Here is a 44198-nt window from a genome sequence, read left to right on the forward strand (position 1 = left end):
GCTACGTGAGCAACACGCTTCTTACCGTTTTTCTTGTTCTTAGGTCTTTGGTTTGGTTCACAACCAGTGTTGTAATTTTCACCTTTACGCATAGTACTATACTTCCTTTCAGATTTTCGAAAATCTCATTTAGTTTACCACGTAAGGCTCAAGCAGGCAAGGATGCTTCTTTAAAAGTAACTTATTACCATTTATTTTTTCACAAAAACAAAAAGACAATCTAAATTAGACTGTCTTTTCGCATTTAATTAAAAAGTTTTAGCGTATTAGTTGCCATTATTTTTACTTATTATATTCATTAACTGTGACAGCACCGTCAATCACGCCGCCATCGTCTGCAAGACTCATTGCTGCATTCTTTTCATCAACAACTAAGTCGTTACCTAAGTATTGCATTTCAGCAGGACTAGTATATAAATCAAGGCCTGCATTGTTCTCAACTTCAATTGTAAAGTCAGGGTCTTTTTGATCCAAAATCACAAATTGGAAACTTGAACCAACGGTGCATGTACCACCAACGTCAGAATATTTATTAGAACCATCATTCAGTGATAACAAAACTACCTGGCCATCTTTAACTTGGCCCTTAATCTTATCTGCAGCTTCAGGTTTGATATTTACTTTAACAGTTTCTGAATTACTCATAATAAAATTACCCCCTAATCTTTGTCTGTTTCCCTAAGTATAGGGTATAGTAAGTTGTGAAGTCAAAAATTATGTTTATTAATCTTGCAGCCTTTTTGCTAGCCAAAAATATATATTGCGAACACAGAAAAAAAAGCTCAAAATAGACTTATTGACTTTGGATGATTGTAATGTGTGAAAGGGGACATTTTATGACCGTCTTAAAAAAAGTTTTTAGTGACCGCATTTTGCAAATTACTGCAGTGGTGACACTGATAAGCCTTTTTTTCGCTAGACCACGTCTCGAAGACATTAATTTACATACGATTTTTTCTGTAGCTGCAATGCTAACTATCATTCAAATCTATGCTTACTTGCATGTTCTTGATGTTTTAGCCTATAAATTGACTAGTATTGCTGATAACATGCAGAAATTGAATATCTTGTTCACCTTATTAGCAATCATCTCTGGAATGTTCTTAGGTAATGACATAACTGCTCTTACCTTGATTCCACTATATTTAAATATTGCCAAAAGATGCGATTTACCACAAATTTTGCCGGTTACGTTAATTGGCATGGGCGCAAATATCGGCGCCGCGTTTACGCCATGGGGTAATCCACACAACATTTTTCTTGTCAGCAAGTACTCTGTTAATGCGCTTGAGTTTTTCTCGTGGTCATTGCCATTACTACTTTCTGCTTTGGTGATCGCATTCATTATCTTTCACTTTATTCCGCGCACCAAGATTCCAGTTCAAGATATTAAACAAATTGATATTAGTGTACGACCAACTGTTATCACTACCGCAGTTTTCGCTCTGTTCTTTTTGGGTGTCTTTAAAGTTATCAATGTAGTAATTCCAATGGTTGTTGCGATTATCTTGGCTCTACTAATTAATCCCAAAATTTTACTAAAAGTGGATTACGCGCTATTACTAACTTTTACCTGCTTTTTTATTTTCATTAGTGATATCCAACAAATTCCAATCGTCGTTAGTTTAATTCACGCAACGGTGAATTCTGAAACTTCTACCTACTTTACTTCCATCCTCTCAAGCCAAGTCATCAGTAACGTACCTGCAACTATCTTAGTCGGTAAGTTCACCACTCACGCCAAGGCACTGTTTCTAGGCTCTAATATCGGTGGCTTTGGCTCACCAATTGGCTCAATGGCTAACATGCTAGTACTCAAGACCTTTACACAAAATGCCTCAGTTTCACGCGGTGATTTTTTTAAAAAATGGATTGTGATGCAGTTCGCCGGTTTGCTTATTTTGACTTTAATTGGCTGGGTACTGCTCCTAGTTTAAAAGTTAATTATTTATTAGGTTTTACCAGTAAACGCTGTGTAAAGCCTTTTTTTATATTCAAGTGCACAGTTATCAGTTATAATTAACTAATATTATTCTAGGAGGAAAAACAATGTCTAATCTTACCTTAACAATTTGGATAGCAGTAATTATTGTCGTATTAATATTGGCAATTTATATCGCTATCTACAATGGCTTGCAAAAAGCCAAAGTATATACTGACGAAGCTTGGAGTCAAATTGATGTTCAGCTAAAGCGTCGTAACGACTTAATTCCTAACTTAGTTGAAACCACCAAAGGTTATGCTAAGCATGAAAGTGAGACACTAGAAAAGGTAGTTCAACTGCGTAATCAATTAACTAACATTCCTAGTGATGATCACGCTGAAACTTTAAAGGTATCGAATCAGCTTTCAGATAGCTTAAAAACTATTTTTGCTTTATCAGAAAACTATCCTGACTTAAAAGCAAACCAAAACTTTGCTAAATTGCAAGAAGAATTAACTAACACTGAAAACAAAATTGCTTATTCAAGACAGCTTTACAACTCATCTGCTGCTCTTTACGATCAAAAGCTATTAACCTTCCCTTCAAATATTGTTGCTGGAATCCACGGCTTCAAAAAGGTTGATTACTTGCAGACAGCCGAAGCTGAAAAAGAAGTTCCTAAGGTTAAATTTTAGATACTAATCTCATGTTATTTCAACAAATTGCTCGTAATAAACGAAAAACAGCTGGCATCATGGTGGTGTTTACGCTCATTTTAGCTCTTGCTGGCGTTGGATTCGGCTATCTTTTTGCGGACAATCCAATCTTGGGGCTGATTATTGCCCTTGTTGCTTGTGCAATCTATTTACTAATAGTTTTGCCCAATCCAGCTAACTTAGTAATGAGCTTGAATCATGCCCAAGAAGTTCATGAAGCCGACAATCCCGAGTTATGGCATGTTGTTCAAGACATGGCTCTTGTTGGTAAAGTTCCGATGCCGCGTGTTTTCATCATTAATGATGCTAGTCCAAATGCCTTTGCAACAGGGCGGGACCCTGAGCATTCAGCAGTGGCAGTTACACAAGGACTCCTCGACATGATGAATCGTGAAGAACTCGAAGGCGTTTTAGGACACGAAATCTCTCACATTAGAAACTATGATATTTTAGTTTCAACCATTGCCGCTGTTTTAGTAGGTGTTATTTCATATTTATCTGGTATTGCCAGCCGCTATATCTGGTGGATTGATGATGATCGTGATAGTGACAATGATAGTAACAACGCTATTGTAATGGTTTTTAAAATTGTTGCGATTATCTTTGTTCTTATTTTGGGACCACTTTGTGCTAGTCTTGCGCAAATGGCATTATCGCGTAATCGCGAATACTTAGCAGATGCTTCCTCAGTCGAATTAACACGTAATCCGCAAGGATTAATATCTGCTTTGGAAAAAATTGATGGTTCCGATCCAATGAAACAAGCAGATCCAAGTAGCGCAGGAATGTACATCGAAAACCCACTTCATAAAAGGGGTACTACACATTTATTTGATAGTCATCCACCTACAAAGGACCGAATTGAGCGGTTAGAAAAAATGTAATTTTAGTTATTAAAAAATGCATCCCTTAATAGGGGTGCATTTTTTGCTCATTTTATTTCAGATTAATATTGGCCTGTCTAAACAGTTCAGCCCGCATTTGAACAGGCGTTTCATGATAGTACTCACCAAACTTTTTATAAAAGAATGATTTTCCATTGTAGCCTACCCTAGTAATAATTTCCTTGACTGAAATGTCGGGACGGGCAAGTAAATTGCGCGCTTCTTGCATTCGTCTCTCGTCAACGTGTTCGACAAAACTTTTACCAGTCTTCTGCTTAACCAAGGTCGAAAAATAATTCGGATTCAAGCCAAAATGCTTGGCCGCTTCATTCAAAGTAACATCGGCAAAGTTCTCATCAATGTATTGTTCCAAGGCTGTTTGTGCAAATTTAGGTGCAGCAGTCGGCGCCTTTTCAAAGTCCTTGTTTCTAAGTGCTGCTACAAATAAGATACTAAGCTCGGCAAGCACCATGTTTTCAACAAAAAGATTCTGATTAAGATATTCATCGATAATCTTTTTCATTATTTGTGCAGAGCTCGACATTGCTGAACAATTTAAATTTAATAGTCTGTTTGTTGTCATTAGCTTACTGATGTGATCAATTACAGCTTTTTCTTGTTCACTAAAGTACTGTTTCTTTTTTAAAGTAAATTGTTCGGACAGCCTTTGACTAAGTTCTATTTTAACTAGTAAATCTTTTTTGCCCTGCTTTTCCACTTCATATTCACTCTTTTTTTGCAAAAGAATAATATTACCAGCAGAAATCGTGAACGCCTGACCGTTAATTTTGGTTTTTGTAGTCCCAACAGCTTCATAAAGAATCGTTAGTCCTGTTGTTTGATAACGATGGACCCCGCCGTTATGATTTTCGAGGTTAATTGTAAACAAGTCAAAGTCATTACTGCCTGGACTCAATCTTATTTCATTGGAATCAGAAGTAGTTGCATCAATTACACTTGTTAAATACTGTTCCTGTTTCACCGTTGCCATAGTTATCACCCGCCTATTAGTATCTTTTTTTCATAATTTTATTATATCGTAATTTTTAACCCTAAGTTGGACTTGAGCTATCATTTTTAACAAAAACCCGTATGCTTTTTTCACTTCTTGCTGCAATCTAGACAAGTACTAGGTTCTTTTTGTATAATAATCATGAATATACTAAAGGGGTGCCGTTAGGCTGAGAATATACCCATTGAACCTGCTTTGGACAATGCCAGCGAAGGGAAACTAATTATTTTGCGCCGTTGAACATCATTGTTCAATGGCTTTTTATTTATCTTGGTAAGAAAAATTGATCAGAACAAACCAGCTCTCATTTTCATACGACGAGCAACAGAAAATACTTAATAACATTACACTCGAAATTCCAACTAGCAAATTTTCGCTACTCATTGGGCCTACTGGCTGTGGTAAGTCCACTTTGTTAAAAATTTTAGCCGGCCTTTATCCTAAATATGCTGGTAAAGTTAGTGGAACAGTTGAACTAGATGGATTACGTTCCGCGATGATGTTTCAAAATGCCGGTGAGCAGTTTACTATGGCAACTCCACGAGAAGAAATAATTTTCGCTCTCGAAAATTTACAACTAAGTAGTGATCAATATCTAGAGCGACTTAACGATGCAACCAAGTTTACGCAAATTGAACAGTTACTGGATCAGAAAATAACGACACTATCGGGTGGTGAGCAACAACGAGTTGCACTAGCTGTCTTAGTCGCAATGGATGTTGATTTGTTTTTACTTGATGAGCCGTTTGCTAGCTGCGATCCTGAAGCACGTCAATTTTTAATTACTAAATTGGCGCATTTAAGGGATAAAGGAAAAACGATTATTTTAACTGACCATGTTTTGACTGGCTATGAAAACATTTGTGACTACTTGTTTCAATTTAAACGTGATAATGTCACGCTGCTAGATGAAGCAAGTAAAAATGAACTATTGCATGATAGTCAACAGGAACACACTTATACTTTTGCCCTTCCTGAAAATGAAACTCCATGTTTTGTTTTAACTAATGCTCAAGTTGAACAAAATCGTATTCTGTTAAAGCAAGACCATCTAAACATCATTGCTGGCAAAACAACACTAATTACCGGTGCCAACGGTGTTGGCAAGACTTCATTATTTAATGTTCTGACTAAAATGCTCCCGTACAGAGGAAGTATTACCTACGACAAGCGGGAAATCCGTAACCAGACGACAAGAAAATACTTACTGGAAGTTGGGCAAATTTTTCAAACCGCAACTGACCAATTTATTGCCGTTTCGGTTGAAGACGAAATCAAGCTCAGTCTGAAGCAAGCAAAAGACAGCTACTTTACAAAAGAAAAAATAGCCGAGATGTTGGATTATCTCGACTTAAGTCAAACCAAAGATCAAGTTGTCTATTCTCTTTCAGGCGGTCAACAAAAGAAGTTGCAGATTTTATTAATGTTAATTTCCAGCCAAAAAGTGTTACTGATTGATGAGCCATTGAGTGGCTTAGATCATGAATCGGCACAAAAGGTCATGAACTTATTGCATGAGAGTCAGAAACAACGGCACCAAACGTTGCTTATTATCAGTCATGAATTAACTAATCTTGCCGACTGGTGTGACTACCATTTAGTTTTTAGTAATCATTATTTAACATACAGTAATAAGTGAGGTAAAAGATGAATCCTAGTTTCAAATTTCTTTTAGCACTAATCATTTCAATTGAGTTATCGCTTAAAACTAGTTTAACAACCAACTTATTGGTAATTGTTTTTGCTGTTGTCTATTTACTTACGCAAAAAATCAAATTTAAAAGTCTATTATTTACCCTGCTTACGCCATTAATTGCGGCATTCACCATTTTTGCGACTCTTTACTGGTTTGCCCCGCAGCCTAACCTCGAAAATGCACTCAGTCTGTCTAGCCGTATTTATGTCTACACACTAACAATCTGTTGCGTATCAATCAAAACAACTGCAGAAGAATTAGCCCGTTCACTCGAACAGAATTTTCATTTACCAAGTAAGTTTGCTTATGGCGTCTTGGCCGCATTAAATATCATCCCCCAAATGAAACGAGCAGTTAAGCAAATTCGCATTGCTGGAATGATGCGCGGAGTTTACCTCAGTTTTTGGTCACCTGTTTTATACTTCAAAGCCATCTTGGTAGCGCTGAATTCAGCTGAAAATCTGGCGCAAGGAATGGAATCTCATGGCTACGTCGAAAGTGCGAAACGCTCGGTGATTGTTGCCGTGCCACTTAAAGCCAGTGATTGGCTATGGAGTGGTGTCATCTTAATATTAGTCAACCTTGCACTGTTTACCTTAAAGTAACAAAAAATAGTTCCATCAAGTTAATACTTTTTGGAACTATTTTTATTTACTCAAATGAATTTCTCGATCAAACATGCTGTTCATATGTTCATTGAAGTTATGTGCAATGAAAATAACGGTGTTGGGCTTCTGCAATAGCTGCTGCAAGATTTCCAGTGTTGCTGTTTGATCAATCGCGCTGGTTCCCTCGTCAATTAATAAAATATTACTATCATGAACCTGTGCACGTGCCAAAATGATTTTTTGTCTTTGACCACCGGAAATATTCAGCTTTTGCAGATTAATTTCAGTATTAAGACCTTGTGCAAAAGATGATGTATCAGTGAGCCCTATATTTTGACCTACTATTTCAGCCAGGCCATCCAGCTGATCGTTAAACATTGTAATATTACTTTTAATAGTGCTTGGGAACAAAATAGGATCCTGTGCAATATAACCGATCTTAGTAAGATCAGGTTCAATAATTTCACCTGCTTGATTCATAAACTCAAGTTGCCCAGAGCTAGGCGCAAGAAAGTTTAGAATCAATTTAAATAAGGTTGATTTACCTGCTCCACTATCACCAGTAAGTAAAATTTTCTCACCATACTTGACCTCAATATCTGGAAATTTTAGGGCTTCACCATTTTGAAATTTCACTGCTAAGTCTTTTGTCCTGAAGGCGTAGGGACTTTCATGAATTTCAGTTTCACTATGCTCTCTTACAGGTAAAGTTTCCACGGTAATCTTGTCTCTTAATGAACTAGTGCCCTTAATTAAGCCTAGATAAAATGGTAAATATTCAATTCCAGTAGACATGTACGTACTAAAATTACCGATAACAGCAATCGCACCGAAAGGAGCCATATGCCCTTTAATTAGCACCCCTGTCCATATAAATAAGGCAAAAATCATTATTTGCGAAATACTCCCAGTAATAATTGATAAGACTTGCTGTTTCGCAGTTTGGTTTAGTTTTGCCTCCTCCAACTTTTTTGCACCTACATGCATCACCTTCATTAAGTGTTCGCCCGCTGCATAACGTTGCAATTCGGTAATTCCACTGAGCCATTTTTCAATCAAATCTAAATATTGACTATTTTTAAGCGACACATTCTCCATTGCCTTTTGAATTGGCTTATCAATTAGTTTAGGCAAAAATATTGAGCATAAGACTGTTAGTAGAGTTATCACTAACAGCGTCCAATTAATCGTCAACAATGCAATTACGGAAAAAATAATATAGCCAAGAAAATTGCAGATAGTTGGTAGCAAGTTAAAGTACTGATCATTTACCATGTTCAAATCATTTGTCAGTTGATTCTCAACTTCAGCGACTTGATAAGTTCTTTTTTCATCATAAAGATGCCTAAGAATCTTGCCCCTTAATTGCTGATTAAATTCCCTAATATGAGTAGCTAGTAGATAGTTGGACACCATATCAAAAAAGTTGGAGAGCAGGTAGCCCAGTAATGAGGCAAGCACGATTATTAGCCAAGCCTTTTTATTATGGTCTCGTAAAGTGTTAATTTCCAACATATTAAGGTAAGCAGCAGCAATTAAGACAAAGGGCTGCATTAGACTTGAAAAGGCAATTACCCACACCCGTAAGCGATTCGTCCGATAAAATGTTTTAAAATTCATCTTTTTCCTCTTTGTTGCTTACTAATTTAATTTCTTTATCAAACATTGCCTTAACTTTATCGTTCAAATTATGAGCAATTACTACAATCGTTTTGTCAGAAGTAGTCAGCTCGTGCATGATTTTCTCTGTAGCAGCACTATCAATTGCACTCGTAGCCTCATCTAACAGAACAATGTCATTTTTAAAGATTTCTTCCCTTGCCAAAATAATTTTTTGCCGTTGACCACCAGAAAGGTTGCCTTGATCTAAGTCAACTTCAGTATTGATCCCTAGCGGAAAACGGGCCACATCTGATGTTAGTTGAACTTTGTTAAGAACGTCGGGTACCTGATCTAAAAGTTGCTTTTTGAACATCGTAATATTGTCAGCAATCGTACCAGGAAATACTTTGGGATCTTGTGCTAAATAGCCAATTTCATTTGGAGCAGGTGAAAATTGCTTGCCCTCTTCCGTTTTAAAAATAATTTCACCATGATACGGTTTAATTTCACCTAAAATTGCTTTAAACAAGCTGGATTTACCGGTGCCGCTATCACCGGTTAGCAAAACTTTTTCACCCTTGTTGATAACAAAGTCAGGATATTGAAGCTCCTTTTTTGACCCATATTTCAGCACCAAATCGTGGATTTCAATTTTATTAATCGAACTGTTTGAAACGGGTTTGCTCTGCACTTTTTCGGTCAATTGCTTAGTCTGATGATTGACGCTCTGCGTGGATCTAATTTTGACTGTAGCAGCCGTGATAGCCATAACTGCAGAAAAAACATTGTATGCAAAGGCTGTAGACGACAGCACTGCACCAATTTTGATATATCCAGCAAAAAACAAAATACCCGCCAGAAAAGCAATTGAGATTTGACCAACTGTATTGCCAACACCATTTATTGCACTAGAGTACATTTCTACTTCGGTCCGTTTCACCTTAGACTTCTCTAATTTGTCTGAATATTTGCTCAGCTCCCTGTTTAACATTGACCACGAATTATACCGTCGCAATTCATTTAAACCAGCAATCCAATCGCCGATTACGGTCAAAAGTTTTTCGTTTTGTTGGGAGACTTGCATATTTGCTTTAGCAGTCCGCTTTGCCATAACCTTAGGCAAATATAAGTCAAGAAAAATGAAGAAAGCCGTCACTATGGCAAAAATCCAGTTAAGGTTAAAGAGTGCTCCCACAGACATTAAAATAATGAATAGGTTACTCAAAATCTCAATCCAAGGTAGTGCATATTTACTGGTTAGTAAATCAAGGTTACTTTGTAACTGGTTTTGCATCTTCGCGGTAGTCAAATTGTTGGTTACATAAAAGTGCTTAACCATTTTGGTTCTTATTTCATCTACATATTCTTGAATTTGTTTATTAAATAAATAAGTAGCGATTGGCAAAATAAAAAAGCCAGAAATAGTAGGAATTAGTTCAATTACCTGCCAGTAAATAAAGCCGCCTAGGTTACCACTTCCCAAGTTGTTGATGGCGTATTGATAAATATATAGATCAAGCGTTCCAGTAACAGCGTATACGAAGTACAGCAAAATCACACAAAGAGCGCGCTTATTATTGACTTTAATCAATCCTGATAACGTCATCGTGTTGCCTTTCTAATAAAATTAAATATTTATTAAATAAAAATAATACTATAGAAGAATCTGCTGTTTGTAAATAGATCTTGGCTACTTATTTTTTAAACGCAACAATATTCCATCATGCTGCCCTGAGAAATTGCACCTGAATTAAGGCTACACTAAAAGGCCTGATGCCGATTGAGTATCGACACCAAGCCTTAGTAAATAATCATCAATATTGTTGATTCAATTTTTAGACCAATAAGCTTAATACTATTTGCTTAAATTATACGCAGTTATTTGAGTCATAACTGGCTTATCTGCAGTTAAAACTATCCTTGGTTCATTCTTAGTATAGTAGCGTTCTGAAAAGACTAATTCCCCATCATTTATAAAGAACTCAACCGAGCTTGTATCGATAAAAATGCGGAGTTTAAGTTCATCACTTGTATTCACCTGGCCAAAGCGCTTAGCGTCATTTGGCTCTTTATCGCTGCGCTTTATAACGACTTCATTTGTAGCACTATTAAAAGTGAGCGTTAAGATGTTGCCCGCGCTTTCTTTCAAAGTAAATACTAGCTGCTTACCTTTCCAATTTTCTAATGAAAAGTTTAACAGTAGTTCTACATGTTGGGCGTCAGAAACATTGATCTGTTCATTTTCCACAGCAAGTTTCTGGTCCACTTCTTTTTTCTGCCGCAATGCTATTAGTTCTTCCACCGGTGTCATCAGCAAGCGATTATCTTTTAACTTCAGTTCACGCGGCAAAGTTAATGCTCCTGACCACCCGTCTGCTTGCTCGGGAAAGTTTGAATGCCACATGTCCATCCAGCCAAATAAAATTTGCCTGTTATCTGGCGTGCGCATTGTTTGTGCAGCATAAAAATCATGTCCATGATCTAGTTCGGTAAAGCAGCCATGTTCAAAGCGATTATTTTGATAATCCATCTGGCCAACAAAATAACCTGTTTGGTGGCAATTTAAGTACTTTTTACCGGCTGACTCGATGCCTTGTGGTGAGCAAAGCAAAATATCCTTACCATTTAAAGAAAAGAGGTCAGGGCACTCCCACATATAACCTTCTTCAGCAACATTTGTGGCTTCAGCGATTGGCCCTAAATATTGCCAGTGGTATAAGTCATTTGACTGGTAGGTCAAGACTCGTCCCAGTCCTTCTTTACTTTGACTTCCTATTACCAAATAAAATTTGTCGTTATGGCGCCACACTTTAGGGTCACGAAAGTGTTCCGAGTTATCAACAGGAGCAGACTCAATAACCGGGTTATGGTCATACTTTTTAAAATGCACACCGTCTTTACTAAAGGCCACATTTTGCGTTTGACAGAATTGCTCATGCTTATTGTCACAGTAGCGATTTCCGGTATAAATAAGAAAGAGACGACCATCTTTTTCGATTGCACTTCCTGAATAGCAGCCGTCACAGTCTGGTTCGCTGTCAGGAGCAAGCGCAATTGGTAATTCTTCCCAATGCACTAAGTCCTTACTGCGATAGTGTCCCCAGTGCATTGGTCCCCATTCAGCTGAGTAAGGATGATATTGATAAAAAATATGATAGTAGCCCTTAAAATAAGAAAAGCCATTTGGATCATTCAACCAACCTGCAGGCGTTGAAATGTGATAATTTAAGCGATAACGCTCGTTTGTTACTTGGACTGCTTTTTTCATCATTTACTCCTTTCAACCGAATAAATTCATTCACCGTCATTAAAGCAGAACTTTATTAATTAAACAAATAAAAAGAGAACAAAATAATTTGTTCCCTTTTAACGTAGCAATATCCCTAACTCAGCTAATACTACTTATGATAAGGACTGCCATTATTAATCATAAACCCACGGTAAATTTGCTCAATCAGCACGACACGCATTAGCTGGTGCGGCAGAGTTAATTTGCCAAAGCTAATCAAATCATCCGCACGCTTATTCACAGCCTGACTTGTTCCAAGACTGCCACCAATTACAAAAGTTACGTCCGAATGACCATAAAGAGCCAAGTCACTCAGTTCTTTTGCAAAGTCCTCACTAGTACGTTCCTTACCCTTAATTGCAGTTACATAAACGTACTCACGCTCCTTTATTTTGCTTAAAATTCTGTTACCTTCAAGCTCCTTGACTTGCTCCTGTTGTGCCTCACTAAGCTTCTCAGGTGCCTTCTCGTCTGGGACCTGCACAATTTCTATTTTTGCAAAGCGACTCAGTCTTTTTTGATATTCCGCAATTGCGTCCTTGAAATACTTTTCCTTTAATTTGCCTACGCATACAATCTTAATATTCATGATTCCTATTTTATCCCCTAATTCGCATTGTTTCCACCTAGTTTTTCCACACCTGTGAATAAACTTTTTCTATATTTTGTGCCCCTCTTGCAAAAGGGACCGATACCTAGTGCTACTTAAAAAAATTTGGCTCGGTTTGTCAAATTTACTCACATTTTGCCTTTTGATAATTATTATTCACAAACTTTAGGCTCTAAACGCTGTTGCACCGGTTTGAACAGTTGTTTGTTTTAACTACTTAGTGTTATTGTTTACACACAAGTCACAGGTTATGCACAGTGGTCTTACAACTATTACCCCATATTTATGCACAATCCACAAAGTTTTCCACAGTTATCAACAAGTTTTTGCAAAATAGTTTTTTCTTGACAGCCTAAAAAGTCGAACTATTTAGTGTTTCGCAATTATTTTGTTAGCAAAAAGGCTATACCAGCAATTAAAATCGCTTAATATAGCCTTTTTTATCTCTAATTAATGAATATTCTCAAAACTAGTTGGATTCAAGTTTTGCACGTAAATTAATTTCTTTTCCACCACGGTTAACGGTTAAAGTGACCGTATCACCAATTTTGTGATTATACAAAATGGTGTGTAACGATGCCACATCTGAGACTGTTTTGTTGTCAACCTTAATTATTACATCGCCAACTTTAATTCCTGCATGTGCGGCAGAGCTATTCTTATTCACAGTTGCGACATATATTCCGTCCTTTAAATTGGACTTAATATTGAGGTGTTTGCGATAACTTGAAGGTATTCCTTGAAGAGCAATGACCTTAACGCCAAGTTGTGGTCTAACGATCTTACCCTTTTTAACAAGTTGGTTAACAATGTTGACTACTTCGTTTGAAGGAATTGCAAATCCCATTCCTTCAACTGAAGTACCATCACTTGATTGCGAAAGTTTCATTGAGTTAATCCCAATCACTTGCCCAGCAGAGTTAACTAATGCACCACCTGAATTACCTGGATTGATTGCGGCATCCGTTTGAATAACTGTTTGTTGGTTAGCAGAAGAGGTTGTAATGCTACGTGCAGGCGCTGAAATGATCCCTTGCGTAACAGTTGAGGCGTATTCACTGCCAAGCGGTGATCCAACTGCAATAACTGTTTGTCCAGCCTGAAGGGTCTTAGAATCGCCAAATTCAGCAGTCTGGGTGACGTAGCCGGCATCGATTGCTAAAACTGCCAAGTCAGTTGTGGCATCAGTTCCAACAATTCGCGCGTCTACTGTTTTACCATTAGACAGCATTACCTTTACCTTGTCACTACCTGAAACAACGTGGTTGTTAGTGACGATATAGCCTTTATTCCCCGTTTTCATGTAAATAACGCCGGAACCTTCACTATAGGTTTGGAGCTTGCCACGCTCTTTTTTACCGTCATCTTGATCATCGCCAAAAATATCAAAAATTGAGTTACTACTACTACTTGATTGGCGCTTTAAGTTAATGACAGAAACAACAGCTCCTTTAACATCATTATATGCAGGAGTCATTGTGCCACTTGTTTTAGCACTATTTTTTGAAGTCTTTGAACTACTAGAAGTAATACTTGTTTGTGCATCATTACTATTTAAATTGGCATTATTCATCTGATCAATGGCAAAGTAAGAAGCTCCACCACCAATTAGTCCCGCAACAACGCCAACGATAGCCGTCTTAACTAAACCATTTTGTCTATGTCTAGGGTTTCGATTGTCCATTTTTTAATCTCCTTTAAGTATTTAATCTAGTATACTGAAAATTGTTATTCAATAACCTTAAATTTGTTCTAAATTCGTCGGTTTATCCGCGTCGGTCATGATGAGCTGAACATCGGATGGCAAAGGAGCATCGCCATTTATTAAAATCTGCTTAGCAGCATCATATGCTAGCTTGGCCGTGTTGTTATGTTGACTGCGGTGTGCCATGTAAATACGCTTTGTCTTATTTGAAACAACATCCAAAAGTGCCATGGCAGCATCCTCATTCGACAAGTGACCAACATCAGACAAAATACGCTGTTTTAGATTCCAAGAATATGGTCCATTACGTAGCATCATATCATCGTAATTGAATTCCATCATATATGCATCAGCGTCGGAAATAACGTCCTTCACCTTACTAGAAACATAACCCGTATCTGTTAAAAAAGCCATTCTTTTGCCACCACTAGTGAAAACATAATACTGTGGTTCAGCGGCATCATGACTAGTTGCAAATGCAGTTACATCAAGGTCGCCAAACGTCTTTGTTTGCCCTGGTTCAATAACATTTATTTGTTCGACCGGAATTTGACCAATTTTCTGTGACTCAGTCAAATATGACCAGGTTCCACTATTAGAAAAAGCAGCAATTTGGGGATAGCGTCTCATTAAGACACCTAACCCTTTACTATGGTCTGAATGATCGTGACTCAAAAAAACCATATCGATCTCTTTGATATCAACTCCAACATCTGCCAGTAATGACGCAATCTTTTTTCCTGACAAACCTGCATCCATTAAAACTTTATGCTGTGGTGTTTCAATCAGGCTGGTATTGCCTGTTGAACCGCTAGCTAAAACAGAAACGCGCACACGTTTTTTCCTTTCTAATTTTTCTGCACATTATACGATCCACTCTGTAAAATCTGTGCCGTAAACGCATTGACGCGTTTAACCGTAACATTTTTAGTCGTTTTGTTTTCTACTAGAATTAACCAAGTTGGCAACAAAATGGTACTACCTCGAACCTCAGTTAACTTGGAATAACCCAGTTTAACTTGAATTACACGTGAATTATTGGCAATTTCACGGTCCGTATACATCGCTTTAACTGCGTGCCATGCACTAATAATCAGCTGCGGTTCGCGCACAGAACTAACTGGTCCCATATAAGAAATTGTATAGTTAGTGATTTGACCATTGTGGACGTTAATAGTTAATTGGGCATCACTGTCATAAATTTGCCCATAGCTGGTTTTTTGAATGTAATAATATGCGCCTTCGCCCGACATGCTGGCATCATAAGTAAAGTCCTTGCCATAGGGAACATTAGCCGGATCATTTTTAAACTGTTCTAGCTGCTCCAAAATCTTTTTATGGCTACCATTTAAAAGCACCGCTGTCTTCGGCGTACCCGTTAACGAATTATCGCTCTTAGAGTAGTGGGTCGATACTTGTGTCAAACTATTTGCTGTATGTGAAAGATGATCACGGTTTTTCGCAGCTAAATAGTAGCCTGATTGTTGCTTATGCGAGAGATGAACTGGAATATCTATCCCATCTGCACGCATTTCCGCACGAATACTAGTAGAAGCATTACCGGCTGTGGTACTCAAGCTAATTGGTGAACGCCAAATCTCAATTCCGAGATACAAATCGATTAATAAGAAAACAATGAAGAAGAGCCATTCAATTCTTTTTCTGTCCATCTTACTTCTTTGCCTCCTGTCTTGCTAAGCTAGCGATATCTGTCTGCTTCCATTCCTCGACGCTCTTCCACTGATCATAAGCTTTGACGAAGTAGGCAGGAATCAAGTTAACCAAGTTGTCGTGGCTATTGTCTTTTTCTACCCTAAAGGCGACAATAACACGCTGAATTTCCGCTTTCTTTAAGCCATTATTTACAAGTTGCTGAACAACTTCATCCGTTGACTCCAATGTCCGCGTTTGCCCATCAAAAGGAATCGGTATTTGTAAATCTAAATTGTTAAAAGCAACTTCTACAGTATCCTGCGTCAATTTTGTACTAATTTGCGGATCATGCTGCCCCATAAAAACTGGCATCCCTTCAATATAGTTACTGTAGCAAGTAATTTCATTTGAAGAGTCAAAATATCTTAAATCCTGTTCACTCAAGCCCAGTTTATGTACCAGCTCAATACTATTTAGCAAGCGATCGTTGACCGTCATTTCCTTTTGCTTTTCATAACGGGTATAAAGTAAATCATTACGTTCACTTGCTGCATTTGGCACACGTAACTTCGTGTAGTAGTTAAGTGAATAAGTTGTCCAGCCCTTTTTGCTAGCCCTTGAAGTGACATTTGTTGTGCCTAGCAAACGCGAAACAAAATAAGAGTCGGTCTGCTTAGTCGTTAAGTAGCTGTATACACGCCAATTTTCTTGTTTTGTGTAAAAAGTTTCGTAGCTATCTTTCGTGCGCACGAATTTAATTGGCTTTTTACCTTTGATATTATCGGCATAATCACGAAGACGACTAAAATCAGCGTTAATTAAGTTAATACGATAGATCGTTGTTGTTTTATCATTGCCAAGATAAAGGGAATCATTACTTGCTGAAACAAAAGCACGTCGAAACTTTTTATCCTTATTTGTTAGCTCTCTTTTAGTAAACAAATTAACGCTAATTTCGTTAGGAAAAGTTAATTGCAAATAGCCCGGATTATTGAGCATCTTTTCATAAGATTTTTGATCTGAACTAATTGTTTTAATTCCTTCGAACTTAACGTTTTTAAGTTCTTTGGCAAATTCCAAGGGTAAGTTCTTTTTGGCATCATATAAACGATATGGCTGCCCATTTTCAAAGCCATACGAGCTAGTTGGTACATACAAATTGTCAAATATTCGCCCACGTTGGCTATGTGTATGTTGAGTAACATTACTGGTCTGATCGATGCGACTAAAATACTGGTCGTTTGTCATAATGAAGGTCCACAAGACAATCGAGAGCACAAAGACAATGACCGTTCCTAGTGACAACAGTAGATCACCGATTTTGAATTTAGACTTCATCCCAATCGTCCCCCTCACTCATTGGTTCATATGGCAAGGAAATGTAGAAAGTTGAGCCCTTACCTTCACTACTGTTAGCCCAGATTTTACCATGATGCTCATTGACAATTTCTTTAGCAATGGCAAGGCCAAGACCTGTTCCGCCTTGCTCACGTGATCTTGCCTTATCAACCCGATAAAAGCGATCAAAAATCTTACCAAGATCCTCACGCGGAATTCCCAGCCCTTGGTCACTGATACTGAGAACGATTTTTTGTTGCTCCTGTCTTAATTTAACAGTAATTACACCACCATCAGGCGAATACTTGATTGCGTTGTTCATAATATTATCGATGACCTGTGCAAATTTATCAGTATCAATTTCAACCCATAGAGCCTGTGATCCGAGCTTCCGTTTAATGGTATATTTTTTCTTACCTTCTTTTGCATCTGTTTTCACGATCATATCAAAACGATCTAAAATATGAGCCACAAAATCATTAAAGTTAACCCATTCCACGTCAATCTTTGAAACACCACGGTCCATTCGTGACAGACTTAGCAGCTCATTAATCATCCGAATCATACGCTCAGTTTCTTCTTGGGTAACCTGTAAAAATTGCGGTGCAATGTCAGGATCTTTCCATGCGCCCTCATTTAACGTTTCAATGTAAGCATGTAAACTAGTTAGCGGCGTACGCAACTCATGCGAAACATTGGAAACAAATTGCTTTTGTGAATTTTCATTTTTTTGCTGTTCCGTAATATCGTGTAAAACACAAACACTACCTGAAACAAAGCCCGTTACTCGCTTAATAAGGGAGAAACTCGCATGCAGAATTACCTCGTCACGCGTTCCTTTATTAATAGTAATAACCTCACCTTTTTGACTGGCAATTAAATCTTGCGAAGTTTCATCTAATCCTAGAACGGAAGCAATAGGTTTATTAATAATTTCTGCCTCAGTTGTGTTCAAAAAGCTAAGTGCCATTTGGTTAACGACATTAACGTTGCCGTGACGATCAGTTGCTAGCACGCCATCACTCATGTGGGACAAAACGCTATCTAATCGTCGCTGCTCACTTTCGGATTCTTCTTGCGATCGTTCAATTCGAACCGATAACGTATTAAAAGCCTGACCCAATTGGCCCAGCTCATCATTTGAATAAATCTTAACCTGGCTCGAGTAATCACCATCAGCGATATTAAGGGCTTGACTCTGCATTTCTTCAATTGGCTTCGTAATCGCATGCGAAACAACCAGCGATAAAACGGCACCCATTACCGCGGCAATCAACGATGTTACTAGGAACATCAAAGAAATATTCCGGAGATCATTAAAGACACCCTGCATTGAGGCACGGACATAAATTGCGCCAACAGTGTTAGCGGAGCCGTTACCCGCATTAAGCGGCGTCACTTGAATCATGTAGTCACCATGATCACTAACTACCTTAGTTGCTTGCCTGCCAGTTGAAGTTACTTGCTTGACCAAGGTGTTATTTACACGCTGCCCTATCCGGTTTTTATCATTGATATTAGAAACAGCACGAATAATGTCTTTATTGTCGACCACAATAATTTCACTAATGGTACCAATTCCGTTACTATAGTCACTAACAATCCGGTTAAGGTTACTGTCAGTGTGCTTATCATCTTTTAACAGCTGCGTAGACAACTGATTACTGACAATTGGCAGCACCTGAATTGAAGATTGAAAATTTTCAATACTATTTTGTTCCAATTGTCTTGTAAAATAGGCACCAATTACTTCAATCGTAGCAATTATCATTGCCATAAAGACAGCAGCTAAAGTAGTATTAATCGAAATCGTTAGATGTTTAAACTTGTTTTTTAATTTTTTCATATTCATAAAAAGCTAAATATAAAAAGAAAGCCGCGCATAAAGTAGTTCTGCGGGCTTTCTTCATTATTCCTCAGTAGGCTGTTTTACATAATAGCCAACACCACGACGAGTCACTAAAATCTGCGGTTGGATTGGGTTATCTTCTATTTTTTCACGTAGACGGTGAACAGTTACATCAACAGTGCGGACATCACCAAAATAGTCGTAGCCCCAAACTGTTTGTAACAAGTGCTCACGTGTCATTACTTGGTCCATATGCTGAGCTAAATAGTAGAGTAACTCGAATTCACGGTGGGTAAGTTCAATTTTCTTACCCTCTTTTTCTACTATATAAGCATCTGGCATAATCACCAAGTTACCAATTGTAATATTTTTAGTAGAAGTATCTTCATTAGTACTTTCTACTTTTTCAGCGATATTGCGGCGCCGCAAATTAGCCTTAACTCGAGCAACAAGTTCGCGGTTAGAAAATGGTTTGGTAACATAGTCATCAGCACCCATTTCTAAGCCCAGCACCTTATCGATCTCCGTGTCTTTGGCCGTAACCATGATAATTGGCAAATCATGAGTTTGCCGAACTTCACGTGCAACATCTAAGCCATCCTTTTTAGGCAGCATTAAATCCAAAATCATTAGATCCGGATCATATTCATCTACTTTTTTAATGGCTTCTTCTCCATCATAGGCAGTGTCGACGTCGAAGCCCTCCTTGGTCAGATTAAACTTAATAATATCTGATATTGGTTTTTCGTCATCGACAACGAGAATTTTCTTTGGCATCGAAAGCCTCCTTTGCTTACCATTATACTGTTTTTTCCCTTATTAGCCAAAAAAGTCACAAAAACTTAATAAAAAGTCTTGCATTTTAACCAATTTAATAGCATAATAGTTCCCGTCGGCTGTACAAGACAGCATTTGGGTGGCTAGCTCAGTTGGTAGAGCAACGGACTCTTAATCCGTGGGTCCAGGGTTCGAGCCCCTGGCCACCCATCATAAAGGAAAAAGCAACAATTGCACAGAATTGTTGCTTTTTTGTTTTCTAATAAACGGACTATGCCGCACTTTTTAACACGGTCAAATATCCAGCCAAATAGTAATTGGGCTATAGTTAAACTTAGTTTTTAATTACATACTTACCTTTATTTGTGTGCAGTTTGCGGCAATAGTCCTGACTTATTGCTGCTTTTAGCAGCTGCATTATCTTATTACCTTTGCCAAGTGCTAGTCAATTTTTTAGCTTACGCATTTCAGCAAATTAAGACACTCAGTTATTGCATACGGAAAAATAGGTCAATTAGAGCAAAATTCATAATTATTTTTGCTAAACCCCTTGTCAAAGTATGAAATAGTTGCTATTATATTTAACTGTCGGTAAGACATGGGTGGCTAGCTCAGTTGGTAGAGCAACGGACTCTTAATCCGTGGGTCCAGGGTTCGAGCCCCTGGCCACCCACCATAATGGAAATGGCACTGCAAGTAGTCGGTGCTTTTTTTATTTTCTTTTTTAATTAAACAAGTATCAGACGGCTAATTAACTTAGTCGTCTTTTTGTTTTCGGTCTTTTTATAGCACAGTAGTAATTTATGCTTGCCTCCGAATCAATACTAAATTAGAATATTATATAGCATATAATATAAGGAGGGAGCAAAGCATGGCAATCCAAATACCAACACGTTTATTGGATGGTGCTGTTTTAGCTTTTTTAAAGCAAGATGACTTGTATGGCTACGCTTTGACACAAAACGTTCAAAAAGTTTTCGATATCTCCGAGTCAACCATTTATCCGGTATTACGGCGCTTAAAGAAAAATAATTACTTAACAACTTACGATGAACCATACCAAGGGCGCAACAGGCGCTACTACCACATCACCGATGATGGCATTGAATTACTCCAAACAATCCAAGATGAGTGGCAGGGTTTTAGTACAAATGTTGATCAAGTGTTAGGAGGACAAAATGACCAAAGTAATTGATGATTATATTTTTGAGCTGGAACAAGACCTAAGCGGCTTACCAGAAAAAGAGCGTCAAGACGTGCTCGAATTTTATCGTGAATTTTTACTGGATGGCGATTTTGTCAGGCGCTCAACCATTGAACAAGAACTAGGTACACCAAAACAGTTATCAATTAAAATACTAGCCGACTATTCAACCAATAGCGATTCTGCTTCAGTTAAATCAACGGCGCCTCGGTCAAATTTAAAAGCAATTTGGTATATCCTGCTAGGAATTTGTGCCGCCCCTATCGGTATCCCGCTAATTTTACTGATTTTCGCTTTTCTTGCCGTTTGTTTAGCTTTTTTAGTAACCTTAGCAGTTATCGTCTTCACATTCTTCCTTAAACAAGGCTTTCTCCTAGTTAAGGCCATTGCTCTCCTGTTCACGGGTAGCTGGGCCGCTGGTAGCCTTTATTTAGGACAAGCACTAATCGCAATCGGGATTGTTCTTTTACTTTTACCGTGGCTTGTCAAGCTAGTCGATTTTCTTATTGCCAAATGTACAACAGCAATGCGTAATTTAGGGAAAAATGTTTTAAAGAAAAACTATTTTCAGACTAATAAAAATCATAAAGAGAATTAAAAATGAAGAAGCTTTATAAAATTGGCGGGTTACTTATCATCATTGGGCTATTTTTATTTGGCGTAAGCAAAGTAGTAACCAGTCATTCACCTCAGCCTACACCAGCTCGTCCACAACAACGGCAAAGTAGGAGTCAGAGTCACACTTTTAACGTGAATGAGTTTGATCGAATTCAGCTAAAATGTTATCGCCCTGATATCAGAATTGCAACGGGGAAAAATTTTCAAATTACAATTAGTGGCAGTCATGGTGCAGACATTAAGAAAATAAAAGCTAAAGTTAAAAATCAGCAATTAACTATTTATGACCAACCCGAGCATCATTATAATGACGGTTTTTACCAAGTTAGCATTTCCGTTCCTAAGAGATCCTCCCTGAAAAAAGTTGCCGGTTTCTGTGACGCTGGAGACATGCAACTAACAAACTTAGACTTGTCTACCATGGAACTAAAAATAAACGACGGCGATTTAGTTATCAATGATGCCAAAACAAACAACTTACAAGCTCAGGTAAACGACGGTGATTTTAAAATAGCCGATTCAACTATCCTAGCTAGCAAGCTAAAAGTAGCTGACGGCGACTTAGCAATTGCCAACAGCAAACTTCAAACTGCCACTAAGCTAGCTGATGGTGACATTAAAATCAGAAGTTCAGAATTCACCAATGATAGCTCATTCAAGTTATACGATGGTGAGTTCTTAATGACTGACTCACCTAAAATTAGCTACGTACTTTCGACTAGCTCTGACGAGAATATCCGCTTTTTTAATAAATACTATTCAGGACGCTTTTCTCAAAAAGTTAAAAATAAACCCGCTCTTCACGTTAATAGCACAGATGGAAGTATTTTAATCCATTAAATTTTATAAGGAGCCCTTTATAATGAAAAAAATCTACGTAATTGGTATTACTGTTCTTACATTAGGTCTTGCCTTACTTATTATTGGCAAGGTAAATCATGGTGAACAAGAGGCCGACCTTGCCAATTCAGGAAAAAGGTCTTCAATGATTGAGCGTGCTAGCAATTTCTTCACTCATGGCGAGCAAAGTACCCATAAAGTAAAGACTGTTACTAAAATCACGCAAGTTAAGCCTTTTTCTAGCATTAAACTCAACGTCGATCAACCAGATGTGCAAATTGCTCACGGTGAAAAATTCCAAGTCACGGTTGTTGGCCACAACCCTAAAAAAGTTGGAATAGAAGTCACAGACCATCAATTAATTATTACTGACAATGGTTCATATGATGATGGCTATCGCATAGCAATCACTGTTCCAAAAAATAAGGACCTAGAAAATATTGATGGCTCTTGTTCTGAAGGCGATTTTAGTCTACGTGATCTGACTATTGGCAAAGTTGATTTACAGCTTCAAGACGGCGACGTCACTGTTAATAATGTTAAAACCAAAAATGCTAACTTCTATCTCGATGACGGTGACATGATGCTTACCGATTCATCTCTTTCTCAAAGTATCCTCAACTTAAATTCTGGCGACCTAACTGTCACAAATTGTCACCTTAAGACAACTGCTTCACTTGATGATGGCGATGTTAGCATCAACAACTCAAAAATTATTGATGACTGTTTATTTAACTTAAATGATGGTGATTTTCAGGCAAGCCAAATTTCTAAAACCAGCTGCCGTCTTTCAATTGCCTCATACGACGACGATGATGATGAAAATATCAACTATCATGGCCATAGTTACAGAAAGTACTTTAGCGAAATCATCAAGGGTACTCCACTTCTTAAAGTAGTCTGCTCAGATGGCGGAATTAAAATTAACTAAGGGTTTTTTTCACCAAGTCAAAGTCTTGCACCAGCTTTTTATACTTGTACAAGGCTTTTTTATATTGCTCAACCACTGCTTTCAATGCTATGATTAATTAAAATAATAATTAAATTAAAATTAAATAGAGGTACTCACCTATGAGCAACTGGTTTGAACACGGAAACAATTCTCAAAATAGCAATTTTAAATCTTACCATATTGATTTACCCTCATTCATCAATATTAAGGCTAATCTTTATCTTTTTAGTGTTAATATCCATGCAGGTACAGACTATCAGGCAACAGTATATGATAAAGATCAAAGTCGAATCAGTTTTAGTGTTGAAGACCAAACACTACTTATTAAAGAAAAAGATGAAAATAGAAAGCAGAAAAATATCCATCTGTCAGACATCCCTAAGTTAATTATTACTATTCCTAATGGGACTTCACTTGATTCTGTCAAAATCGGAAATAATGTAAGTGATATTAACTTAGCCTGTTTTAGTATGCGGCAACTTGACTTGTACTTATCTGCTGGCTCATTACAGTTAACAGAAATCACCGTAAAAGACCGTGCTAAAGTCATTCTTGAAGCTGGCAGTTTAAGCATTTCACACTGTAAGACAAACTTGAATGCAACACTTTCTGCTGGATCAGTTAAAATAGAGCAATTACGCGGAAACAATCACTTTGAACTAGCCGCTGGCTCATTAAAAGCAACTACTGATGATGATCAAGAAACAGAGTATAATCTCACAACTGTGGTGGGTTCGATTAATTATCATGGCCACAGAAAGCTGCACCATTTTTATCGAGAAGGTGCGGGCAAAGATTACTTAACGGTCCAAAGCGCAGTAGGATCAATCAAGATTATATAAAAAGAAGTCTTACTTTAACAAAAACAAGTTAAAGTAAGACTTTTTTATGTCTAAAAATTAGCGTTGGACATCAATGACAAATGAATTAATGTCTCCACGGTACTCAGCGATTGAATACTCGATCGGCTTTTCGTCTGCAGTCAAACCTTGGGTATGAAAATAAAAAATTGGCTTATTAACTTCAATATTTAACAAATTAGCAGTTGTTTCATTTGCTTCCATTACTTCCAATTTTCTTATTACACGTGTTACCTTTAGCTGATATTTTTCCAACGTATCATATAAAGAAGCATGTGCAAAATCATAGTCAATTAATTCTGGCACACGCGCTTCAGGAACATAAGTAGTAACTAAAACTGTCGGTTGATCATTAGCGTACCGTAACCGGACCATTTTAAAAACCGTTGCATCTTCAGCCAGCTGTAAGTTTTGGCTAACTTCTTCAGTAGCTTTTTCCACATTGAAATATAGTAAATTGGTTTTCGGATATATTCCCTTAGCACTCATTTCTTCACTATAGCTTTCAATTAAGTGCGTAAACTCCTGCTCAATTTTCACTCTTTTAACTAAGGTGCCCCGCTTACGTCGCCGTTCTAAATAGCCACGACGGACCAAAAGGGAAATAGCCTGCCTCATTGTTGGGCGACTCACTTGGTAGCTGTCTGCCAATTCAGTTTCAGGTGGAATAAGTGTATTTTGCGGGTAAAAACCAGTTTGAATCTTGTCTAAAAGATCATTAGCAATTATCTGATATTTAGGAAGCTCTTTTTCTGCCAATTGTCCCAACCACTTTCTACTAGTAATTATGTGTGCATAAGATTACTATACCATGCAAAAAAACAGTGTAAAGAGTAGCGCTATGCTCAGTTACACTGTTTTTTCTAAATCTCAATTGAACTAATATTATCTTCTTCAAACCGCTTTTTTAGTGAATCGATAATCTTTACACCCGAACTAGTCCCAATTCTTTCAGCGCCTGCAGCAACCATAGCTAGAAAATCATCTGTGTTACGGATTCCACCAGCAGCCTTAACCTTCACATCAGGACCAACAGTTTCTTTCATCAACTTGACATTCTCGACAGTAGCACCGGCCGTGCCAAAGCCAGTTGAAGTCTTAATAAAATCTGGCTTAACATCCTTGGCTATTAGAGCAAGCTGTTTAATTTCCTCTTCTGTCAAATAGCATGTTTCAAAAATCACCTTGCATGGTACATCCTTTTGGTGACAAAGTTCAACCATTTGTTGCATTTCATTTTTAAGATACGACCAATTATGTGCCTTCACTTGCGTCAAATTAACGACATAATCAATTTCATTAGCTCCATTTTGTAAAGCATCTTTAGTTTCAAACAATTTGCATTCAATCGTCGTTTGACCTAAAGGAAAGCTTATCGCTGCCCCCGTGTCAATATCGGTTCCCTGTAATTGCTCTGCACAGAATTTAGATTGTACTTCATTGATTGCTACCATTTTAAAATGATACTTTTTGGCTTCATCGCAAAGCTTTTTCATGTCAGCTTCAGTTGCATCAGCATGTAAATTAGTATGATCGATCAAGCGGGCAAAGTCATCAATTGTATATTTCATTGTTTTCCTCCTTTATGTAATTACATATTATGATTTTAATGCGTTTTAGCTCTGCTTGTCAATTACATGTTAGCAGTAATAAAGTTAGTAAAAGTTGCTAAGTTCACCTTTAAAATTATGTATTTACAAATTTTAATGATTTAAAATTGAATACTCAGACTTAGCCCATAACGTCTTTTAGCTTTAACTAGATCTACCTTTAAATAGTGAAAACTTATAGCTGGTTCTATTTTAATTAAACTCATTGATAACTTTTTATAAAATGAAAAAAATATTAACATCTTTTTATTCTTACAAGATTCATGATAAAATTGTTTAATATTGTTATTGAAAGAAGGGTTTCATGGGTAAGCATACATACTACTACCAACACGAAACTGATGATTTAGTCGATAGCCATAATCAGAGTTATCAATTGCCTGATGATTATTCAATTTTTCCTACTTCTCGCATGGGCAAAATTTGGTCGGTCATTGTGCGTCCACTCGCACATCTAGTTAGCTTTGTTTACATTCGCCTAATCCTCAATGCCCGTATTGAAGGCAAACAGAAGCTAGCAAAAGCTGGCAACCAAGGCTTTTTTCTTTATGGCAACCATACCCAAGCATTTGGTGATGCAGTTTTGCCCCTAAGCATTATTGATGCTAAACGCTATTACGCAATAGGGGCTCAGGCAAATTGGGGCATCCCAATATTAGGAAAACTTGTTTTGCCTTATTTTGGCCTGCCTATCGGTGAAAACCTTGAACAATCAGGTAAATTAATTCGTGCTGTTTCCACTGTTATTAAAGCCGACAAGGTCGTAGTCATTTATCCCGAAGCTCATGTTTGGCCCTACTACACCAAAATTAGGCCATTTTCTTCTACTAGTATGCACTTTCCGATTGCTGCAAATGCTCCTAGCTTTTGCATGACGACGACCTATTCAAAGCCTAAACACGGCTCTAGACCAAAAATCACTGTTTTTATTGACGGTCCTTTTTACCCAGATACTAATCTTGATAAAAAAGAGCAGCAACAAAAACTGCATGACCAGATCTTTTCTGCGATGCAAAAACGTGCAGAAAAAAGTAACTACGAATACTGCACGTATCACAAAATTTAGTTTAAGGAGTTCAACATGAATATTCTTTTTTGCGGCGATCACAACGCCGAAAATGGCATTCTTATTGCTATTCTTTCTTTATTAAAAAATAGCGGCTCAGAAGAACTCCATATCTACATTCTGACAATGTACACCCAAAGCTTTAAAAAGAAGTTTAGTCCGTTCAGTAAGCATGCGGCAGACTATTTAAAATCGCTCTTAGTTAAGCAGAATCCAAATAGTACTTTAAAATTAATGGACTGTACTGGCCTGTTTGTCAGAGAACCATTGGTAGCAAACATGAGCACGCGCTTCACGCCCTATGCAATGTTGCGCCTCTATGCTGATGAAATACCACAACTACCAGACAAAATTCTCTATCTTGACGCTGATGTAATCGTCAGACAAAGCCTTGCCGAGTTTTACCATCAAGACCTAACAGATACTGAATTTGTTGGCGTACTCGATTACTGGGGACGTTTCTTTTTCCACAATCTGCACCAGCATCGCGCCTTCGATTATGTCAATTCAGGGGTTCTTTTGCTTAACTTGCCAGAAATTAGAAAAACCAACTTGTTTGCTAAGATCAGACACCTCTTGCAAACCAGAACTGTTTTAATGCCAGATCAGACCGCACTCAACCGCTTTGCGAGTGAAAAAAAACTTGCACCACGGCGCTATAACGAGCAATACAAACTGCAACCTGATACAGTAATTCAACACTTTACAACTAGTTTCCGCTTTTGGCCCGTTTTTCACACTCAAACAGTCAAGCCGTGGCAAGTTGATCAGGTTCACGATGTGCTGAAATTGCATGAATACGATGACATTTTGACGGAGTACCTTGACACCAAAGATAACTTGGTTAAAGATAAAGACTAAATTTTTAAAATGGAGAAAATATAAATGACAATTCCAGTTTTTTACGCAATTAGCGATGACTTCACTAAATATGCCGCTGTTTCACTAAATTCATTAGTAAAACATGCAAATTCTCAAAAGGACTATACGGTTTACTTCCTGAGCCAAGACCTCTCCGCTGAGCACAAGCAAGATTTGACTGATCTAGGTTCAGACAACGTCCACATCGAATTTTTCAAAATTAATGATGAAATTGTTGCTCCTATTCAAAACAGAAGCGAGAACTACTTACGCGCTGATTTCTTCACTATGTCCATTTTTTACCGTCTCTTTATTCCTGACCTATTCCCACAATATGACAAGGCCATTTATATCGATAGCGATACCATTGTCAACGATGATATTGGCAAGTTATATGACACAGAATTAGGCAATCACCTTTTTGGTGCATGCACAGATACATCCATTCAATTTGTTCCTAAAATGATTGCTTACATTAAAGACGTTTTGGCACTTGATCCTAAGAAGTACATTAATTCTGGAATGCTAGTTCTTAACTGTAAGGCATTTCGTGACGAAAAATTCATTGAACATTTTATGGATCTGCTTGAAACATACCATTTCGATTGTATTGCACCAGATCAAGACTACCTCAACGAAATGGGTGACGAGCGTATTCTGCACCTTGATTCCAAATGGGATGCGATGCCAAACGAAAATACCGCTCCGCTTGCTAATCCATGCCTAATTCACTACAATCTGTTCTTTAAACCATGGCATTTCTCTAATGTTCAATACGAAAAATACTTCTGGGAGAGCGCAAAAGAAACCAAGTTTTATTCTGAATTGAAAGCAGAACTTGATAATTACACTGAGGAGCAGCGTGAGCAAGACCGTGGCAAGCTTGACCACATGCTGGCTAAGGAAGACAAAACAGTTAAGGACCCGAACAACTGGGCACAGGTTAAAAAGCGAGGATCAGTTAGCTTATGATTATCGGCGACGATCGAGTAAGAGTAATTAAAAACATTGAAAAAGCTGTTGCCAAAGGTGATTGGAGTGCCAAAGTAGAAGTTGGTGATCCCGTTTTATCATTAGATGAGCGTAAAAATCTAGTTAATAACTTTTGGGCTGAACAAAGCACTTTTAAAGGTAAAACTAACGACAAACTGGGACACCTTTTGTTCAATACTTTGACTAAGGTTTTAACTTCCGACACTACTTTCACCGGTCTGGAAAATCTCAATGACCTACCTGATGGTGGAGCAATTATCACAGCTAACCATTTCAATCAGATTGACTCTCTTCCGATTAAGCACTTAGCTAATAAAACTCACCATCACCTGGCGATTGCAATCGAGGACACCAATCTCAAGCTTCCTGGCATCTTAAGTTACCTGATGAATTACGTTGGTACCATTCCACTGATCAAAAGTCCAAGCTACATTGGTACTGAATTTCCTAAGCATCTTCATGATGAGTTAGCAAAAAATAATTGGGTTTTAATCTTCCCTGAGCAAGAAATGTGGTGGAACTACCGCAAACCGCGTAAACTTCAACGTGGCGCGTATTATTTTGCCGCTCAACAAAACGTCCCGATTGTCTCAACTTTTGTTGAAATTCAAGAAAAAGATAAATTGGAAAAAGATCATCCTAATTTTTATCAGACTAAGTATATTGTTCATGTTTTACCAGCAATTTACCCAGATGTTAAATTAAGCGCTAATGAAAACTCCAAAAAGATGCTTGCTCAGGACTATCAACAAAAAGTTAAGGCCTTCGAGGAAGCTTATCACCGCCAATTAGACCCAACTTTCACTCCATGGGACATTGCTGGCTGGCGCTATGACTATCAAAATAGCAAAACAAAGAAATAGACTTAATTGTTTTTAAGGATTATCATATAGTAATAAACTAAATTATTTTAGTTCTAGAAAAGGGGTTTTTCTGATGGAAAAATTTACAAAAGAATCATTGGCAAAATTTGATGGTAAAAATGGTAATCCAGCATACGTTGCAATTGACGGCGTCGTTTACGATGTAACTGGTAACCCACACTGGGCTGAAGGTGAACACCACGGTAATTTAGCTGGTCAAGACTTGACTGTTGCAATTGGCCAATCACCTCACGGTAAAAGTGTTTTAGGCAACTTAAAAGAAGTTGGTACCTACGAAGCTTAATCTTCTACTAGCCTCAAACTTTAAAAAATAAGAGAACACAATTTTCGCAAAGAAAGTTGTGTTTTTTTGTTATGGCAAATCACAAAATTAAATCAAACTGCTTATTCATATAAGTTCGACTCACGCATGCGGATAACGCCATATATCCACATATTTATAAAATTATAATTAAAATAAAATTGACATATTATTAAATAGTTATTACAATGTGCAATTATAGCGCAGTTACTAATGATAAGGAGATAGATTATGACAAAAACACTTTTTGCTAATTTTTCATTATTTGATGGCACCAAAAATGAAATTCAGGATAACGCTTGGTTATTAGTTGATAACGACACCGGTAAAATCACAGAAGTTGGAACAGCTAATCCACCTGCAGCAGACGAGAAAGTCGATTTAGCTGGCAAATACGTTATGCCAGGTTTAATCAATTGCCACACACATGTGACTATGAACCCCAATCCTAGTGATGGCGACACCATGGCTAATGTAGTTGCCTCAACTGTACGTGGTGTTAAAAATTTACATACGCTTTTAAAATCAGGCGTTACTTATATTCGTGAGTGCGGTAGCATTTTTGATATTGATATTACCTTAAGTAAGCTGATCGATGCTGGTCTAATTGAAAAGACGCCCGAGATTTTACCTTCGGGGCGTCCTTACTCAATGACTGGCGGTCACGGTGACTTCCCTAACTTTGGTCATTTGGTTGATTCCCCAGACGAAATGCGCAAAGCAGTTCGTCAAGGTCAAAAAATTGGAGCCAAAGCAATCAAAGTTATGGCTACCGGTGGTGTCATGACCGAAAATGACTTCATGGATGATCCACAATTGAGTACAGAAGAAATCAAAGCTGCTGTCGAAGAAGCCCATCATAAAGGTAATATTGTCGCTGCCCATGCCGAAGGTAACCCAGGTATCATGAACGCAATTAAAGCAAACGTTGATTCTATCGAGCATGGTTTTTACGTTAATGACGAAGAAATTGACTTAATGCTTGCACAAAAAACATACCTTACACCAACAATTGTCGCAGATTGGGCCATTCCCAAATTTGGTGAGGGCCTCTTACCTGATTGGGAAATTAAAAAAGCCGCTGATGCACTAGACGATTTATGCAAAAATATCGCTCACGCTCATGATCGCGGTGTTGCCATCACTTTAGGAACAGATGCTGGGACACCGTTTAACGACTTTTCAATGACTCCAGTAGAACTGCAATTAATGGTCAAGATCGGCTTTAGTGATTATGATGCGCTAATGACTTCATGCCAAAATTCTGCCAAGTTACTAAAAATTGATAATGAATATGGTACTCTTGAGCCAGATAAGTATGCTGACTTCTTAGTTTTAGATAATAATCCATTAGAAAGCGTTAAAGCCGTACAGCAGGAAGACAAAGCTGTTTATAAAAAGGGCCAACGTGCTTACTAATTAATAATAATTAAAAACCTTCTAGTTTGAACAAATGTGTTCAGCTCTAGAAGGTTTTTTATCGTAAGAATTAATCAACTGTTAAATAATTTATACTACTTTTGGACACTGGCTTTTTCTTCAGCCCTGCCAAAATGCGTATTAAATGCTAAATTCAAAACAATTGCTGCCAAAGCGCCAATCGTAATCGGTGACTTCAAGAAGTATTGCAAGAATAATGGTGCTTGAGCAATTACTTTAGCTGGAATAAGAACTAAAGCAAAAGTTAATACCATTGGAACTCCTACCACGTAAATTTGGTTACCATTAGCTTCAGGAATAGACTTTAAACCATTCAGCATAATAATCACACAGATAATCGCAAAAATTCCACCAATTACAGGACTCGGAATAGCTGCTAAAAAGGCTGAAAGCTTACCAACAAAACCTAAGACAACAAACCAAATTCCGACTGATAAAAATACTTTACGGCTAGCCACTCCAGTAATTGATACAACCCCTGCATTTGTGGAATAGCCTGTCATCGGCGTGCTTCCCAGTAAAGCGGCAACTAAACAACTTAGCCCTTCACCAACTAGGCCACGATCCCACTGTTTTTTCGTGATTTCGATTCCTGTTACATTGCTCATCGCAAACCAAGTACCCATTGTTTCGGTTGTTAGAACAATATAAATAATCACAAAGGTAAGAATTGCGCTGAAAGAAAACTTTGCACCATAATGCAAAATCGTAAATTGTGGCCATGAGAACCAGGCAGCTTTTTGTACGCTCTCCCAGCTGAACATGTGCATGCTTGCCGCTGCAACGGTCCCAACGAACATCGCAATAACAATCGAACCTGCTTTTAACATGTTCTTTAGACGCCCAGCATAATTGCTAAGGATAAGCACAATTAGTAATGACCCCATTGTAATTCCAGCTAAAGCAATATTTCGATTTAAATTACCGCTAGCTTGAAAGATATTGTCATTGAGGGCTGAAGGCATAAGCGAGAGGCCCACACAAGCAATAATTGTACCGCCAACTACTGGTGGCACCAGTTTATTAACAACTTTCTGATAAACGCCACTTAGACCCAGCAATACTACAAGCAAGGCACCAACAATTGTTGCACCCAGAACCGTTGCCATTCCGCCGTTGGGACCACCATTAGCTAAATAAACTCCAACTACTGCACCAACTGGTACATAAGAAGGTCCCTGAGACATTGGCATTTTCATCAAAAGGCCTGTTTGGATTAACGTACCAATTCCGCAAGCCAAAAATGCAACTTGTAAAAATCCTGTTTTTTGTGCAGCTCCCATTGATAATAAGCCTGCGATGATTAATGGTGGCACATAGACATCCATTGCCAAAACATGCTGCAGACCCAGTAGGCCAGCTTCTAGAGTAGGAACATTATCATCTGGACCGTAAATTAATCCATTATCTTTCGTCTGCATTATTTTTCTCCTTGCTTGCAGCTACTTGACCTTGTACCATGACCTGATCAATATTTTCTTTAGTGGTTTGATAAAGCAACTTTTCAAAGCGCATTTGTGGACTTTCATCTTGAAAGACAGTCCAATTTTGATGAACAACTTGTAAGTCGGCATAACAGCCAGCTTTAATTTCTCCTGTAGGCAACTGTAAGCTCAAAGCTCCTCCAACCGTAGCCAGATAAAAAGCATTTTTCATCGACAATATATCGTCTTTGGTACCGCGAACCTGCGGATCTAATTCAGCATCCACCCCTTCATAGCGTTGATGTGAAGACACCACTGCTTGGCGGATATTTTGGTAAATGCTTGGACTGTAACCACCGGAAACATCGGTTCCTAAGCCAATCTTATTACCATTTTGTAAGATTTGTTTGGCAGGCAAAACGGCATTGCCAAAGTAGACGTTTGAAATTGGACAATGCGCCAACCCAACCTTTTTTTCTTTAAATAGGGCTACATCATCATCGTTTAATAAAGTACCATGTGCCATTACGGCCTTATCTGTCAATAACCCAAACTGATCTAAAACTTCAGCATCTCGTTTATTGTAATGTTCTAACGCATAGCCATTTTCCCAATCGCTTTCACTACAATGAGATTGCACTGGAAGATCATACTTCTGCGCCAATTGCCCTAATCCAAGCAGTGCCTCATCTGTACAGCTTGGCAAAAAGCGCGGCGTAATAACAGGTGTAGCTGGAATAGTCTCATTTTCATTTAACTTCAAAACAGCATTGATAAAAGATTCAGTTTCAGTTAGTGCTTGTGCAGCAGTTTGGTCACGATAGTTTTCAGGCGTTTGCTCAGGATTATCCATCACAACTTTGCCGACAAACCCACGCTGGTGGTACTTTAAACAAGCCTTGACCAATTCCAAGTTACCAGAATTGTGAACTGAACCAAAATAAAGAGCGGTGGTGGTTCCCTGAGCCAGTAGCTCCTGAACTAAATCCTCATAGACTTTTTGCGCAAAATCCGAACTTTTATATTTTTCCTCTAATGGAAAAGTATAAACGTTGAGCCAGTCTTCCAGTGGTAAATCCAACGCTACTCCCGCATTGGGCCACTGGGGTGCGTGGATATGCAAGTCAATAAAACCTGGTAAGATTACTTGATCATCGTCTAGTTTTAGTAAGCAGTCTCCCTTACTTGCTGAAGCTTTAACTTCTTGATAGTTAGCATCCCCTGACTGAATAATTTCAGCAATATAGCCCTGACTATCAATACAAATTAGAGCTTGCTCTTGATACTCAATCTCATCTGGACTGATTGCAGTATAATAATTTCCTTGAATAACAGTTGAAAAATTAATGGTTCTTTCCTCCTTAATATCGAACATTTTTGTTATATTACAGTTTTAATATTCGCATATTTATTGTAACAAACTAACTTAGCAGAGGACAACTTTATTTTCAAAAACTATATTCACTGAACTTACCGATGTTTTTTATTTACAGTAAAACCCCGAAACTAACAATAATTCCGGGGTTAAATAATTTTATTATAAAGCTAAGTATTTTTCTGCGTTGCGCAACTCTTCAATAGAGAGTTGCCCTGGTGCTGAACTTTTTCCTACGGCACCAAACGATAAACTAGAGCCAAAAACTTGACCTGCTATCCTAGTTACTTTGCCAATATCACCCATAGCCATGGTAATTATTGGATTTTCAATTTCATTATGAACTTCATTTGTCGCTTCCAACAAATTTAGAACATCTTCTACATTGTGTGGCATGCAAGCCAATTTAGGTACATCTGCACCAAGATTAGCCATTTTCTTTAGTCGAAATTCAATTACATCTTTAGCTGGCACTTTTTCAAAATCATGGTTACTCATGATCACAACAACATTATAGTTCTTTGCCTCAGAAACTAGAGACTCTATACTCTTTTCCTCATGGAAAAGTTCTATGTCAACTGCATCACCAAGGCGATTAACAATTATTTGATCAACTAAATCTAGATACCGATTTTCTTCTAACTGGCAAACTCCTCCTTCACTTTTAGTTCTAAAAGTAATCAATAATGGTAATTCACCAATAAGCTCACGTATCTTTCTACCAGTATCAATTAACTGCGCTGTGTCTTCAATTCCAGCAGCATAATAATCAATGCGCCATTCCATCAAATCTGGCTTAGCCGCAGCAATTTCTTTAGTGGATGTTAAAATTTCTTCCTCTGTACTTCCAACATTAGGTACAGCAATTTTAGGAACGCCTTCTCCTAACAGAATATTTCTTATTTTAACGGTGGACATTGCTTTACCTCAATTATTTACTCTCATCAGAAAACATTATTTCTTTAATATAATCAGTTGGCATTTCCTGCCCTGTCCAAAGCTTAAACGACGCAGCTCCCTGATTAATCATCATTCCAATACCATCAAAGACGTGTTTAACCCCAGCTTCTTGAGCCACTTTCATTAATTTGGTTGTTCTTGGCGCATATACTGTATCAAAGACAACCATATCTTCATGAAACCAAGATGGGTCTGAAACTAACGTCTTATCTTCAAGTGGTTTCATCCCAACGCTTGTGGCGTCACAATAGATGTCACTTTCAGCAATTGATTGCTTGAAAGCTTCTTGGTCTGTCAGCTCGGTCAAAGTAACTTTGCAATCAGTTTTTTCTTCAATCGTTTTTACGTTTTTTTCAGCTTGAGCCCATTTATCGTCCTTGATATTGAACATTCTAATCTCTTTTGCTCCATCAAGAGCAGACTGAACAGCAATAGGAGTAGCAGCGCCACCTGCACCAGTTAGCGTCATCACTTTATTTTTAATTGAAATTCCTTCATCTTTTAGTGCTTGAACAAAGCCAATTCCATCGGTAGTGTAGCCGGTTAAAACCCCATTATCATTAACAATTGTATTAACAGCATCACACATTTCAGAAGCTGGGGATAGCTTGTCTAAGTACTTAATTACTTCCTTCTTATTAGGCATAGAAACATTGGAGCCACGCATATCCAGAGTCCTTATTGCATCAACAGCTCCTTCTAACTTGTCATTACCAATCTCAAAACAAAGATATGTATAGTTCAATCCTAGTTTTGCAAAGGCATTATTGTGCATTGTTGGTGACATTGAGTGTCTAATTGGATATGCCATTAAGCCTATTAAATAAGTATGGCCATCAAGCCAGCCAGTAATTGGGCCATTTACACCAGTAATTTTGTTAGTCATTAGATTTTTCTCCTTTTAACATTATTAGTTAAATTCCTAGTTATTCTTTCGAAGCACCTGAAGAAGCATCAACTTTTTCAGCTCCAATTTCTTTTCGCTTAAAATTAGTATTATCAGCTGCCTCAGTTCCTGCAACAAAGCCAGATGCATAGCTCCATGAGTTCATCATACTTGGCATCGAGTCATGTCCATTTGCTCCGCCTATAATCTCACCTGACGCATAAAAATTAGATATTGGGTTGAATTCAGTGTTTAAAAGCTGCATATGACTGTTTGTTTCATATCCACCTAAAGTTGTACAAAAACGTAATTTTTGTTCAATTACATAGTACGTCTCACCCTCATATTCATGCATAAATTGAGCTGGACGACCAAATTCATCATCATTTTTTTCTTCAACAGCTTTAGCATAAGTAGATAGAGTTTGCTGTAAGTTTTGATAATCAATTCCAGCTTTTTGAGCAACTGTTTCTAAGCTGCCTTTGACCAAAATAGGACTCTTTTTACCTTCTAAATCAAAGAAGCCCTGAACTTCTTCAGCAGTGAAACCATATTTTAGTAATAACTCATAAAACTTATTCCACATACGCTGATCCATCACCACAAACGCTATTTGGTCTTTTTGTGCCGCAATTGCATCCCTAAAATGAGTGTATGGTGCTGATTCATTAACAATTCTTTTGCCAGCTGTATTTACAAAAATTGCACCCATATCACTTACCTCTTTAGTTGAATAGGTGGTTAATTTAGCAATTCCTGGCTCAACTTCAAGTCCATGTGGATAAACCTTGTACCAATCTAAATTACGCGATACGAGGTTCATATCCTTGGCAAAGTCAAAGTAATCCCCTGTAGATGTCATTGGACCGTAATATGGAATGTTGGTCTTATGTTCACGATAGTCTCGTGCACCCCAGCCACCAGCTGACATAACCAGAGATTTGAAATTAAGGGTTACAGTTTCATGCTTACCTTCTGCAACAAGAGAAACCAATTCTCCTTGATTGTTTTTATTTAACTTTTCAACTCTAGTTTCAAGTAAAATTTCTCCACCTTTTTTGACAAAGGCTTCTGCTACTTTAGAGATTAATTCGTATGAGCTTTCCGATGGCATTTCAATTTGTCTGTTAACAGAGTGTTCAATTGTTTGAGTTTCTGCTTTTTGATAAGTTAAATCTGCAAAGTCAGTAATAAAATCAACTGCTTTACCAATATTATTAACTAGTACATCTGTTAAAACCTGATAGTTTGTTCCTCGACACTCATGAGCAATATCATTTGCTAGTACTGCTGGAGAATCCTTTTCAGCTTCTTCGCCAAACAAGCTGGCTGATACTTTTGAACCTGTACCTACCACATTGGAACCATTTAAAATAGTCGCTCCACCAAGGTAACCATTTTTTTCAATTAGTACGACTCGTTTTCCCATTGATAGAGCTCTTGAAGCGGCCATTAGTCCTGCCATACCTGAGCCGATGACAGCGACATCAGTATTTAGCGTACGTTCTTGATGTGCTTTTTTGTTTGGCATTGCTAGAATGTTGAGCCCGGTTTTTTCCAGTGCCTTTTTACCTGAATCGAGCATCGCCTGTGTCATAATTGATGCTCCAGAAATTGCATCAACATCAAAGCTTTGACTTTTAAGCACGTTTTCTTTAAGCTTGCCAACTACTTGCTTAAAAATGCCAGGCGTTTCTGAGCTTTTTGTCACTTTAAGATCAACAATTTTTCCACTATCAACATTTATTTCAAAATCGATTTGGCCATTACGGCCTTCGGCTTGTGCCTTAATAATTTTATTTGACATAAATTCACCTTTTTCTACGTTAGCCTTCAATATTAAATTTTTTACTTCTAACAATCAGCGTTGCGGACAAAACTACAGAAATAATTGCAATAATTGCAGTAATCCAAAATACTAGCAATGTACTAGTAGAATTTGCTTTCAGTACAAATGCAGCAACTAATGGAGCAACAAAATAAACAACTGCTGGTGCAAAACTATAGTATGACGTAATCTTTCCGTGGCTTTGTGGGAAATATGATGTCAGTACTGATAAGCCAACTTGCCAAACACCACCTGCAGTGAAAAATCCTACAGCTACTGCACCAATTTCTCCTGCAACTAATGAAGGTTTAAGAACCATGAATAGTAACCCAATAGCTGAGATAATTGAGTAAGTCATGATTAGATATAATCTTTTAACTTTAGTAACTAAGGCTGATGTAACAAACACAGAAATTAATGACGCAATTGAGTACCATGAAACTAATTGGTTTGCATTAGCTGCTTGCTGATTTAAAACATACTGACCATAATATGGTGCATATAAAGAAAAAATATAAAAAGTAAAGCAAAGTGTGAATCCTAATGCAATAATCATTAGTCCATCAACAGCTAGCTTAGGCTGATTGCCTGCATTTATGCTGGCATCATCCACAGTCGAAGAATTGTCATTACTTGTAACAGTTTGTGGTGCATAAGTAGTTTTCACAGTTAATAGCACATCAATCAAAATACAGAGAGCAAGAATGCATGCTGTTATTTTTGGATCCTTAATTAATTTCACAAAAAATGGGAATAACATCTGCATTACCTGCATTGCAGCTTTAACAAAAGAATTCATCGTTGCTGTCTTACCTGGATAAGCATCTGCTAAAGCTGGATATCCAGCCGTGTCGCCAAAAGAGTTAGTAGCACCAAAAAACATTGCTGCTATTCCAGCTATCCAAATATTATTTGCAAAAGCTGCTCCTAACAAAAAGATTGCATCACTGATTAGTGCAATTAAGAGTGTCTTTTTCCGGCCTATTTTATCTGAAATTGCTCCTGCAAATAAAATAGTGATAATCCTACCTAGTCCAACCATTGCAATAACTAAAGAAACTTGAGTTTCACTTGCATTCCATAAATTGGCTAGAGTTTGTCGATATTGACTGATAAATAGCGTTGCAGCACCTACCACAGCAAAATGCAAGTAGACGGATACTGCGACACCAGTATAATTCCTTTTCTTATCCATTATTTTTACCCTTTCACAGTAATTCTTAATTAGGCAAAAACAATATAACCTATTTTAAAAATTAAGAATAATTGTTTATCATTCCCAATTTATTAATAATAGCTATAGCTATCACACCTTACTGTAGAAGATAAATAACGTACTCTTTAAATTACTTGGTACCGCTTTAACAAAAAACAGCCGATAAAAAGTCGTTTTATCAGCTATTTGCAGTTTAAGATAGTTTTTTTTAATAATTGGATTAAAATAGTGCATAATACAGAAAACATTTCTACCTCAAAATTATTAATACAGTTATCTATTAACCAAAATGGAGTATTATCAATGAATTTAAATCAGCTATATTATTTCAAAGAGTTAGCAGATCAAAAGAAATATACTGCAGCAGCCAAAAGCCTATATATCAGTCAGCCAACATTATCAGTATCAATCAAACAGTTAGAAAATGAATTACATTGCAAACTATTTAAACAGAATGGCCGTTTTGTGCAGTTAACAAGCTATGGTCGTATTTTTTACGATACAGTAGTTAAATCACTAGATGCTTTAGAATATGGTAAAAGAAAAATTCAGCAAAAAGTCAGCCAAGATCACGGCAATATTCATGTCGCTGGCATTCCAACCGCAATTGGAATTTTATTACCCAAGATCACGAAAATGTATCAACAAGAGAGCAATGTCTCACCACATTTTATTTATCATGACAATCCTTCCTTTCAAATATGTGAAGGAATCAAAAATGGCTGGTATGATATTGGAATTTGTTCATATGTTCCCGAATTTAGTGAGTTTACATATATTCCACTTTATAATGAAGAAATTATCGCTATTGTTTCAAAAAACAATAATTTAGCCAAAATCAATGAAATCTCACCAGAAGAGTTGCAGGGAGAGACCATTATTACATACTCTAAGAAGATTCAAATCGGTAAAGATATAACCGATGCTTTATTAGCTAGTGCATCTGATTTAAATATCACCAATCGATTACACGATGAATTAGCAATCGCTGGCCAAGTTTTAACCAATAATATTGTTGGCGTCGTGGCAAAAACTATATACCTAAGTGGTTTTGATATCCACCAAATTAAATTAGACTTGCCCAAAGATACTCGCCAAGTTTATTTGGTTTATGATCCGAATCAAGATTTTTCACCAGAGACCATTAATTTTATTGATTTTATTAAAAGTAATAAAAAAGAAATCCAATCAATCGTTGATAATATTTAAAAAATAAGCCTAACAATGGGCATCACTTTACTAGAAAACTAACAAATTATGACTAATTCAATTACTCAAAATGCCCTTCGGGCGCTTTTATACGAAGTTGTTACACAACCTAAACCAGGTCTCGTTGATCCCTTAAACCAGGGACCGCATCCCGATATGAATATTTATACTTTTATTGATAGTAGCTTGAGCTTAGAGCACTATTTTTCTGAAGCAGTTGAAATCGGACAAACCTTTCAGTCAACTGATTTAACGCAAATGTTTCAGCAATTGAGACAACAAGGTATTTTGGCTGAAAAAGAGATGTACACCGCTACTAAAGGAATAAATACTCATAAAGGTGCTATTTTTTCTTTAGGTATTTTTGTTTGTGCTGAAAGTTACAGTAAGAAAAATCAAACTGAAATATTTACTACAATTAAACGGATGTGTCATGGCTTAGTAGAGCACGATCTAATTAGCAACAATAAACTGCAAACTGCAGGCGAAAAAGAATACCAGCAATATGGTACAGGCGGTGCGCGCCAGCAGGCTGAACAAGGCTACCCTATCATTAGCGATATCGCCTTACCTTTTTTAAAAAATAGTTCTGGTAGTTTACAAGTGCGTCTTCTAGACACATTGATGAAAATTGCCACAATTGCTGTTGATAGCAATTTAATCAAGCGAGCGGGCAATTATGATGCTGTTAAATGGCTTCAGAAACGCGCTCTTAGGTATTTAGAACTGGGAGGCTATGATTCCCCATTAGGTAAAAAAGAACTCTTAAAATTAAACCAGGAGTGTTTGGAAAAGAACTATAGTTTAGGAGGCTGTGCCGACCTATTAATTGTGACTATCTTTTTGGGTTTAGAAAAAGGCTACATTGTCTAGAACAAAAAAATACTAGCTAATCTATTTAGATTAACTAGTATTTTTCGTTTAAGTAAAAATCACAATATGATTAATGGTGTGACGCACCACTTACTGCATCAGTATCTTCAATTTCACTGCATGCTGTATCAGCAGCAATACGACCAAACGTAAAAATATCAGCCAAGGAGTTGCCGCCAAGACGGTTACCAGCGTGCAATCCACCGGCAACTTCACCGGCCGCATACAAGCCAGGAATCACTTGATCTTTTTCACCAAGTACTTGTGCCTTTGGATTAATCTTTAAACCACCCATTGTGTGATGAATTGCTGGTTTACGTGGTGTTGCATAAAATGGTGCAACTTCACACTTGAGGTTGAACGCACTTTTACCAAATTCTGGATCATTTCCGGCATCAACATATGAATTATATTTCTTAATAGTATTAACTAAAGTGTCTGGATCCATGCCTGCTTTTTCAGCCAATTCTTCTAATGTATCAGCTTTTAGAAGAGTTCCTGCCTTAACTTGAGCTTCGAGTGATTCTTCTGTGGTGTTGTAGGCTGTCTTTTTAATTTTATCGTCTGCAATTAAGTAAAATAGGGTTCCATTAGCAATCGCAGCTTTGGCAAGGGTGTCACGTTCTGCAAACTCGTTAACAAAACGTTCACCTTTTTGGTTAACCATAATAAAGTTTTCTGGTGGTGTTTGAATTCCAGTAAACAATTCACCTGTCTTAGGATCTGAAACAGGCATCAACTGAATAAAGCCCATACCAACTAAGTCTGCACCTGCTTCTTTACCTAAGGCGATACCATCACCGGTAATTGCTGGCGAGTTAGTTGTCGCGATATCATCATCAATGTGTTCCCAGTATGTATTGTACTTTTGCACCATTTTGGTATTTGCACCAAAACCACCAGAAGTCAAAATAACCTTCTGCGCATGAATAGTGATCTTATTGCCGTTACTACCTTGTGCAACGACACCAGTCACTTCACCATTTTCAATGATTAAATGTGTTGCCATTGTTTCCGTTAAAACTGTAGCACCATGGTCTTTAATCCAATCACCTAAAACATGAATAAAGGCATAACCCATTGGCTCAACAGGCTTGTGACCACGACGCCACAATGCCCCAACTGGCATTGTCACGTCTGAACGATCAAATTTAACACCTAAATCTGTTAGCCACTTAACTGAATCAAGTACATTGTTAACAAGTTCAGTAACTAAAGCATAGTTACCGTGAATTTCATTGCCATTTAAGTCTGTTCTTTTACCACCTAAATAAGTTTGAATTTCGTGTAGTAGAACTGAATCAAACAAGTAGTCGGCGCCAGATTCAACATATTCATTAATTTGTTGTTGTAGTTTCTTAAAATCTTCCTGATATTCAGGATCAATTTCTTCAATTGGAGTTTGAGCAAGCTTTTCAAGACTTTCTTTTTCACCAGAAAGAGCTTTAAATTGATTTTGCCATTCTGGCTCAGCCGCATTAAGTGGACCACCTGCTCTTGTAGTATTACCACCAATTTGAGGATACTTTTCAAGCACAACAACTTTTTTGTTATTTTGAATTGTTCGTGCTGCTGCAGTTAAGCCTGCACCACCAGCACCAATTACAACAACATCGGTATTATATTCCTCATCTTGTCCTGCATCTGCACTAGGCTTAGGACGATTAGCCCATTCTTCTGGATCGCCGCCGGCCTCTTGGATTGCTTGACTGACGCCATCAACAACACCATGACTTGAAATTGTGGCACCACTGACAGCATCTACGTTTAAAGTTTGATTATTGATAATTTGTTCTGGTAAACGTTTAAAAACTTCGTCTGCTACACCTTTGGTTTCACCACTTGAATCGACTGTTATTTCTTCAATCCGATCTTGTGAAAGTGTAACTTTCATTGGCATAAAACTTGAGCCATGTCCCTTAGCTTCTACAGCATATGTACCTGGTTTCATTTCGAGTTATTCCTCCTTATTTACATCTTTAATAACTAAATTTTACTAGCTTTCAATATTTAGTTGAAATACTTTTATAGCAAGTAGGCTATAATAAAAATGTTATCGGAGGAAGAATATGAAAGATCCAGAAATTTTAATCCATTATCTTGATGTTTTATTAAAGGAAAGTAATTTTACGCGCGCAGCACGTGAACTATATATTTCTCAACCTTATTTAACCCAACTAATTAAACGGATTGAGCGCAAGCTAGGTACTAAAATACTAAATAGAGATGTTGCACCTTATACTTTAACCAAAGCTGGCATAATCTATTATAAGTATCTTGAAACAGCTATTGCTAATAACCAAAAACTAGAAGATAAACTTACGCCTTATACTGATCCCAACAAAGAAATCGTTCGAATAGGGATACTGGAGAGCCTAGGCACCTTTTTATTGCCGGAACTCTTACCTGAATTTCTTGCTCAAAATCCTAACATCAAGGTTCAACTAACAGAGACTTACCCTAGAAAAAGTGAAGCTCAACTTCTAGCTGAACAAGTAGATTGCTATATTGGCCAAACACCTGAATCACTAAGCAGTGGGCTAGATTTTTATGTTAATGGTGGTGAAAACTACTACATTATTATTTCGCCAAAATCAAGGTACTTTAAAAAAGGGCGCTTTATCCTTAAACCAGATGAATATGATATCAAAAAAATTATCAAGGAACCTTTTGTTGTTAGTTCTTCAAATTCCGCTATTCGTCACCAAGTTAATGGTGTATTTCAAAAATTTCATGTTAAACCAAATATCGTATTAGAAACTAATAGTATCCTAACCGCAACTAACTTAGCCATTAAAGGTGTTGGCTTAACTATTTCAGCCGCAAGTATAATCAAGCGTATGAACCAAACACCAATTAATCTTTTACCCTTAAATGAAAACATCATTACCGTTAAGTACTTTATTGCAGTAAAGAAAGGGATTAAACAAAAAGAGGGCGTCAAAAAACTGATTGCAAAGTTTATGGAAAAGAACATTCAGCCAAATATCCGATAAATATGAATACAACAAAAAAGAGAATCAACTAAGATCCTCTTTTCTTGTACTTTGCTCCGGCTGTCAGACTCGAACTGACGACATCTTGATTAACAGTCAAGCGCTCTACCAACTGAGCTAAGCCGGAATATTAAAAAAG

General features: G+C 37.5%; 41 protein-coding genes, 3 tRNA genes and 1 riboswitch (1 of these 45 cut by a window edge). Of the genes, 21 read left to right on the forward strand and 23 right to left on the reverse strand.

Going from position 1 to position 44198, the window contains the following annotated elements:
* Nucleotides 1-92, reverse strand: the 5' portion of a protein-coding gene (locus H3R25_RS07205) for a hypothetical protein (RefSeq protein ID WP_090094091.1). Its footprint begins 49 nt before the window's first position; 92 of the gene's 141 nt are visible here — the first part of the coding sequence; the start codon lies at nt 90-92; its stop codon lies off the left edge, out of view.
* 190 nt (nt 93-282) lie between these two features.
* The gene (locus H3R25_RS07210; protein WP_046305846.1) at nt 283-645 is read right to left on the reverse strand and encodes an iron-sulfur cluster biosynthesis family protein; all 363 of its coding nucleotides are present in this window, start codon (nt 643-645) and stop codon (nt 283-285) included.
* A 191-nt stretch (nt 646-836) separates the two neighbouring features.
* Between H3R25_RS07210 and H3R25_RS07215 the strand changes: the two genes are divergently transcribed.
* From H3R25_RS07215 to htpX, 3 genes are all read left to right on the forward strand, one after another.
* A complete protein-coding gene (locus tag H3R25_RS07215; RefSeq protein ID WP_198194735.1) occupies nt 837-1937 on the forward strand; it encodes an SLC13 family permease in 1101 nt (366 codons plus the stop codon).
* 112 nt (nt 1938-2049) lie between these two features.
* Nucleotides 2050-2619: a LemA family protein gene (locus H3R25_RS07220; RefSeq protein ID WP_046305843.1), complete on the forward strand. Its 570-nt coding sequence runs from the start codon at nt 2050-2052 to the stop codon at nt 2617-2619.
* 11 nt (nt 2620-2630) lie between these two features.
* Complete coding sequence (gene htpX / locus H3R25_RS07225) at nt 2631-3524, forward strand: zinc metalloprotease HtpX (protein WP_198194737.1); 894 nt, start codon at nt 2631-2633, stop codon at nt 3522-3524.
* Nucleotides 3525-3576: 52 nt separating this feature from the next.
* Here the strand turns inward: htpX and H3R25_RS07230 are convergent, their stop codons facing one another.
* A complete protein-coding gene (locus tag H3R25_RS07230; RefSeq protein ID WP_198189056.1) occupies nt 3577-4515 on the reverse strand; it encodes an AraC family transcriptional regulator in 939 nt (312 codons plus the stop codon).
* A gap of 165 nt (nt 4516-4680) precedes the next feature.
* Nucleotides 4681-4772, forward strand: a riboswitch (TPP riboswitch).
* A gap of 47 nt (nt 4773-4819) precedes the next feature.
* On the opposite strand from H3R25_RS07230, the gene H3R25_RS07235 reads away from it, so the two are divergent.
* Together H3R25_RS07235 and H3R25_RS07240 are read left to right on the forward strand one after the other, a co-directional pair.
* Nucleotides 4820-6175 carry an ATP-binding cassette domain-containing protein gene (locus tag H3R25_RS07235; RefSeq protein WP_198194739.1) on the forward strand — a complete coding sequence of 452 codons (1356 nt, stop codon included), beginning with the start codon at nt 4820-4822 and terminating at the stop codon, nt 6173-6175.
* 8 nt (nt 6176-6183) lie between these two features.
* Nucleotides 6184-6837 (forward strand): energy-coupling factor transporter transmembrane protein EcfT, encoded by a 654-nt coding sequence (locus H3R25_RS07240; RefSeq protein WP_198194741.1) that lies wholly within the window; start codon nt 6184-6186, stop codon nt 6835-6837.
* A 42-nt stretch (nt 6838-6879) separates the two neighbouring features.
* Here the strand turns inward: H3R25_RS07240 and H3R25_RS07245 are convergent, their stop codons facing one another.
* From H3R25_RS07245 to yycF, 10 genes are all read right to left on the reverse strand, one after another.
* Nucleotides 6880-8460 carry an ABC transporter ATP-binding protein gene (locus H3R25_RS07245; RefSeq protein ID WP_198194743.1) on the reverse strand — a complete coding sequence of 527 codons (1581 nt, stop codon included), beginning with the start codon at nt 8458-8460 and terminating at the stop codon, nt 6880-6882.
* On the reverse strand, nt 8450-10048 hold the full coding sequence (locus H3R25_RS07250; protein WP_198194745.1) for an ABC transporter ATP-binding protein: 1599 nt from the start codon (nt 10046-10048) through the stop codon (nt 8450-8452). The genes H3R25_RS07245 and H3R25_RS07250 overlap by 11 nt, the downstream gene beginning before the upstream one ends.
* 249 nt (nt 10049-10297) lie before the next feature.
* A complete protein-coding gene (locus H3R25_RS07255) occupies nt 10298-11713 on the reverse strand; it encodes a glycoside hydrolase family 32 protein (RefSeq protein ID WP_370567449.1) in 1416 nt (471 codons plus the stop codon).
* Nucleotides 11714-11840: 127 nt separating this feature from the next.
* On the reverse strand, nt 11841-12320 hold the full coding sequence (rlmH, locus tag H3R25_RS07260) for a 23S rRNA (pseudouridine(1915)-N(3))-methyltransferase RlmH (protein WP_198189051.1): 480 nt from the start codon (nt 12318-12320) through the stop codon (nt 11841-11843).
* 490 nt (nt 12321-12810) lie between these two features.
* The gene (locus H3R25_RS07265; protein ID WP_109715008.1) at nt 12811-14025 is read right to left on the reverse strand and encodes a S1C family serine protease; all 1215 of its coding nucleotides are present in this window, start codon (nt 14023-14025) and stop codon (nt 12811-12813) included.
* A 57-nt stretch (nt 14026-14082) separates the two neighbouring features.
* Nucleotides 14083-14880: an MBL fold metallo-hydrolase gene (locus H3R25_RS07270; RefSeq protein ID WP_187158601.1), complete on the reverse strand. Its 798-nt coding sequence runs from the start codon at nt 14878-14880 to the stop codon at nt 14083-14085.
* Between the two features lie 14 nt (nt 14881-14894).
* Nucleotides 14895-15716, reverse strand: a complete 822-nt coding sequence (locus H3R25_RS07275; RefSeq protein WP_198194749.1) for a two-component system regulatory protein YycI — start codon at nt 15714-15716, stop codon at nt 14895-14897.
* Between the two features lies 1 nt (nt 15717).
* Nucleotides 15718-17037, reverse strand: a complete 1320-nt coding sequence (locus H3R25_RS07280; protein ID WP_198194751.1) for a hypothetical protein — start codon at nt 17035-17037, stop codon at nt 15718-15720.
* On the reverse strand, nt 17027-18883 hold the full coding sequence (gene walK, locus H3R25_RS07285; protein WP_074426126.1) for a cell wall metabolism sensor histidine kinase WalK: 1857 nt from the start codon (nt 18881-18883) through the stop codon (nt 17027-17029). The genes H3R25_RS07280 and walK overlap by 11 nt, the downstream gene beginning before the upstream one ends.
* 63 nt (nt 18884-18946) lie before the next feature.
* Nucleotides 18947-19663, reverse strand: coding sequence for a response regulator YycF (yycF, locus tag H3R25_RS07290; protein ID WP_046305826.1), 717 nt, complete (start codon nt 19661-19663; stop codon nt 18947-18949).
* Between the two features lie 137 nt (nt 19664-19800).
* Between yycF and H3R25_RS07295 the strand changes: the two genes are divergently transcribed.
* The 7 genes from H3R25_RS07295 to H3R25_RS07325 all read left to right on the forward strand — a co-directional run bounded on the left by H3R25_RS07295 (nt 19801) and on the right by H3R25_RS07325 (nt 24119).
* Nucleotides 19801-19873 (forward strand) — tRNA-Lys (locus H3R25_RS07295).
* A gap of 390 nt (nt 19874-20263) precedes the next feature.
* Nucleotides 20264-20339 (forward strand) — tRNA-Lys (locus H3R25_RS07300).
* 195 nt (nt 20340-20534) lie between these two features.
* The gene (locus H3R25_RS07305) at nt 20535-20858 is read left to right on the forward strand and encodes a PadR family transcriptional regulator (protein WP_109715006.1); all 324 of its coding nucleotides are present in this window, start codon (nt 20535-20537) and stop codon (nt 20856-20858) included.
* Nucleotides 20842-21465 (forward strand): DUF1700 domain-containing protein, encoded by a 624-nt coding sequence (locus H3R25_RS07310; protein ID WP_198194753.1) that lies wholly within the window; start codon nt 20842-20844, stop codon nt 21463-21465. Before H3R25_RS07305 ends, H3R25_RS07310 begins: the two co-directional genes overlap by 17 nt.
* Before the next feature lie 2 nt (nt 21466-21467).
* Nucleotides 21468-22325 carry a DUF4097 family beta strand repeat-containing protein gene (locus H3R25_RS07315; RefSeq protein ID WP_198194755.1) on the forward strand — a complete coding sequence of 286 codons (858 nt, stop codon included), beginning with the start codon at nt 21468-21470 and terminating at the stop codon, nt 22323-22325.
* Nucleotides 22326-22347: 22 nt separating this feature from the next.
* Nucleotides 22348-23256: a DUF4097 family beta strand repeat-containing protein gene (locus H3R25_RS07320; protein WP_198194757.1), complete on the forward strand. Its 909-nt coding sequence runs from the start codon at nt 22348-22350 to the stop codon at nt 23254-23256.
* A 140-nt stretch (nt 23257-23396) separates the two neighbouring features.
* Nucleotides 23397-24119, forward strand: a complete 723-nt coding sequence (locus tag H3R25_RS07325; protein ID WP_198194759.1) for a DUF4097 family beta strand repeat-containing protein — start codon at nt 23397-23399, stop codon at nt 24117-24119.
* Nucleotides 24120-24176: 57 nt separating this feature from the next.
* Here the strand turns inward: H3R25_RS07325 and H3R25_RS07330 are convergent, their stop codons facing one another.
* Nucleotides 24177-24896, reverse strand: a complete 720-nt coding sequence (locus H3R25_RS07330) for a GntR family transcriptional regulator (protein ID WP_198194761.1) — start codon at nt 24894-24896, stop codon at nt 24177-24179.
* Between the two features lie 104 nt (nt 24897-25000).
* Complete coding sequence (gene deoC, locus H3R25_RS07335; protein WP_198194763.1) at nt 25001-25708, reverse strand: deoxyribose-phosphate aldolase; 708 nt, start codon at nt 25706-25708, stop codon at nt 25001-25003.
* A 343-nt stretch (nt 25709-26051) separates the two neighbouring features.
* Here deoC and H3R25_RS07340 point away from each other — a divergent pair, with 343 nt between their 5' ends.
* The 6 genes from H3R25_RS07340 to H3R25_RS07365 all read left to right on the forward strand — a co-directional run bounded on the left by H3R25_RS07340 (nt 26052) and on the right by H3R25_RS07365 (nt 31271).
* Nucleotides 26052-26813 (forward strand): 1-acyl-sn-glycerol-3-phosphate acyltransferase, encoded by a 762-nt coding sequence (locus tag H3R25_RS07340; RefSeq protein ID WP_198194765.1) that lies wholly within the window; start codon nt 26052-26054, stop codon nt 26811-26813.
* 15 nt (nt 26814-26828) lie between these two features.
* Nucleotides 26829-27674, forward strand: coding sequence for a glycosyltransferase (locus H3R25_RS07345; protein ID WP_109714999.1), 846 nt, complete (start codon nt 26829-26831; stop codon nt 27672-27674).
* A gap of 24 nt (nt 27675-27698) precedes the next feature.
* Nucleotides 27699-28646 (forward strand): glycosyltransferase family 8 protein, encoded by a 948-nt coding sequence (locus H3R25_RS07350; protein ID WP_198194767.1) that lies wholly within the window; start codon nt 27699-27701, stop codon nt 28644-28646.
* Entirely contained in the window at nt 28643-29530 is an 888-nt protein-coding gene (locus H3R25_RS07355) for a lysophospholipid acyltransferase family protein (RefSeq protein WP_198189038.1), read from the forward strand. Before H3R25_RS07350 ends, H3R25_RS07355 begins: the two co-directional genes overlap by 4 nt.
* Nucleotides 29531-29603: 73 nt before the next feature.
* Nucleotides 29604-29834, forward strand: coding sequence for a cytochrome b5 domain-containing protein (locus H3R25_RS07360; RefSeq protein ID WP_074426113.1), 231 nt, complete (start codon nt 29604-29606; stop codon nt 29832-29834).
* A 249-nt stretch (nt 29835-30083) separates the two neighbouring features.
* A complete protein-coding gene (locus H3R25_RS07365) occupies nt 30084-31271 on the forward strand; it encodes an amidohydrolase family protein (protein ID WP_198194770.1) in 1188 nt (395 codons plus the stop codon).
* A gap of 95 nt (nt 31272-31366) precedes the next feature.
* On the opposite strand, the gene H3R25_RS07370 is transcribed toward H3R25_RS07365, so the two are convergent.
* The 6 genes from H3R25_RS07370 to H3R25_RS07395 form a co-directional block, all read right to left on the reverse strand.
* Nucleotides 31367-32713: a uracil-xanthine permease family protein gene (locus H3R25_RS07370; RefSeq protein ID WP_198194772.1), complete on the reverse strand. Its 1347-nt coding sequence runs from the start codon at nt 32711-32713 to the stop codon at nt 31367-31369.
* Nucleotides 32697-34091, reverse strand: a complete 1395-nt coding sequence (locus H3R25_RS07375; protein WP_198194774.1) for an amidohydrolase family protein — start codon at nt 34089-34091, stop codon at nt 32697-32699. The genes H3R25_RS07370 and H3R25_RS07375 overlap by 17 nt, the downstream gene beginning before the upstream one ends.
* A 162-nt stretch (nt 34092-34253) precedes the next feature.
* Nucleotides 34254-35009, reverse strand: a complete 756-nt coding sequence (gene aroD, locus H3R25_RS07380; protein WP_198194776.1) for a type I 3-dehydroquinate dehydratase — start codon at nt 35007-35009, stop codon at nt 34254-34256.
* Between the two features lie 13 nt (nt 35010-35022).
* Nucleotides 35023-35937, reverse strand: a complete 915-nt coding sequence (locus tag H3R25_RS07385; RefSeq protein WP_198194778.1) for a shikimate dehydrogenase — start codon at nt 35935-35937, stop codon at nt 35023-35025.
* A 40-nt stretch (nt 35938-35977) separates the two neighbouring features.
* A complete protein-coding gene (locus H3R25_RS07390; RefSeq protein ID WP_198194780.1) occupies nt 35978-37744 on the reverse strand; it encodes an FAD-dependent oxidoreductase in 1767 nt (588 codons plus the stop codon).
* Between the two features lie 19 nt (nt 37745-37763).
* Nucleotides 37764-38960, reverse strand: a complete 1197-nt coding sequence (locus H3R25_RS07395) for an MFS transporter (protein WP_198194782.1) — start codon at nt 38958-38960, stop codon at nt 37764-37766.
* Between the two features lie 324 nt (nt 38961-39284).
* Between H3R25_RS07395 and H3R25_RS07400 the strand changes: the two genes are divergently transcribed.
* On the forward strand, nt 39285-40190 hold the full coding sequence (locus H3R25_RS07400) for a LysR family transcriptional regulator (protein WP_198194784.1): 906 nt from the start codon (nt 39285-39287) through the stop codon (nt 40188-40190).
* A gap of 45 nt (nt 40191-40235) precedes the next feature.
* Complete coding sequence (citG, locus tag H3R25_RS07405; RefSeq protein ID WP_370567452.1) at nt 40236-41063, forward strand: triphosphoribosyl-dephospho-CoA synthase CitG; 828 nt, start codon at nt 40236-40238, stop codon at nt 41061-41063.
* A gap of 70 nt (nt 41064-41133) precedes the next feature.
* Here the strand turns inward: citG and H3R25_RS07410 are convergent, their stop codons facing one another.
* On the reverse strand, nt 41134-43014 hold the full coding sequence (locus H3R25_RS07410; RefSeq protein WP_198194788.1) for a flavocytochrome c: 1881 nt from the start codon (nt 43012-43014) through the stop codon (nt 41134-41136).
* Nucleotides 43015-43132: 118 nt separating this feature from the next.
* On the opposite strand from H3R25_RS07410, the gene H3R25_RS07415 reads away from it, so the two are divergent.
* Nucleotides 43133-44059, forward strand: coding sequence for a LysR family transcriptional regulator (locus H3R25_RS07415; RefSeq protein WP_198194790.1), 927 nt, complete (start codon nt 43133-43135; stop codon nt 44057-44059).
* A gap of 54 nt (nt 44060-44113) precedes the next feature.
* On the opposite strand, the gene H3R25_RS07420 is transcribed toward H3R25_RS07415, so the two are convergent.
* Nucleotides 44114-44186, reverse strand: a tRNA-Asn gene (locus tag H3R25_RS07420).
* Nucleotides 44187-44198: the final 12 nt, after the last annotated feature.

Source organism: Lactobacillus sp. M0390 (assembly GCF_016102085.1).
In the GTDB taxonomy this organism is placed as follows: domain Bacteria; phylum Bacillota; class Bacilli; order Lactobacillales; family Lactobacillaceae; genus Lactobacillus; species Lactobacillus apis.

Coding starts and splice junctions, on each gene's coding strand:
- H3R25_RS07210 (WP_046305846.1), bottom strand. CDS start 645: ATGAGTAATTCAGAAACTGTTAAAGTAAATATCAAACCTGAAGCTGCA.
- H3R25_RS07215 (WP_198194735.1), top strand. CDS start 837: ATGACCGTCTTAAAAAAAGTTTTTAGTGACCGCATTTTGCAAATTACT.
- H3R25_RS07220 (WP_046305843.1), top strand. CDS start 2,050: ATGTCTAATCTTACCTTAACAATTTGGATAGCAGTAATTATTGTCGTA.
- htpX (WP_198194737.1), top strand. CDS start 2,631: ATGTTATTTCAACAAATTGCTCGTAATAAACGAAAAACAGCTGGCATC.
- H3R25_RS07230 (WP_198189056.1), bottom strand. CDS start 4,515: ATGGCAACGGTGAAACAGGAACAGTATTTAACAAGTGTAATTGATGCA.
- H3R25_RS07240 (WP_198194741.1), top strand. CDS start 6,184: ATGAATCCTAGTTTCAAATTTCTTTTAGCACTAATCATTTCAATTGAG.
- H3R25_RS07245 (WP_198194743.1), bottom strand. CDS start 8,460: ATGAATTTTAAAACATTTTATCGGACGAATCGCTTACGGGTGTGGGTA.
- H3R25_RS07250 (WP_198194745.1), bottom strand. CDS start 10,048: ATGACGTTATCAGGATTGATTAAAGTCAATAATAAGCGCGCTCTTTGT.
- H3R25_RS07255 (WP_370567449.1), bottom strand. CDS start 11,713: ATGATGAAAAAAGCAGTCCAAGTAACAAACGAGCGTTATCGCTTAAAT.
- rlmH (WP_198189051.1), bottom strand. CDS start 12,320: ATGAATATTAAGATTGTATGCGTAGGCAAATTAAAGGAAAAGTATTTC.
- H3R25_RS07265 (WP_109715008.1), bottom strand. CDS start 14,025: ATGGACAATCGAAACCCTAGACATAGACAAAATGGTTTAGTTAAGACG.
- H3R25_RS07275 (WP_198194749.1), bottom strand. CDS start 15,716: ATGGACAGAAAAAGAATTGAATGGCTCTTCTTCATTGTTTTCTTATTA.
- H3R25_RS07280 (WP_198194751.1), bottom strand. CDS start 17,037: ATGAAGTCTAAATTCAAAATCGGTGATCTACTGTTGTCACTAGGAACG.
- walK (WP_074426126.1), bottom strand. CDS start 18,883: ATGAAAAAATTAAAAAACAAGTTTAAACATCTAACGATTTCGATTAAT.
- yycF (WP_046305826.1), bottom strand. CDS start 19,663: ATGCCAAAGAAAATTCTCGTTGTCGATGACGAAAAACCAATATCAGAT.
- H3R25_RS07305 (WP_109715006.1), top strand. CDS start 20,535: ATGGCAATCCAAATACCAACACGTTTATTGGATGGTGCTGTTTTAGCT.
- H3R25_RS07310 (WP_198194753.1), top strand. CDS start 20,842: ATGACCAAAGTAATTGATGATTATATTTTTGAGCTGGAACAAGACCTA.
- H3R25_RS07315 (WP_198194755.1), top strand. CDS start 21,468: ATGAAGAAGCTTTATAAAATTGGCGGGTTACTTATCATCATTGGGCTA.
- H3R25_RS07320 (WP_198194757.1), top strand. CDS start 22,348: ATGAAAAAAATCTACGTAATTGGTATTACTGTTCTTACATTAGGTCTT.
- H3R25_RS07325 (WP_198194759.1), top strand. CDS start 23,397: ATGAGCAACTGGTTTGAACACGGAAACAATTCTCAAAATAGCAATTTT.
- deoC (WP_198194763.1), bottom strand. CDS start 25,708: ATGAAATATACAATTGATGACTTTGCCCGCTTGATCGATCATACTAAT.
- H3R25_RS07340 (WP_198194765.1), top strand. CDS start 26,052: ATGGGTAAGCATACATACTACTACCAACACGAAACTGATGATTTAGTC.
- H3R25_RS07345 (WP_109714999.1), top strand. CDS start 26,829: ATGAATATTCTTTTTTGCGGCGATCACAACGCCGAAAATGGCATTCTT.
- H3R25_RS07350 (WP_198194767.1), top strand. CDS start 27,699: ATGACAATTCCAGTTTTTTACGCAATTAGCGATGACTTCACTAAATAT.
- H3R25_RS07355 (WP_198189038.1), top strand. CDS start 28,643: ATGATTATCGGCGACGATCGAGTAAGAGTAATTAAAAACATTGAAAAA.
- H3R25_RS07360 (WP_074426113.1), top strand. CDS start 29,604: ATGGAAAAATTTACAAAAGAATCATTGGCAAAATTTGATGGTAAAAAT.
- H3R25_RS07365 (WP_198194770.1), top strand. CDS start 30,084: ATGACAAAAACACTTTTTGCTAATTTTTCATTATTTGATGGCACCAAA.
- H3R25_RS07370 (WP_198194772.1), bottom strand. CDS start 32,713: ATGCAGACGAAAGATAATGGATTAATTTACGGTCCAGATGATAATGTT.
- H3R25_RS07375 (WP_198194774.1), bottom strand. CDS start 34,091: ATGTTCGATATTAAGGAGGAAAGAACCATTAATTTTTCAACTGTTATT.
- aroD (WP_198194776.1), bottom strand. CDS start 35,009: ATGTCCACCGTTAAAATAAGAAATATTCTGTTAGGAGAAGGCGTTCCT.
- H3R25_RS07385 (WP_198194778.1), bottom strand. CDS start 35,937: ATGACTAACAAAATTACTGGTGTAAATGGCCCAATTACTGGCTGGCTT.
- H3R25_RS07390 (WP_198194780.1), bottom strand. CDS start 37,744: ATGTCAAATAAAATTATTAAGGCACAAGCCGAAGGCCGTAATGGCCAA.
- H3R25_RS07395 (WP_198194782.1), bottom strand. CDS start 38,960: ATGGATAAGAAAAGGAATTATACTGGTGTCGCAGTATCCGTCTACTTG.
- H3R25_RS07400 (WP_198194784.1), top strand. CDS start 39,285: ATGAATTTAAATCAGCTATATTATTTCAAAGAGTTAGCAGATCAAAAG.
- H3R25_RS07410 (WP_198194788.1), bottom strand. CDS start 43,014: ATGAAACCAGGTACATATGCTGTAGAAGCTAAGGGACATGGCTCAAGT.
- H3R25_RS07415 (WP_198194790.1), top strand. CDS start 43,133: ATGAAAGATCCAGAAATTTTAATCCATTATCTTGATGTTTTATTAAAG.